Genomic DNA, 56287 nt, shown 5'->3' with positions numbered 1-56287 from the left:
TCGACCCTATTTTCGTCTCGCGCAGGCTCTTCACCGGGGGGGCCTCGCTCGACCCCGGCGCGGCGGCGCCGCGGCGCCGCGCCCCCCCCCCCAGGGCCGTCGGGCTTCAGGCCCCGCTCGGGCGGGACGATGGCCGCAGTGGTCCGGTGCAGACGTAGTCGGCCGTCGCCGCGGTGTGGTCCTGCCAGACCGTCGCCGTGCCGTACTCGCAGACCATGTCGGCCAGGTTGTTCATGGCCGGTTCCGCGCGTTCGAGGAGGAACAGATCGACCGTGGCCGCCATCGACTTGCTCACCTGCCCCGGCGAACTGCCGTCGTCGAGACGGGCGGTGATCCGTCCCGTGCAGGTGAAGCGGGGAAGGTCCGTCGTCGCGCTCTGTTTGCACACCGGTGTCAGCCGGGTCGCCTCACGCAGGCTGCTCTCGACGTGCCTGGGCTGGGTGGCGTAGAGCTGTCGCGGCGAGGTGTACTCGGTGTCGGGCACGAACAAGTCGTCCTCCACGGCGATCTGTTCGTCGAGATAACGGTCGTAGGCCTGCTGGAGCTGCCCGTCGCCGCCGAGGCGGTCGCGGAAGGCGTCGAAGCCGGGCACGTCGTCGGAGCGCAGCCGGCCGTACATCTCGGACAGCAGCTCGGGCCGGTCGCGGCCCAGCATGGCGAAGAACGAACCGGCGTAGCTGTAGAAGCGGAAGCCGTCCCGCGCGTACTCGGCGTGCAGCAGTTCGCGGACGGTCATCCTCGGCCCGCCGCTCTGTGTGTCGCGGATGACCGAGCCGATCAGGTCCTTGCGCAGCCTGACGCCGTCGTCGCGGGTGGCTCCGGCCAGGTATTCGGCCATTCCCTCATCGAAGGCGGTGGTGCGATCGCCCTCGTACCAGGGCCCTTCGCCGAAGAAGCCGGGCACGGCGAAGCGGCCGTTGAGGTAGTGGACGTACTCGTGCCGGAAGAGCTCCTCGAGGGTGAGCCTGGAGTCCTGGGGGACACGGCGCTGGTACGTGTAGAAGGTGGCGCCGTTCTCGATGTAGACACCGCCGTTGTCCGTGCCCATGCCGAACAGGTAGGGGTGGAACGTCTCGTAGTCGGCGCGGGAGGCGTAGAGCCGTATGTTCAGCCGGGTGTTGGGGTCGCCGGCCAGCGGCTCCCGCGTGCCGAGGATACGGAAGAACTGTGCCTTGACCTGGGTCGAGGCGTAGTAGAGCTGCTCCACGACGGGGTTGGCGAGAGAGGTGCGGGTCTCGATGCCCCCGTCCTCGTAGCGGTACCGGCGCGGGAAGACCTCGGCCTCCACGTCGGAGCGGCAGGCTCGGTAGGGGGCGCACAGGCTGTGCTGCTCCAGCCAGCCGGCCAGGGCCAGCCAGGGCGCGGAGAGCCGGTGAAAGCGCTCGGTGACCTGCGGGAACAGCTGCTGGAGATCGCGTACGACGTCCTGCTCCAGCGGGGCGAGGGTGCTCAGCCGCCCGTACTCGCCCAGTCCGTCGCGGATCAGCCAGATGTGCTCACTCGCCAGATGCGTGTACCCGGCGAACGCCCGGAGCGCTGCCCGGTAGTCGGCGTCGGCCGCGACCGCCGCCTCGAAGCCTTTGTCGTCGGTGGTCAGACCGCGGAAGTTGAGCACCAGCGCGTCCAGGGCGCTCGTCCGGTGGACCTGGCTCTTCCACTGGTCGGTGCTGCCGTCGACGGTGCGCAGCAGTTTCTTCAGCAGTCCCAGATAGTGCTCACGGACGCCGGCGGTGTCCAGCACCACCATGAATTCGTGCAGGGTGCCGCCTGCTGTGGCGGTGTCGTCGAAGGCGTGGGGGTTGGCGGTGAAGGCGTCGGCGGCGCTGCGGACCGCGGCGCGGAAGGCGGCGCCGCCGAGGTCGATGTCCTCCTGGTACCAGTCGTGGTAGACGGCGGCGTGCAGGAACCACCACAGCTCGTACAGATGGCCGGAGTTGGTGCCGTCGTTCTGCGGTGCGACGGCGGCGATACGGGCGAGCACGGCCTCGGCGTGTTCGGGGGTGAGCACCCGGGCGAGGTCGGCGTCGTAGGTCCACACCAGCTGTCCGAGGCAGCTCTCGACCGTGGTCTCCGGGGCGGTGAGGAAGTCGGCCAGCTGACGGGGATTCAGTTTGCCGACGTCGGGGCGGGTGCAGGGCACTTGAGCGGGAGCCGGGCCTTCGCCGGTGTCGGTCTGTGCGGGGTCCGCCGCCACCTGGTCGGCTACGCCCTGAGGTGCCTTGGTGAGCAGTGCTCCCTGCGAAGAGAGCGGAGCGGAAACGGAGTCGGCCGAGATCGCGGGGGCCTTGGCAAGCCGTACCGCGTGGTCGCGTGCGCCGCCGTCCCGTTGCCCGGCTGGTCCCGCCGCGGTCCGGCCGGCGACGCCCGCGGGAGAGCTGGAGTGGGGCCGGGCAGCGGGTTCTGCCTGAGCCGGGGCCGGGGCCGGCAAGGAACCGAGGCCTATGAGCAGGGCGATGACGGGCCCGGCCGTGAGAGCTGCTCGACGGTGGGGACGTCTGAGCCTGGGCATGAGAGGGGTCCTCTCGAGAGGTGAGGCGGCGTCAGCCGCGGGGCTTCGAGAGGTAGGGTGTGACATTTTACTGATGAGGGTGAAGGGAGAAACCGGCCAAGAATTGACGTAGAGTCAGCTACCGCGAACTGGGCTGCGGCGGCATTCGGTCGTCCCGGACCATCCGGTGCGACCGTGCAATTTCACATGCCACACGAGCGGACTGCCGGGACGCGGGTGCACACGCCTTCTCCACTCTCCGTGAACCCACTTCGACACCGCTCCCCCACCTCCGCGAGCACGGAGGCGTCAACCGCCGTCCCCCCGAGAGGGCGGGCCGAGCGAGCCGACGGACGCGCCGTCCCCGGCGTGCCGGTCGGCCCACAGGGTGCGGACATGACCGAGATGGTCGCGCATGCAGCCCTCGGCGGCCTCCGCGTCCCCGGCCAGCATCAGGTCCAGGAGCTGCTCGTGCTCCTCCGCCGAGGCGACCAGAACGCCCTTCTCCGCCAGGCTGGTCAGGCCGTAGAGGCGTGAGCGCTTGCGCAAGTCGCCGACCACCTCCACCAGACGCTGGTTTCCCGCCAGGGACAGCAGCGACAGGTGGAAGCGGCGGTCGTGCTCCAGGTAGCCGATCAGGTCGCCCGCCCGGGCCGCCTCGACGATCCGTGCTGCGGTCGGGCGCAGCGCCTCGAGCTGGCGGTGGGCGGCGGTACGGGCTATCCGGCCCACCAGGGGGACCTCGATGAGCCGGCGGATCTCGGTGTACTCGTCGAGGTCGCGTTCGGAGACCGCGGTGATCCGGAAGCCCTTGTTGCGGACCGGTTCGACCAGGCCCTCCTTGACGAGGTCCAGCATGGCCTCCCGTACCGGGGTCGGCGATACGCCGAACTGCCCGGCCAGCGCCGGGGCGGAGTAGACGACCCCGGGACGGAGCTCGCCCGCGATGAGAGCGGCCCGCAGGGCGTGGGCCACATGATCGCGGATGTTGCGCCGTTCCGGTACGGCGGGAAGCTTCAGGGAGGAGCCGTGATCGGCGGTCATGGGACGGTTCTCCTCGGGCGGCGACGGCGGCGGTGATGACGGCTGAACCGGCCGGGCAGAGCGACCAGTTGCCAAGATATCCGCGTCGCGGCCGGTCGCGCCGGTGATCCCGGGCGACGCAGCCCGGAATTGGCGACCATGGGTACCCGAGCTTCCGGGCCCTCGGACCGATGGACAACGTCACCCGCAGGCCAGGCCTGGTCATCACCGAGGGGACGTACGTCGGCCAGGACTCGGCGGGCAGCAGTGACCGCGTGCCCCGGTTTTACGGCGAGGACGCGCTCGCGGGCTGGGCCGCGGTGGCGAGCGCGGTCCACCGAGCGGGCGGGAGGATCGTCGTACTGATCCTGACCGTCCCCGGACGGCAACGCCCCGGCACGTCGTGTGCCTGTCGCTGCCGTGGGACGACCGACAAGGGCCGCGGGTCAGCGGCCCTTGTTCGCGTTCCGGGGCGCGACTGCGGGCCGGTGACTTCCGCGGCGGGCTTCGATCGGCTCGATCCCCTCACGTCATGGTTGCCGGGGGCACACCTGCCCCGAGAACTGTGGTGTCCCACCACATGGGCCGCTGACCTGGGCGTTTCTACGGTGTGGCGACACGAAGAGCCCCCGTCCCCCGCCCGGAAGTGGTGACCATGGCTACCCCGGCCTCCGCGCCCCCGAACCCCGGATCGCTGCGCCGTATCGTCGCTGCGAGCCTCATCGGCACCACCATCGAGTGGTACGACTTCTTCCTCTACGGCTCCGCGGCCGCGCTCGTCTTCAACAAGCTGTTCTTCCCCGGCTCCGACCCGCTCGTCGGCACGCTGCTGTCGTTCCTCACGTACGCGGTGGGCTTCGCCGCCCGCCCGATCGGCGCGCTCGTCTTCGGCCACTACGGCGACCGGCTCGGCCGCAAGAAGCTGCTGGTGCTGAGCCTGCTGCTGATGGGCGGCGCAACGTTCGCCATCGGGCTGCTGCCCACCCACGCCACGGTCGGCTCGGCCGCGCCCGTGCTGCTCACCGTGCTGCGCCTGGTGCAGGGCTTCGCGCTCGGCGGCGAATGGGGCGGCGCGGTACTGCTGGTCTCGGAGCACGGGGACGCGAAGCGCCGCGGCTTCTGGGCCTCGTGGCCGCAGACGGGTGCCCCGGCCGGGCAGCTGCTCGCCACCGGTGTGCTGTCGGCGCTGACCGCGCTGCTGTCCGACGCCGCGTTCGAGTCGTGGGGCTGGCGGGTGCCGTTCCTGCTCTCCGGTGTCCTGGTGCTGGTCGGGCTGTGGATCCGGCTGTCCGTCGATGAGTCGCCCATCTTCAAGGAGGCCCTCGCCCGCGCCCAGGCACGCAAGGCGGCAGAGCAGGGCCTGGTGGAGAAGATGCCGCTGGTCGCGGTGGTGCAGCACCACTGGCGCGATGTCCTGGTGGCCATGGGCGCGCGGATGGCGGAGAACATCAGCTACTACGTGATCACGGCGTTCGTGCTGGTCTACGCGACGGTTCAGGCAGGCCTGGACAAGCAGACCGCGCTCAACGCCGTACTGATCGCATCAGCCGTGCACTTCGCGGTGATCCCGGCCTGGGGCGCGCTGTCCGACCGTATCGGCCGGCGGCCCGTCTACCTTCTGGGCGCCGCGGGCGTCGGTCTGTGGGCGTTCCCCTTCTTCGCGCTGATCGACTCCAGGAGCTTCGGCAACGCAACGCTGGCGGTCACGGTCGGCCTGGTCTTCCACGGCGCGATGTACGCGCCGCAGGCGGCCTTCTTCTCGGAGATGTTCGCCACCCGGATGCGGTACTCGGGGGCCTCGATCGGCGCCCAGTTCTCCTCGGTCGCCGCGGGCGCTCCGGCCCCGCTGATCGCCACGGCGCTGCTGGCGGACTACGACAGCCCGACGCCGGTCGCGCTCTATGTGATCGCCGCGGCGCTGCTGACGCTTCTCGCGGTGGGGCTCGCCAAGGAGACCCGGCACCGGGATCTGGCCGAGATCGAGCCGGGGTCCGCGGCGGGCGCTCCCGCTCCGGCCCCGCCGGCCCGCACGGTCTGAGCCCGCCCGGGCTCCGGCCCCGTGGTCTCGGGGCTCCCCTGCCGCCGCTGCGCGGTCCGGCTCGTACCGGACCGCGCAGCTGCGCGTCAACGGCCGCTCAGTGCTTGCGCCGGCTCTTCCCCTTGAGGGAGTCCCTGGCTCCGTGAAGGTTTTCCTTCACCACGTCCATGGCCTCTTTGGCCTTGCCTTTGGACTGGTCGGTCCGGCCCTCGCCACGCAAGCGCTCGTCGCCCGTGACCTTGCCGACCATCTCCTTGGCCTTGCCCATCATCTTGTCGGCGGTGCCCTTACGGCCGCCGGTCCGCTCTCTCATGGGAGTGCCTTCCTGTGGGTACGGACTGTTCTGTCCGACACCCACGCTGCCGCAGGGCCCCCGGCCCCGCACCCCGGCAGAGCCGTCAGCGGTCGACGGCGGCGGACAGCCGGTGCAGCCGCAGGGCGAGCTGGATCTCCAGCGCCCGGGAGGGGGACTGCCAGTCGGGCCCGAGGAGCCGGCCGATCCGCTCGAGCCGCTGCGCGACCGTATTGACGTGCACATGCAGTTCATCTTTTGTGCGGGCCGGGCTCATCCCGCTGGAGAAATACGCGACGAGGGTGCGGACCAGGTCGGTGCCGCGGCGCTCGTCGTAGTCGGTGACGGCGCCGATGGTGCGGTGCACGAAGGCGCCGACATCACGGCTGGGGCCAGCAGCAGCCCGAGGAACCCGAAGTCCTCGGCGGCGGCGCCCTGTCCGCTCCGGCCGAGCAGTTGCAGCGCCTCCAGACAGCGCTGCGACTCCGCGTACGCGAGGGCGACCTCCCCGGGGCGGGCGGCAGGCTCCGGTACGGGCCCGGACGCCCCGACGGTGACCGGACTGTGCACGGCGATGCCGAGCTGCCGGGCGGCCTGCCGGGCAGTCCCGGCCACGCTGTCCTCGGAGCCGAGCGGCAGCAGGAGTACGGTCCCACCGTCCCGGGCGGCGGCCAGCCCGTGCCGGGTCGCGGCCAGGTGGGAGGCGGCGGACCACAGGCGCTGGCGGTCGGCGGCCTCTCCCCCTCCCGGGGCTGCACCCTGCTCGAACCCGTCCGGGCCGGCTGCCGCCACCCGCGCGGAGAGGACCACATGCGGGGCGTCCAGGTCGGCCCGGAGCCGTGCGGCACGCTCGCGCAGCAGCCGGGGGTCCCGGTCGGGAGCGTCGAGAAGGTCGTCGAGCAGCTCGCCACGGACCCGCTGCTCGGCCTCTCCGGCGGAGCGGCGGGCGAGGAGCAGCAGCGAGGTGACCATGGCCGCCCGCTCGAGGGTGCGCTGGTCGACGGGGTCGAGGTCCTGATGGCCGTGCAGGATGAGGGCGCCGAGGAGTTCGCCGCCCGCGGAGACGGCGGCCAGCCAGTCCTCGCCGTGCCGTACGGCGTGCCCGCCGCTCCGCGAGCGGTCCACGGCCCGGTCGGGCAGGGCCTCCGCCTCCACGAACTCGACGGTGCCATGCAGCACTTCGGCCAGTGAGTCGGCGACATCGTGGACTCCGCCGCCGCGCAGCACCAGTTCGGTCAGCCGGTCGTGCACCTCGGAGGCGCGCTCGATGACGCCGCTGCGGTCACGGATGATCTCGTTGGCCGCCTCGAGCCCCGCGAGAGCGGAACGGGTCTCCGCGAGGAGGTTGGCGGTATCGAGGGCGACCGCGGCGTGCGCGGCGAACGAGGCGAGCAGAGCGATCTGTTCGCGCTCGAAGACCCTGGCTCGCCGGTCCGCGGCGAACAGGACGCCGATGACGCCGCTGCCGATCATCAGCGGCACACCGAGGATCGCGAGGAGTCCCTCGTCCCTCACACCCGAGTCGATGGCGCGGGTGTGCTGGAAGCGCGGGTCCTCGAAGTAGTTCTCGGTGACGTACGGGCGGGCGGTCTGGGCGACGAGCCCGCCGAGCCCCTCCCCCATGCCGAGCCGCAGCTGCTGGAAACGCGCCGACACCGATCCGTCGGTGACCCGCATATAGGTGTCGCCGGCCTTCGGGTCGTTGAGGGTCAGATACGCGACTTCCGTGCCGAGCAGCGAGCGGGCGCGCTGCACGATCGCCTGCAGCATCGCGTCGAGGTCGCGCAGCCCGGCCAGGTCGTGCGCGGTCTCGATGAGCGCGGAGAGCTCGGCCTCGCGGCGGCGGCGGCCTTCCAGCTCGCTGCGGACGCGCAGAGCGAGGAGCTTGCCGCGTTCCAGGACGGCGAGCTCCTCGGCGGAGGCTCCGTCGGCGCGGGCGCGCAGAACCGGCCGTTCGTACTCCTCGGCGGGAGCACCGTGGGAGAGAAGCTCCAGGTAGGGGGCTTCGGCCGGCGCGGCGGGGCGGGCGCGTGGACGGGGGCTGGGCATGGTTACAGGGATACCTGCCTGACCTGCGGCTGCGCCAGCCCGGCGGAGGGACGTACCGGACGGCGGTAGGGGGCGCCGCGCCGCGGAATCGGCGGGGTGCGCGGGACGTCCGTGACCGCGCGCCCCGAAGGGGCCAACCGGCCACGTACCCTCGCCGACCCCACCGGACCCCGCGGAGCCCCTGGCGCCGTTGCCAGGACTGCGGGGGCTGCCGGGGCCTGCAAAACCGTCGCCGCCCTGCGGACCATAAGGACGGCAGGGCCGCCGGAGGGGGCAGCACCCGCGGAATGCCCCGGGCCGTCGGGACCCGCAGGGCCGTCGGCGTGCGCGGCGGCGGTGTCCTCGCCGGAGGCGCTCAGTGTGCGGTCCAGCCGCCGTCGAGCGGGAGCGAAGCACCGGTGATGAACGAGGCCGGCGGGGAGCAGACGTAGGCCACGGCCTCGGCGACCTCCTCGGGCTCCACCAGCCGCTTCAGCGCGGAGCCGGCGAGCATGATCTCGGAGACGACACGCTCTGCGGGGATGCCGTGCGCGGCGGACTGGTCCGCGATCTGCTGCTCCACGAGCGGCGTGCGGACGTAGCCCGGGCTGACGCAGTTGGAGGTGACCCCGTGCTCGGCACCCTCCAGGGCGGCGACCTTGGAGAGGCCTTCGAGGCCGTGTTTGGCGGCGACGTACGCGGACTTGTAGGCGGAGGCACGCAGGCCGTGCACGGAGGAGATGTTGACGATCCGGCCCCAGCCCTGCCCGTACATGTGCGGGAGCGCGCCCCGCACGAGCCGGAAGGGGGCCTCCAGCATCACGGTGAGAACCGTGGAGAAGACGTCGGGCGGAAAGTCCTCGATGGGGCGGACGAGTTGCAGCCCGGCGTTGTTGACGAGAATGTCGGTGCCCGCGGCGGCATGCTCGGCCGCGTCCAGATCGGTGAGGTCGAGGACGTGCGGCTCGACGGCCCCCGCCAGGCCCGCAGCGCACTCGGTCAGATCGGCGAGCCCGCCGGCATCCCGGTCCACGGCCCGCACCTTGGCTCCGGCCGCGGCGAGCCGGAGCGCACAGGCGCGGCCGATTCCGCCGGCGGCGCCGGTGACGAGTGCGGTACGGCCGACAAGGTCGAGGGCCACGGAGTGGGGGGCGGGACCTGGTGAGGCGGGACCCGGTGAGGTGGGCACGGTCATGCCCGGCACCCTAGGCAGCGCGGACGGCCCGACCGATGTGGCGGCGCAGCGCACCATACTTCAGAGGCTGACGATGGGCTGGAACCATGCCGGGCCGTCGCTCAGCGCCTGCTTGATGCGCATCAGGGCGAAGTCCTCCAGCTCGGGAAGCCCGTCCATCGGGAACCACGCCACGTCCAGCGACTCGTCGTCATTGACCCGGGCCTCGCCGCCGACCGCGCGGCAGCGCAGGGTGATGTCCATGAACTGGCACTGGTCGCCGTTGGGGTACTCGACGGGGTCAAGCGCCTGGACGAGAACGACGCGCTCCGGGACGCAGCGCACCGCGGTCTCCTCGTACACCTCGCGCACAGCCGTCTGGGAGGGCTGCTCGCCGGGGTCGGGGATGCCTCCGATGATCGACCATCTGCCGGTGTCGGCGCGGCGTCCGAGCAGCACCCGCCCGTCGTCGTCGAACACGATGGCGCTCACACCGGGCAGCCAGAGGAGTTGGTGGCCGGCGCTCGCGCGCAGCTCGCGGATGAAGTCGGGTGTCGCCATGCGAGGAGCCTAGAGGAGCCGGTTCCGACTCCGGTGGGACGGCCCACTGCTCAGTCGCCGGGCCCGGGCCCGCACGGGAGTCGGCGTGCGGCGTCGCCGGGGGAGAGAAGGGTGTGCGCCGGTGGGATCAGGCCTGGGTGGCGCGGCGGGCGGCCATGCTGCGCAGTCGGTCGCTGATCACCTTCACCGCGTCCTCCGCGTCGTCCACGGTCACGGTGAAGATCCGGCCGTCGCCGAGGCGTACCACGAGGCCTTCGCCGCGGCGCACTACGACGGCTGTGCCCTTCTCCGGGCGCCAGCGGCAGCCCCAGCCGCCCCAGTCGTGGGGGGTGACGCGGGGCGCGAAGGAGGCGCCGACGACATTTTCGAGCGGGATCCGGCGGCGCGGCAGCCCCACGTGGCCGCAGCGCACTTCGACGGCGTCGCTGTCGACGGTGACGTGGACGTGGACGAAGGCGAGCGTGCCGAAGATGATCAGCAAGCCGGCTGCCATACAGCCGATCACCGCCATGAGGAGAGGGGCCAGTCCCGAGTCCCACGGTGAGTTCACCGCGAGCTGGATGCCCAGGGCCAGGAAGGCCCCGCCGATCGCCGCGAGCGGCCACTGCGCACGGTTCGTCGCACGTCCGGTCCAGACCTCGGGGACGGGTCCGGCCGCAGCTTCCTCGTGGTCGTGGAGGTCGTCCCTCATGTCAGGATCGTACCTGTGATCTGCCGCGGCAGCAGCGAGTTGCGAGCCGCCACTGTGTGTGTATGACCAGGCTGGACAGTGCGCCCCGCCGCACCCGGGCGGACGGCGCCGCTTCTGGAACAGCCCTAGCCGCGGGCGGGGCTCGCGGCCGCGAGTGCGCGCCCCTCTGCGTACGCCAGGGCCGCGGCGGGGAGCGCGGACTCGCGGCCGCTGAGGATCACCGTGAGCTCGTCGGCCGGATCGGCGGCGGGTGCGGGCTGGGCACCGATCCGGCGCAGCGCCTGGGCGGCGACGGCTCCGGCGGAGCGGTGCAGCGTGGGCGAGGCGCCCTGCTGCCGCAGGGCGGCCCTGATGCGTTCGGCGACCAGCTCGTAATGGGTGCAGCCCAGGACAACGGCCCTGACGTCCCGGGGCGTGAGGGCGGCAGCCGTGGCGATGGCGGCGTCGATCGCCGGTTCGTCCGCGCTCTGCACGGCGTCGGCAAGGCCCGGGCACGGCACTTCGGTGGTCATGACACCGTCGGCGTAGTCCTTGATCAGCCCGCGCTGGTACGGACTGCCGGTCGTTGCGGGCGTGGCCCAGATGGCCACGGGGCCGCCCGCGGCTGCGGCGGGCTTGATCGCCGGTACCGTCCCGACCACCGGAAGTGTGGGCTCCAGTTCGGCGCGGAGCGCGGGAAGGGCGTGTACCGAGGCGGTGTTGCAGGCGATGATCAGCGCGTCGGGCCGGTGCAGGGCGGCTGCCCTGGCGCAGGCGAGCGCGCGGGCGCTGACGTCTCCGGGAGTCCTGGGGCCCCATGGCATGCCGTCGGGGTCGGAGGAGAGGACGAGTGCGGCATCGGGCCGCAGCTGTCGCACGGCGGCAGCGGTCGGCAGAAGCCCGATCCCGGAGTCGATGAGGGCGATCTTCACCCGGCAACCTTAGTGGACGGTCCGTTCGGGGCCGCCTGCGGAGGGGGGTCTCGGGCCGTACCTCGGAAGGCCTACGGGGATGCCCCCGGGACGCGTTGTGGCCGCCGCTCACCCACCACCCCTCCAACCGAAGCTTCCGCCCCCGTACTCCTCCGCCGCATGCCGCCGCTGAGCATCGTGTGTCACTCGCTGCGGCCATGCCTCCCCTGGCGGACACCTCACGCGCAGCGCTGTCTCGTGGCGGCGCGGCAGGTGACCACCGCACGGAGACGCGGCAGGTGACCGCACGGAGAAACGCCCCGCGCATCGCCGCCGCCGGGACCCCCGTCCGGCAGACTGCCGTGGGTGAGCCCGCTTACCTGGATCGCCGTCGGATCGCTCGCCGCCTGGGGATGGCTGCTGCTCGGTCAGGGGTCGTTCTGGCTGGCCGATGTACGGCTGCCGCGGCGGGAGGATCCGGCGGAGTGGCCCGCCGTTGCCATCGTCGTACCGGCCCGGGACGAGGCGGAAGTGCTGCCGGTGAGCCTCGGCTCGCTGCTCGCCCAGGAGTATCCGGGGCACGCGGAGGTCTTCCTGGTCGACGACGGGAGCACGGACGGCACCGGACGGCTGGCACGCGAACTCGCCGACCGCGCCGACCGCGCCAGGGGTCCGGCCCTGACCGTCTGCTCTCCCGGCGAGCCGGAGCCCGGGTGGACCGGCAAGCTGTGGGCGCTGCGGCACGGCATCGCGCTCGCCCGTACCCGCACCCCGGCACCGGAGTATCTGCTGCTCACGGATGCGGACATCACCCACGCGCCCGACAGTCTGCGCGCGTTGGTGAGCTCCGCCCGCGGCGCGGACCTCGATCTCGTCTCGCAGATGGCGCGGCTGCGCGTGGCCACGTTCTGGGAGCGCCTGATCGTCCCGGCGTTCGTCTACTTCTTCGCGCAGCTCTATCCGTTCCGCCGGGTCAACCGCGCCGGGGCGCGCACGGCCGCCGCCGCAGGCGGCTGCGTACTGCTGCGCGACAGCGCGGCCGAGCGGGCGCGTGTCCCGGAGAGCATCCGCGACGCCGTGATCGACGATGTGGCCCTCGCCCGGGCGGTGAAGCGCAGCGGCGGGCGCATCTGGCTGGGGCTCGCCGACCGGGTGGACAGCGTGCGCCCGTATCCGCGGCTGGGCGAGCTGTGGCGGATGGTGTCGCGCAGCGCGTACGCCCAGCTGCGGCACAATCCGCTGCTGCTCATGGGGACTGCCGGCGGTCTTGCGGTGGTCTATCTCGCGCCCCCGGTGGCGGTGGTGGGAGGGGCACTGACCGGGAGCCCCCTCCCGGTGGCGGCCGGGGCCACGGCGTGGGCGGCGATGACCGGCACGTATCTGCCGATGCTGCGCTACTACGGCCAGCCGCTGTGGCTTGCGCCGCTGCTGCCGTTCACCGCAGCGCTCTATCTGCTGATGACGCTTGACTCGGCCGTGCGGCACTACCGGGGGCAGGGGGCGGCTTGGAAGGGGCGGACCTATCCGCGGCCCGCCCGGCCCGGCGCAGCGGAAGAGGGCGCCCGGCCCTGAGAGGGCGAAGCGCGAGCTGTCACGGCATCGCGGCTTCCGCGCGGAGCAGGACATGCGGGAGCAGGGACGGGAGGGGCCCGGCACGACATGCCGGGCCCGGGGTGTCACTTGCGGCCGGGGGTCCAGTTCATGCCCCACCCATAGGCGTAGTCGACGGTGCGCTGCGGGCTGACGCCGCGTTCCGGGATCAGGTAGCGGGCCTCGCGCTGGACGACGAGTTCACCGCCTCCGGTGTTGGTGATGAGCGTGAGGGCGCAGACCGTGGACGGGACCGTGCACTCGTCCAGGGAGAAGTCCACCGGGGCGCCGTGCTGCGGCTGGAGGGTGACGGTGGCGTGCAGATCGGCGAAGCTGCGCGCGCCCTCGTAGATCGTGACGAAGATCAGGATGCGGCGGAAGGCGTCCTTGCGGTCGAGATTGACGGTGAGGTTCTCGCCCGAGGTCGCGGCGCCGGTCCGGTCGTCGCCGTCGAGGTGGATGAAGGGCGGCTGGTGCAGCGAGCCGAAGGCGTTGCCGAGCGCCTGTACGACGCCCTTGCTGCCGTCGCTGAGCTCGTACAGCGCGCACAGGTCGAGGTCCAGGTCGGCGTGCATGGCCAGGGCCCGGCCGAGCTTGCTGCCCCACCCCTTGAACTGCTTGTGCACCTGCCAGTTGAGATTGACCCGCAGCGCTCCGGATGTGCCGCCCTGCTTGGTCAGTGAGACCGCCGGGGACTCCTTGGTCAGCGTGACCTTCGTGAGCCTCACCGGTGAAGCCGGCGAAGCAGCGGGGGGCGCCGGCTGCCGTACGGGCGCCGGGGGCGCGGCCGGCGCCGGATGGACTGCCGGGGACGGACCGGAAGCGGGAGCAGGTGCCGCCGCGGGCTGCGGCTCGTCGACCGAGATCCCGAAGTCCGTGGCCAGCCCGGCGAGTCCCGTGCCGTAGCCCTGCCCGACGGCCCGGAACTTCCACGCCCCCTGCCTCCGGTACAGCTCACCGAGGACGAAGGCGCTCTCGACGGAGGCGTCCTCACTGTCGAACCGGGCGAGCTCCGCCCCGTTCGCGGCGTCGAGTACGCGGATGTGCAGCCCCGGCACCTGCCCGAAGTTGCCGCCGTCCGCGGATGCCGCGAGGACGACGGTCTCGATCGCGGGCTCCACCCCGGCGAGATCCACGGAAAGGGTGTCGGTGACGGAGCCCCCGGCGGTGCGCTTGCCCTCGTGCCGTACGGCGCCGGAGGCGTGCACGGCCTGGTTGTAGAACACGAAGTCCGCGTCGGAGCGGACCTTGCCCGATTCCTGGAGCAGCAGAGCGGACGCGTCGGCGTCCGGCACCCCGGGCCCCTCGCGCCAGCCCAACTCGATCCGCACCGCGGACACCGGAACCGGAACGTTCGAACCCTTGCGCATCGCCACGCTCTCCCCCTCCTTGCTCTTCTCCGACCGAGGTCAGCGACCGTGATGTCCGGGAACAACCTATGACTCGCGGTCCGCCGGCGGTACCGTCCCCGCCGGGCGAGACCCTCCACTCTTCCGGGCCAACCCGCGGTAACCCGTCGGGAACTCGGCCTTTACGCGATTTACACCGGCAGGAAGCCCGTTTCCCCCACCTTTGCTCACATTGGTGATCGAGAGCCGCTCCGAACACCAGAAACAACCCTCTTATCGGTCTCCCCAACCAGCACATCGTGGGCTTAACTTATGCAGCATGACCTCCCCCCGCTCCACCTATGGCGGCGGTTACTACTCCGCGCCTTCCTTCCCGGACACCCCGATCTACGACAGCCTGGTCGCAGAGCGGGGCACCCCGCAGATAGCCCCGATACGGGTCCCGTCCGCGTATGACTCCGGCAGCAATCTGCCGGCGCTCTCCTCGGCGCTTCCCGCGCTCCCCGCAGGTCCCTCCCAGCACTACGCCCCCGGGTACGGCTACCCGGCCGCCGCGCAGCAGCCCACTCCGCTGCAGCAGGCCCAGTCGCCGTACATCCCGCAACAGGCCACGGCCCCGCGCGGTTACCCGGGCCCGCAGCAGTACCAGGCCCCCAACGGCTACGAGCAGATGCGCCCGGCCGCCCCCCGCCCGGCCGCACCCCGCCCGGCGGCTCCCAGGCCCGCACCGGCGCCGTACGAGGACCCGTACGGCCGTCAGTACCAGCAGGGGCGCGGTTACTGACCGGCTCGTTCCGGTCCGGCCGCTCTGCCGGGTGCCGGACCCTGCTGTCAGACTGGGCTCATGCCAAGCCCAACTCTCCGCGCGGTCCGCGTCTACCCGGTCAAGTCCGTGGCGGGCCATGCCCCCGCCGAGGCGACGGTGGAGCCATGGGGACTCGCCGGGGACCGCAGATGGACACTGGTCGACTCCGACGGGCGGACGATCACCCAGCGCCGTTGTCCCCGGCTGGCGTTGGCGGCCGCCGAGCCATTGCCGGGGGGAGGCATCCGGCTCAGCGCGGCGGACCGTGAACCACTGTCCGTACGCGTCCCCGAGCCCGTCGGCACCGTCGCCGTGGAGGTCTGGCGCGACAAGGTCGACGCGGTGCCGACAGACCGGGCGGCGTCCGAGTGGTTCAGCGACCACCTCGGCACCGACGTGCGACTGGTGTATCTCCACGACCCGGCGCACTGCCGTCCCATCGACCCCGCGTACTCCCGCCCCGGCGAGACCGTGAGCTTCGCCGACGGGTATCCGCTGCTGCTCACCACCACGGCCTCCCTCGACGCCCTGAACTCCCTTATCGCCCAGGGCGACCACGCGGACGAGGGGCCGCTGCCGATGAACCGCTTCCGGCCCAACGTCGTCGTGGACGGCACCGCGCCCTGGGCCGAGGACGACTGGTCCCGGATCAGGATCGGCGAGGTCTCCTTCCGCGTCGCCAAACCGAGCGGCCGCTGTGTGATCACCACGACAGATCAGCGGACGGGTGAACGCGGCAAGGAGCCGCTGCGTACCCTCGCCCGGCACAGGCTCGATGGCGATCAGCTGATTTTCGGCCAGAATCTGATCCCCGAGGGCACCGGCACCCTCCGCACCGGGGACCCTGTGGAGGTCATCGGGTAACCCGCGCCGGGGCACGCGGGGGCACGGGTGACGTCGCTCTCTCTTGACCGCCGCCACGCATGTGCCGCCCGGTATGTGGTAGTTACCGATGCACGGAAGGGGGTGGATGACAGTGCGGGCCATTCGCGGACTCTGGCGGTGGCGGCGGAATCCGCTGCGCCGCGGAACCGATCTCACCGAGGCCTGGGTGGCGCTGCTCGCCGCCCTGTTCATCGTGGTCGGCGCGCCGGCCGTCGGCCTGACGTCCCGCTCTCTCGTGCACGACGCCCTGGCACGGTCCGTATCGGAACAGCACCAGCAGCGGCACCTCGTGACGGCGACGGTCGTCCGGCAGCTGCCCCATCCACCCGTCGACCCCGACCCCGAGACCTCGTCCGACCGGGACGCGCACCGCCGCGTCCTCGCCGGCTGGACATCCCCCCGCGGGGCCGGTGCGACCGGCCCCGCGGGCCATGAACCCGGGCGACCGCTTCCGGGTCTGGACCAACGCCCGGGGACAGCTCGTCCCCCGTCCCATGGACGCGTCGACAGCCGCCGCGCACGCCGCCCTCGCGGGTGTCGGCGCGGGCGCCGCGGCGGCCGGACTGCTGGAGGTCGCACGGCGACTGGTCGTATGGCGTCTGATGCGCCGGCGGTACGTGCAGTGGGACCGGGCGTGGGAGCGGGCCGGTCAGGACTGGGGCCGGACCGGCGCAGGCAGCTGACCGGTCAACTCCCCCGCGCCGCGCACGCTACGGTGGAGCGCCAGTACACCGCCGTACGCGGTGAACGCACGCACGAGGTGGGGGCACGGCAGCAGCATGGCACCACAGGGCACGGTCCAGGTGACGCACACCGGTACATCGCGGTGGCGGCGCCGCACGGGAGAGTACGCCTCCCTCGCCGCGGCCCTGGAGGCCGCGGGGGACGGCGACGTGCTGTCCATCGCCCCCGGTACGTACCGCGAGAACCTGGTCGTCCGGCGGGCCGTCACCCTGCGCGGCCCGGAAAGCGCCCGCGGCTCGGTGCGCCTCGCCCCGGCCGACGGGGTCGCCCTGACCGTCCGCGCCTCCGCGACCATCCAGGACCTGTACATCGAGGGCCAGGACTCGGCAGCGCCCGCGCTCCTCGTCGAGGACGGCGCACCGGAGTTGACCGGCCTCAGGGTGGCGACCCGCTCGGCGGCGGGCATCGAGGTCCGCGGCGGCGCCCGCCCCATCGTGCGGCGCTGCACCGTCGACAACCCCGGCGGAATCGGTATCGGCGCGATGGACGGCGCGGGCGGGGTCTTCGAGGAGTGCGAGGTGGTCTGCGCGGGCCAGTCCGGCGTGGCCGTGCGCGGCGGCGCGCACCCACGGCTGGAGCGCTGCCGGATCCACCACACCTCCGGCGCCGGGATGTCGCTGACCGGCGAGGGCAGCTCGCTGGAGGCCATCGGCTGCGAGGTGTACGAGATCAAGGGCACCGGCGTCCAGGTGGCCTCGCGCGCGACCGGGATCCTCACCGACTGCACGGTCCACCGCACGTCGGCGGACGGCGTCACCCTCGACACCGACGCCGTCCTCACTCTCTCCGACTGCGACATCCACGACATCCCGGAGAACGCGGTCGATCTGCGCTCCCGCTCCGTACTGACCCTCACCCGCAGCAAGGTGCGCCGCTTCGGGCGCAACGGGCTGTCCGTCTGGGACCCGGGGACGCGGGTCGACGCCAACCAGTGCGAGATACACGAGAGCACGGGCGACTACCCGGCGGTGTGGGTGAGCGACGGCGCGGTGGCCGTGCTCGACTCGTGCCGGGTGCACGATGTGCCGGACGCGCTGTTCGTCCTCGACCGGGGCTCGCGCGCGGATGTCGTGGACAGCGACATCTCGCAGGTCCGCAACACTGCGGTGTCGGTGAGCGACGGGGCGAGCGCACAGCTGGACGACTGCCGCATCCGGGAGGCCTCGACCGGCGCCTGGTTCCGCGACCACGGCAGCGGCGGCACCCTCGCGGGCTGCACCATCGACGGCGCGGCCACGGGCATCATCGTCACCAAGGGCGCCGACCCCACCGTCGAGCGGTGCACGGTCACGTCACCCACGGAGGCGGGTTTCTACGTCTCGGCGGAGGGCCGCGGCACCTTCGACAACTGCCGGGTGACGGGCAGCAGCGGCTACGGCTTCCACATCATCGACGGCTGCCGTACGACCCTGACACGCTGCCGTACCGAGCGCTGCGCGCGCGGCGGTTACGAGTTCGCCGAGGAGGGGCCGGTCAGCGAGGACTGCACCAGCGACGAGAGCGCCGAGCACCGGCGGCCCGCTGCGCCCGCTGCCCTTGCTCCCGCCGTGCAGACCGCTTCCCGGACGGCCGGCCTGCTCGCCGCCGTACCCGCGCAGCAGCCGTCCGCGGCCTCCGGGGCGGTGGAACCGGAAGCGGAGCCCGCACGCCCGTCCGGCGCCGTGCTCGGCGAACTCGACGCGCTGGTGGGCCTGGAGGGCGTCAAGCGGGAGGTCCGGGCACTCACCGACATGATCGAGGTCGGCCGCAGGAGGCAGCAGGCCGGGCTCAAGGCCGCGTCCGCCCGCCGCCATCTGGTCTTCACCGGCTCCCCCGGCACCGGCAAGACCACGGTCGCCCGGCTCTACGGCGAGATCCTCGCCTCGCTGGGCGTCCTGGAGCGCGGCCATCTCGTCGAGGTGTCCCGGGTCGATCTGGTCGGCGAGCACATCGGCTCGACCGCGATCCGCACCCAGGAGGCGTTCGACCGGGCGCGCGGCGGCGTGCTGTTCATCGACGAGGCGTATGCCCTCTCCCCCGAGGACTCGGGGCGGGACTTCGGCCGTGAGGCGATCGACACCCTGGTGAAGCTGATGGAGGACCACCGGGAGTCCGTGGTGGTGATCGTCGCCGGGTACACGGCGGAGATGGCCCGCTTTCTGTCGGTCAACCCCGGTGTGGCGTCCCGCTTCTCCCGCACCATCACCTTCGGCGACTACGCGCCCGAGGAGCTGCTGCGCATCGTGGAGCAGCAGGCCGAGGAGCACGAGTACCACATCGGTGACGGCGCCTCCGAGGCACTGCTCAAATACTTCACGCTGATCCCCAAGGGCCCGGCGTTCGGCAACGGCAGGACCGCCCGCCAGACCTTCGAAGCGATGGTGGAGCGGCATGCGGGCCGGGTGGCCCAGCTCGCCGCCCCGAGCACCGAGGACCTCACCCTCCTCTACCCGGAGGACCTGCCCGAGCTCTCCTGAGCGCCGTCCTCCTCGCCGCGCGGGCGCGGCACGGCGTCCGGGAGGCACGGGGCGTCCGGGAGGCGTGCGAGGAGGTCCGCGCGCTCCTCGGCGAAGGCCGGGTCGGCCTGGTAGTCGGAGTGGCCCAGGATCGGGGCGGGGAGCGGATGTTCGGCGGTGCGGCCGTAGGCCAGCGGGTCGAGCAGCGGGCCGCGGTCCACCTCCGGCTCCGTGCCGGCGACCGGCAGGACGGGTCCGCCGATCGGGTCCGTACGGCGCCACAGGTTGCGCCAACAGTGCACCTCGCGGTGGAGGGCACGCAGCTTGCCGGCACCGAAGTATGCCGGGAACCAGCGTCCGTACAGACGCTCCAGGGGCGAGCCGTACGTCAGCACGGCCACCCGGCGGCGGGTGCGGGGGTCGAGCTGCCAGACGGCGGCGGCGGCCAGGACGCTGCCCTGGGAGTGACCGGAGATCACCAGCCGCCCGCCGGTGCTCTGCGTCCAGGTGGCGATCCGCCAGGTGAGGTCGGGGACGGCCCGTTCCGCGTAGCAGGGGGGCGCGAAGGGGTGCGCCGCGCGCGGCCAGAACGTGCCGACGTCCCAGAGGATGCCGATGGTGCGGCGGGCGGAGGCGTCACGGTAGGCACGCCGGCCCGAGGCGATGAACAGTATGAAGCCCAGGCCGATCAGCCACGAGCCGACCGCCTGCGCGGTCTGGGCGCAGGCGGCGATCACACCCGGGGCGCCCTCGGCCGCCCGGCCAGGTACCTCGCTGGTGCCCCAGGCGCCGAGGACCGCGACGCCGCCGAGCACGAGGGTGATCACGGCGGTGGTGCCGACGAACCAGGGGGCGCAGTCGGTGAGTCCGGCGCGGGCGACGGTCCCGGCGATCCTGCGGGTGCGGGCCGTGTCCGCCGGCTCGCACGGGTAGACCTCGGGCATGGCGCGGATCTCCTGGCGGCGGACCCGCCAGGTCTGGCCGGCGAAGTAGCCCGCGATGATCACAAGGGCGACGAGCAGCAGCGGGATGATCGCGGCCTGCCAGGAGAGCACCACCGGCGGCCCGGTGATCGGCCCGCCCTCCATTCCCGGGGTGCCGGGACCGTCCAGCCAATCAGCGACGCGCTGGGCCACTCCGCCGGACATCAGTCCGCCGAGCGCGCAGGCGAGCATCGCCACCGCCGCTCCGCCGAGTCCGCCCAGCACGCCGCGCTCCTCGGGGGCGCTGCGGCGCAGCCGCCAGGCGGTCGCGGCGATGCCGAGGACGAGGGCGCCCTGACCGAGGGCGATCACGCCGAAGGTCTCGTCGCCCGGCAGCAGTCCGCTGGAGGTCCAGCCGGGGCGCGACCAGGCGGCGTGCAGCACGGCGACGCCGAGGATGCCGAGGGCGGTGCCGGGCAGGGCCCGCACGATCGCCTTGTCCAGCCGGTCGTCGGGCTCGGTCTCGCTGCGCCCCCTGCTGCACACCACCCACACCACGAAGGTCCCCGCGGCCACCAGCGCCGCTTCGAGCCCCCAGCCGAGGGCGTCCAGCCAGGCGCTGCCGCCGGGCTTGCGGTCGTAGCGGGTGGCGGCCGCGGCGAGGGCGGCGGCGACGGTGAGGAAGCCCGCGGCGGTGTGGGCGGCGCGCAGCCGGGCCACCAGACGGCGGCCGTACCAGAAGCCGGGCAGCCGCAGCGCGGGGCGGGCGCCCGCCTCGGGGTCGTCCTCGCCGACCGCGCGGCGCAGCGGCGGCTGGCTCTCGTACGCGCTCCAGGTGCGGTGCGAGAGCCACCACAGCAGTCCGGTGAGGGCGGCGGGCACGAGGGCGGCGAGGGCCAGCCGCCGGCCCGGCAGGCTCCACCAGCCGCCGTGGTCCGGGGAAAGGAAACCGAGCCAGGACTTGTCCGCGGCACAGACCGCGGAGCCCGCGCACTGCCAGGCCAGCAGATCGAGCGCGACCTCGCAGGCGGCGGCGACCAGCAGCACGGTGAGGCTCAGGGAGAGCAGCCGTACGAGGACACCGTAGGTGCGCACCGCGGTGTGGCGGCTCGAGGAGGCGGGCCGCATCCAGTGGGCGAGGTTGGCGACCATGAAGGGCAGCAGCACCAGCCACAGGGCGCGGGCACCGTTGCCGGAGGTCAGATTGGACCAGCAGTAGGCCTCGGGGACGGGCCGGTCCCGGTACTCCTCCGGTCGGCACTCGGCGTCGGCGTCGTCGGTGCGCCGGAAGATGCCGGCGGTCTCGTCCCCGGTCACGAGGACCGTTCTGGGATCGTCGAGCATCTCCTGCGGTGTGGTGCCGCCGACCCCGTGCACCAGGAGTTCGAGGGCGAGTTCCGGCTCGCCACCCCGTCTCGTATCGCCCCGCCCCGCCTCTCCCCGGTCCGTCCTCGTGCCTGTGTCCGGCTGCATGGCCGACGCCATCGCCTCTCCCCCGATCCCGTACGAGTGCCGCTCCAGGATCCTGCCAGGGCGGGGCGGGCGCAGCCCCCTGCCGGTGAGGGAAGCCGGATCGTGATGTGGCACGACGGGCGCTCGGTGGTGGTGCGGGGGCGCACGCCCGGCCGGTGTCACCGGCCCATGCGAGGATGAACGCGGACGGGCCGGGACGATCATTGCGGGTGGAAGGACGGGCCGGGGTGAGCGACAACCAGAATCTCCTCGCGGAGCAGCGGCGTGCCCTGATCCTCGACGAGGTCCGGCGGCGCGGCGGGGTCCGGGTCAACGAGCTGACCCGGAAGCTCAACGTCTCGGACATGACGGTCCGTCGGGATCTGGACGCGCTGGCCCGGCAGGGCGTGATCGAGAAGGTGCACGGCGGCGCGGTGCCGGTCGCCGAGGCGAGTACGCATGAGCCGGGCTTCGAGGCGAAGTCGAGCCTGGAGCTGACCGCCAAGGAGGACATCGCCCGCGCGGCGGCCCCGCTGGTGGCGCCTGGTTCGGCCATCGCGCTCTCCGGTGGGACGACCACGTTCGCCCTGGCGCACCGTCTGCTGGACGTGCCGGATCTGACCGTGGTGACGAATTCGGTGCGGGTGGCGGAGGTCTTCCACACGGCGCAGCGGGCGGCGGCGCGCGGGGGCAAGGCGCACCGGTCCGAGGCGGCCACGGTGGTGCTGACGGGCGGGGTGCGGACGCCGTCGGACTCGTTGGTGGGGCCGGTCGCCGACCAGGCGATCCACTCGCTCCACTTCGATGTGCTGTTCCTCGGGGTGCACGGGATATCGGTGGAGGCCGGGCTGTCGACGCCGAATCTCGCGGAGGCGGAGACCAACCGGCGGTTCGTGCAGTCGGCGAGGCGGGTGGTGGTGGTCGCCGACCACACCAAGTGGGGGACCGTGGGGCTGAGTTCCTTCGCCTCGCTGGACGAGGTGGACGCGCTGGTGACCGACGCGGGGCTGCCCGCGGCCGCCCGGGCGGAGATCTCCGAGCACCTGCCGCAGCTGGTGGTCGCCGGCGAGACCGAAGGCACCGAAGGCACCGAAGACATCTGACGACCCGGCAGCTATGGTGTTTCGCCCCGGCACAGCAGCGACCGGGAACCCCCTGGGAGGTGCACGTCGAATGGCGCGCCGACTCCGCCCCGTGGAACTCGACTTCGTGGTGTCCGCTCCGGTGCGGCTGGTCTTCTCGGCCGATGTGAGCGCCGCTCCCGAGGTGGTGCACCGGGCCCTGGCCGAGGATGTGGAGAACTGGCCGCGGTGGTTCCGTGCGGTCACGGCGGCCCGGCCGACCGGTGGCGGGACGGGCCGTGAGGTGCGTCTGAGCGGCGGCACCCGCTTCCGGGAGACGATCCTGGCGGCTGAATCCCCGGAGCGGTACGCGTACCGCGTGGACGAGACCAACGCCCCGGGGTTGAAAGCCCTGTTGGAGGAGTGGCGGCTGTCGCCGGCCGGCACCGGCACCCGGGTGCAGTGGACGTTCGCGGCCGACGGTCCCGCACCGCTGCGGCTGGCCTTGAGGATCCTGCGTCCCGGCCTGGGACGCGCCTTCCGCGATGCGGTGCGCGCCCTCGACGAGCGGCTCTCGGAAGGGGCCGGTCCCGGCGCACGTTGAGCCACGTGAGAGTGACGCCACGTGCGGGTGACGATGGCGGGGGCGGCTACTCCAGCAGCCGTTGCCTGATCAGCTCCATCACTTCCGCGCGGCTGCGCCTGCCGTTGTCGGCGGCATTGAAGTGGTTGCCGATGCGCACCGAGACGGCGAGCAGGCAGCGGACCTCGACCTCGTCCTCGTCGGGGCAGAAGGAGGAGAACAGGGAACGCAGGTAGTCCATACGGCGGTTGTCGACGCGGCGCAGGCGCTCGGCGACGGTCGCGTCGCGGCGGGCCCAGTCGCGGATCGCTATATCGGCGGTGGTGCCCCGCACCGGCCCGTCGGTGGCGGCGGCGACGATGGCGAACAGCCGCTCCAGTCTGGCCCTGGCGTCTCCCCCGTCGCTCTCAACCTGCTCGATCACGCTCTCGGTGACCTCGTACTCCCAGGTGTCGAGCATTTCGGTGAGCAGCGCGCCCCGGTTGCGGAAGTACCCGTAGAAGCCACCCTTGCTGACGCCGAGCCCCTGCGCCAGCGCCTCGATCCGGACGGCTTCGGGGCCGCCTGCGACCAGTGCCCGCAAGCCTTCCTCGATCCACTTGCCGCGTGGCGTGCGGGTCGCGCCCATGGGGTGTGCCTCCTCACGTCCCTGCCGAGTATACGGGGGCGCATAGATGGGTCTACGCTCGATATATACGTCACCGTATAGATAGGGCCCTGCTCATGCGACTTCCCCGAACCGCCCACACCGACCGCCCCTGGCGGATCCACGAGATCGCCGACGACTTCACGGTCGAGGACGTGTGGGCACTGCCCACCCCCGGCGGACCCGACGACCTTGTGTGGCTGGTGCGCCAGACCGCCGAAGGAATCAGGAGCGGGGTGAACGGAGAAGGTCCCGTCTCCCGCGCGCTCTTCGCCGTCCGCTGGAAGCTCGGAGCACTGCTCGGCTGGGACAAGTCCGGTACCGGCATCAGCACCCGGCTGCCTTCCCTGCGTGACCGGTTGCCGGCGGACCTTCGCGAGGGCCCCCAGGGTCCCGACCTCGGCTCGTCCCCGTTCACCTCCCTCTATCAGCGGGACGAAGAGTGGGCCGCCGAGATGGGCAACAAGATCGTGCACGCGGTGATGCACATCGGCTGGGTCCCGGACGGGTCCGGCGGTTACCGCGGCCAGATGGCCGTCCTGGTGAAGCCGAACGGGCTGTTCGGCACCCTCTACATGGCCGCCATCAAGCCCTTCCGGTACATCGGGGTGTACCCGGCGCTGATGCGCTCCATCGGCCGCGAGTGGCAGGCGAACGCCGCCGGGAGAAGCGTGCGCTGACCGTTCCGTCCTCAGCCGGCGCGCAGATCCCGCCACGGCACCCCGGTCCGCTCCCGGAAAAGAATGCCGTTGATCACCCTGCGGTGCCTGGCCCAACGCCCGCCCCGACGCCCGGTCTTGGGCAGATGCCTAGTCCGCTCGAACGGGAGCCTGGTCCGGTGAGGACGTGGGGTCGGGCCAGACGCCGGTGGCGAGCAGTGTGCGGATCGCCGTGGTGTACGGCGCGATGTCCAGGCCCTGTTCTTCCAGCCACGCGTCGGAGTAGTACTTGTCGAGGTAGCGGTCGCCCGGGTCGCAGATCAGCGTGACAACACTGCCCGTACGCCCCTCCGCCACCATCTCCGCGACGATCTTCAGGGCGCTCCACAGACCGGTTCCGGTGGAGCCCCCGGCCCTGCGGCCGATGGCGCGCTCCAGGGCCCGTACGGCCGCGACGCTGGCCGCGTCCGGTACCTTCATCATCCGGTCGATCGCGCCGGGCACGAAGCTCGGCTCCATGCGCGGGCGCCCGATGCCCTCGATACGCGACGCGCACTCGCTCGAGGCATCCGCGTTCCCGGTCGTCCAGCCCTCGAAGAAGCAGGAGTTCTCCGGATCGGGCACACAGACCCGGGTGTCGTAGAGCATGTAGTGCACGTACCGCGCGATGGTCGCGGAGGTGCCGCCGGTGCCGGCGGTGGCGACGATCCAGGCCGGTTCGGGATAGCGCTCCAGGCGCAGCTGCTGGTAGATCGACTCGGCGATGTTGTTGTTGCCCCGCCAGTCGGTGGCCCGCTCGGCGTAGGTGAACTGGTCCATGTAGTGGCCCCCGGAGTCGGCGGCGAGCTGAGCCGAAACCGCGTACACCGTCCTCGGGTCGTCCACCAGATGGCACCGTCCGCCATGGAATTCGATCAGCCGGGTCTTCTCCCGGCTGGTCGTCCGCGGCATCACCGCGATGAACGGCACCCCGATCAGCGCCGCGAAGTACGCCTCGGAGACCGCGGTCGAGCCGCTGGACGCCTCGATCACCGGCCTGCCCGGCCGGATCCATCCGTTGCAGAGCCCGTACAGGAACAGCGAGCGCGCCAGACGGTGCTTCAGACTGCCGGTCGGATGGGTGGATTCGTCCTTGAGGTACAGGTCGATGCCCCACTCCTCGGGCAGCGGGAAACGCAGAAGGTGCGTATCGGCAGAGCGATTTGCGTCGGCCTGGACCTTGCGTACCGCTTCCTTCAGCCATGCCCGGTAGCCCGGATCGCTGCGGTCCACGTCGATGGTCATGGCCGCGCCGCCGGCCTGCTCCTGCTGGGTGGTGCGCACCAGCGCCGCTCCTCACGATCATGTTCAGTGCCCGGACGCTATCACCGGGTCATTTCGATCATAAAGGGGCACTGGTGCACGAGCCCGGCCGCGGGCAGACTGCGCAGAAGGGGAGGACGATGGCGGTGCAGCCGACGCCTTCTCTCGCCGACGTTTTCACTAGGGGGCGGTGCGGATGGCAGAACCGGAGTTCACGGCGACCGGGGTACGGATCGGGCGCCGTCTGCGCTCCCTCACCCGCGCCGGGCAGGTGCGCATCCGGGACGGCAGGCTGACGCTGCTGACCAGCTACGGGAGCGAGATCGACAGCGCGCCGGTGCATCTGGTGCGCGCGGGCAAGCCGTGGTTCTCGGCTCGGGACCGGGCGCTGGCCACCATCAACGGCACCCGCTACCTGCTGACCCTGGGAGGGCAGGACACCGCCCAGGGAGAGCCGGGGCCGACCCTGGCACACCGGTTCCTCGACGCGGTGCGGACGGCGGGCGGGCAAGCGGCACGGACATGATGTGCATTCCTCGGGGGTTGCGCGAGTTGCGCGTGCGCTCTCCCGGGGTCACTCTGGTGAGACGTAACTGAGGGTTCACCAGCGGTGACGCATCGAGCCGGAGCCGCCGGACATGGGCAGCAGTCAGCACTGTTGGATGCGTTCTTCGTCTTCCGAACCTCATCAGGGAGTCGTCCGTGATCAGCAAGCCAAGCAGGCACTGCACGGTGGAGCTCCAGGCCCTGCCGTCGCGGATCGGACAGGTCCGCAGGATCGTCTCGGCGCAGCTGCGCTACTGGCATCTCGATCCCTTGATCGATTCGGCGGCGCTCGGGGTCACCGAGCTCCTCACCAACGTCCATCGACATGCGGAGCCGGACAAGCAGTGCAGAGTCGAGATCGCTCTCTTCACGGACCGGTTGACCGTATCGGTGCGCGACAGCGATCCGCGCGTACCGAGTCTGCGCGGTGCGGACCTGGCCGCCACCTGCGGCCGCGGCCTGGCGCTGGTCGCCTCGTTCAGCGAGAGCTGGGGGGTACGGCCGCACGACGACGGGGGCAAGGCGGTCTGGTTCACGCTGCACGCACCGGCTGCGGCTGTCCCGGCCTCGGCCGCGGGCCCGCCGACGCCGGGCACCTCCTTCGCGCCCTACCCCCTGTGCACGCCCGCTCCGGCCGCGGCCCACGGCGTTCCGGCCGGCCCCGCGCCGATGACGGCCGAGTGGCCGGACCGGAACGGGCCCCGGTCGGCCGTCGCGTGGTGACCGGGGCCGCGTAGGGGCAGTGCCTGCGGGTCACTCCGTGCCCGCAGGACGTCCAGCCGCGCCGCACGGCGTGCCGGGCGCCGGCCCGCCAGCACACCGGCGGCCAGGCCCACCAGGGCGACCACGGTGAGCTGCAGCGGCGGTACCGAGAAGGCACTCGTCCCGGCGCTGTCGGAGGCCCGTACGAGTGGTGGTCGCGGAGCGAAGCGGAGCTGATGCGCAGTGAGGCGCGGGCGCCGCTCCGCCCTTTGCCCGTAGCGCTGCTCATGTCCTCACTCGCTCCGTGACGGCGGGCCCTGGGGTGCGGGGCCCCGCGGCCGCGGCCGATGAGGCGTCCTGAACCGGCAGGAAGCGCTGGAGCCGGTCGAGTACGCGCTCGGCGGTGGGCTCATGCATCCGGTCGACGAGGCGGCCGTCGGCGAGGAAGACGACCTCATCGGCGTGGGCGGCGGCCACCGGGTCGTGGGTGACCATGACGACGGTGCGGCCCATGTCGCGTACGGCGCGGCCGAGCAGCCCCAGCACCTCCTCGCGGGGCGCGAGTCGAGGTTGCCGGTCGGTTCGTCGGCGAAGACCACGTCGGGCCGCCCGGCGAACGCGCGGGCGACGGCGACGTGTTGCTGCTTCCCCCGTGCCCTACCACCTTGACGGCGTCGACGATGCGGACCCGCCGGGACCGGGCCGGTGGTGGTGAGGGCGGTCATGCCGCACCGCCCTTGCTGCGGCCGAACTCCTCGTTGAGAACGGAGAGCCGGCGCCAGTACTCGTCCTCGTCGATCGCTCCGGCGGCGAAGCGCCGTCCGAGCAGATCGAGGGGCGAGTTCTCGTCGTACCCCGCCCGCGGCTGCCACGGTGACCGGCCACGGCCGGGACCACGGCCGCGCCACACGGTGCGCCGCAGCAGGATCACGACACCGGCGATGACGGCGGCCCAGATCAGCGGGAAGAGCAGGATCCACGGGCCGGGCCCGCCGTCGTGGACACTGTGGGCAAGAGTGTTCATGGTCGCATCACTCCTCGGTAGAGATTTCTGCCTCGCTACCGAAAGTCGCCGCGGGAGGGGTGCCGTGTCGTCGTACGCCGGACGGCTTCTGGGCTGCTTCCGCGGGAGTACGGCGGGACGCGGCACTACGCCTCGGCGGCCGGTGCGACCCGCCTGCCTGCGCTGCCTGCTCTGCCGTCTGCCTCCCTGGTCAGCGCCCCGTTGACCGCGCCGAGGAGTCTCCCCGGGGCGCGTCGCAGCGGGGGCGGAGCACCGATCCCGTACCCGGGTCCCCTGCCGAAGGCCGACGGGGTGCCGTGCCCGGGAGACCCGGACGCAGTCCGGGGAGCGGGGGCGCCGCGGCGGGGAGCGGTCAGACCGGCTGCAGCGCGGCGAGCGGGTCGTCCAGGACGGGCTGCCAGGCCAGTTCGGCCGCCCCGACCAGACTGTTGTGGTCGAGGGTGCACGGCAGGATCGGGACACTTCCGCTCTGTCCCCACAGGCTGCGGTCGGCGACGACGGCGCGGAGCCGCTCCGGATCGGCGCCGAGCAGCTCGCGGTGGAGTCCGCCGAGGATGATGCGGTCCGGGTTGAGGATGTTGACCAGTCCGGCGAGTCCCAGGCCGAGGCGGTCGATGAGCACCTCGGTGGCGGTCCGTACCGAGGGGTCGTCGTACTCCGTGCGCAGCAGGTCCCGGGCCTGCTGGAGGAGGGACACCTCGGGACCGGGGTCACGGCGGGCGGCGGTGAGGAAGGCGAGCGGGTCGGCCTCGACGTCGAGGCAGCCGCGGCTGCCGCAGTGGCAGGCCCGCCCCTGCGGGTTGACGGTCAGATGGCCGACTTCGAGCGCGAGGCCCGAACTGCCGCTGTGCAGCCGCCCGTCGAGGACGAGGGCCCCGCCGACGCCGCGGTGGCCGGTCGCCACGCACAGCAGGTCACGGGCGCCGCGGCCCGCCCCGTGCCGGTGTTCGGCGAGGGCGGCGAGGTTGACGTCGTTGCCGGTGAAGGCGGTCGGCCCGGTACCCGTGGCCCCGCCCCCGCCGTCGGCGCCGAAGAGGCCCGCGGCCCGTACGCGTTCGGCGAAGATCTCCCGTACGGGGGCGCCGGCCGGCCAGGCGACGTGCAGTGGGTTGAGGGCGGCGCCCTCGGGTTCGGCGACCGCCGAGGGGACGGCGAGCCCGGCGCCGAGACAGCGCCGGCCGCTGCCGCGCAGCAGTTCGGCGCCCGCGTCGACGACGGCGCTCAGCACGTGCACGGGGTCGGCGGGCACGGTCATGCAGCCCGGCACCGTGGCCACGATCCGGCCTCCGAGGCCGACCAGCGCGGCGCGGAAGCCGTCGGCGTGCACCTGGGTGGCGAGGACCACGGGGCCGGCGGGGTCGATCGCCAGCCGGTGGGAGGGGCGGCCCTGCGATCCGGCGGCGGCCCCGGGCCGGGAGTCGACCTGGATCAGCCCGAGCGTCTCGAGCTCGGCCGCGACCGCGCCCGCTGTGGCGCGGGTCACGCCGAGCTCCGCGGTCAGCACGGAGCGCGTGGGCGCGCGGCCGGTGTGTACGAGCTCCAGGGCCGGGCCGAGGGCGCTGCGGCCTCTCTCCAGCCGTGTTGTCCGAGTCTGGGTCACGCCTCTATTCTTACTTTGTGCCGATCCTAAACAAAATACGGACCGCCCTTCCGGGGAGAGTCGTTCACCGCGACACCGCCGACCCCGCCCTGAACCGCCTCCGTATCGCCCTGACGACATTCTTCGCCCTCGACGGCTTCCTGTTCGCCGGCTGGGTGGTGCGCATCCCCGCGATCAAACAGCAGACCGGCGCCTCCGCGGGCGATCTCGGTCTGGCCCTGCTGGGCGTGTCGGCGGGCGCGGTCGCCACCATGATGGTCACCGGACGGCTGTGCGGCCGCTTCGGCAACCACCCGGTCACCGTGGCCTCCGGCGGACTGCTGTCGCTGAGCATCGCCCTGCCGCCACTCACTCATTCCGCGCTCGCCCTGGGGCTGGTGCTGCTGGCTTTCGGCGCGGCCTATGGCGCGATCAACGTCGCCATGAACAGCGCTGCCGTGGATCTGGTCGCCGCGCTGCGCCGCCCGGTCATGCCGAGCTTCCACGCCGCCTTCAGCCTCGGCGGAATGCTCGGCGCGGGCCTCGGCGGCCTGGTGGCGGGTCATCTCTCCGTCGGCCGGCATCTGCTGGTGCTCACCATCGCCGGGCTGCTCCTGACGGCGGCAGCGGGCCGTACGCTCCTCGCCCACCCCGTGCCGCACGTCGAGCGGGAGCGGCCCGCCGCCGCGCCTGGGAACCGGCCGACGGGCCGTACGCGCCGGCTGGTCGTCGTCTTCGGCCTGATCGCGCTGTGCACGGCCTACGGCGAGGGGGCGCTCGCCGACTGGGGCGCGCTCCACCTCCAGCAGGACCTGGGCGCCCACCCCGGGATCGCCGCCGCGGGCTACTCCGTCTTCGCGCTCGCCATGACGGTCGGCCGGCTGACCGGCACGGCGCTGCTCGAACGGCTCGGGCAGACACGTGCGTTGGTGGCGGGCGGTGCGACCGCCACGGCGGGCATGCTGCTCGGCGCTCTGGCCCCGTCCGTATGGCCCGCGCTGGCCGGTTTCGCCGTCACGGGACTGGGCCTGGCCAACATCTTCCCCATCGCCATCGGGCGGGCGGGGGCGCTGGCCGGAGCGAAGGGGGTCGCCGCCGCTTCCACGCTCGGCTACGGCGGGATGCTCCTCGGCCCGCCCGCGATCGGCTTCCTCGCCGACTGGCTCTCGCTGCCCGCCGCCCTCACTACGGTCGCGATGCTGTCGGGCGTGGCGGCGGTCGTCGCGTATGCCACCCGGGGCGCGACGCGGCATCCCCAGGGCTGACGCTCCACCAGTGGACCGGCAGCGCTGGTGGCCGGTGTCCGGCCGACGACACACCCGTGCCCTTCGGAAGCTCCGCAGCCGTCCGCGGTACGGCCGTTCGAAGATCGGCATAGCTCGGCTTCCCTCGCAGGGGTGGTGGGGGCGGGTACGGAAGCCTGCCGTCCGGTCGAACGGGGGTTGGCAGACTGCGGTCATGCCCCGTACCCATACGCAGGCCGAGCGCGACGCGATGACCGTCGAGATCATGTTCGCTGTCGTCACCGGCGCGGTGCTCGGAGCCGTTGTGTTCCTCGCCCTCGCGAGCCCCGCGCTGCTGGGGGACCTGCCCCGCGGTGAGGAGCAGCTGCTGTTCAAGGCCGCCGCGGTCACAGCCGCTGCGGCCTTCGTGGTGCGCGTGGTGCGGGTGCTGTGGCGTCAACCGAGCCAGCCGGGGCGGACCAGGCCCGACTCATAGGCCAGGACGACCAGTTGGGCCCGGTCGCGGGCGCCCAGCTTCACCATGGCACGGCTGACGTGGGTCTTCGCGGTCAGCGGGCTGACGACCAGCCGGCGTGCGATCTCCTCGTTGGACAGTCCGATGCCGACCAAGGCCATCACCTCCCGTTCCCGTTCGGTCAGCTCGCTCAGGCTCGTTTCCGCCGCGGGCTCCTTCGAGCGGGCCGCGAACTCGGCGATCAGACGGCGCGTCACTCCGGGGGACAGCAGTGCGTCGCCGTCGACCACGGCCCGTACGGCCCGCAGCAGTTCCTCCGGTTCCGTGTCCTTGACGAGGAACCCGGACGCGCCGGAGCGGATCGCCTCGAAGACGTACTCGTCCAGCTCGAAGGTGGTGAGCATGACCACCTTCACCTGTTCCAGCTCCGGGTCCCCGGTGATCCGGCGGGTGGCCGCCAGTCCGTCCAGCCGTGGCATGCGGATGTCCATCAGCACGATGTCCGGGCGCAGTTCGCGGACCATTGCGAGGGCCTGCTCGCCGTCCGCGGCTTCGCCCGTGACCTCGATGCCGGGCTGCGCGTCGAGCAGAGCCCGGAAGCCTGCCCGGACGAGCAGCTGGTCGTCGGCGAGCAGTACGCGGATCACGGTGTCTCCTTCTGCGGGTCCGGTGCCACCGTATCCGCGGAGGCGATGGGGATGCGTGCCAGCACCCGGAAACCCCCGTCGCCGCGCGGGCCTGCCTCGACCGTGCCACCGAGTGCGGCCGCCCGCTCCCGCATTCCGACGAGCCCGTTGCCGCCGCCGCTTTCGCCACCGGTCGTCGCCGGACCGTCGTCGTCCACCCGGATCTCCAGCTGCCCGGGGTCGTAGCGCAGTAGCACGTGGGCGGTGCGGGAGCCGGAGTGGCGGACAACGTTGGTCAGGGCCTCCTGGACGATGCGGAAGGCGGCGAGGTCGGCGCCTGCCGGAAGCGGGGTCCGTACGCCCTCCACGGCCACCTCCACCGTCAGGCCCGCATGGGAGGCCTGCTCCGTCAGCTCGGCCAGCCGGTCCAGCCCGGGGGCGGGCGAGCGCGGCGCGTCGCCCGGCGTACGGAGCGTGTCGAGTACCTGACGGACCTCACCGAGCGCCTCCTTGCTGGCCCTCTTGATGGTGGTCAGCGCGGTACGGGCCTGCTCGGGGTCCTGATCCAGCAGGGCCAGACCGACGCCGGCCTGGACGTTGATGACGGAGATGCTGTGAGCCAGCACGTCGTGCAGCTCGCGGGCGATACGGAGCCGCTCCTCGTCGGTGCGGCGGCGCTCCGCCTGCCGCCGCTCGGCGCGCTCGCGGACCAGCTGCTCGCGGCGCACCCGGGCCAGCTCGGAGGCGGCGACGATGGCCAGCACCCAGGCGGTGACGCCCAGTTCCTGGCCCCAGGGCGCCGAGTCGTCGCCACCCGGCGGCAGCCGGCGGTAGAGCCAGTGGCCGATGAGCAGATGGCCCGCCCAGAGCAGGCCGATCGCCAACCAGGCCGCGCGGCGGTGCCCCGAGGTGATGGCGGCGAAGCAGGCGATGGCGACGCTGGCGAAGATCGGGCCGTAGGCGTATCCGGCTCCGATGTAGAGCAACGCCGCGGCGGACGCGCCGAAAACGGCCACCCGCGGATTGCGGTGGCGCAGGAGCAGCAGCACCGGTCCGACGAGCAGCAGCACCCGGGCGAAGGCGTCGAGCGGCTCCCGGGCCGGTTGCTCGTGCGACGCGAACTGCGATCCGCCCATCTGCAGGAAGGCCACGGCGAGGGAGGAGGCCCAGGGCAGCCGCCGCAGGCCCGGGGGTTGGAGCAGCCAGTGCCAGAGCGGCTCGCCGCGCGTGTCCTGCTGCGGCTCCGGCGCCCGTCCCGCTGTCATAGGGCAACGCTAGACCTGGCCGGGGACGTACGGCGTCAGCCGGGCGTGGTGATCCGGCGTACTCCCTGCGCAGTAGCCCACCGCCGCCGCGCACGCCACCGCACGGCACGCCACCGGACCGAATGCCGCCGCACGGCACGCCGCCTCACCGTCGCGTCACACCGCACGGCACGCCGCCTCACCGTCGCGTCACACCCGCGTAGCTCCGCACCGCGCCCGGCTCCGGCGCCCGCAGCCCTGGCCCGCCCCGGAATCGGTCGCGGCGGGGTGGCCGCGCGACCCCTGTGGAGCAGGCTCGCCGCCTCAGGCCCCGGCGCCGTCGCCGCCGCCCGCAGCGGCTGGGGCACAACGGTCCAGGCCGATGCCCCGGGCGAGACGGAGCACGGCCCGGTCGAAGAACTCCTCCCTGGCTTCGACCACGCGGTTGAACTGGCCGAAGAGTTCGAAGTTGACCAGGCCGAAGAGCTGAGCACAGGCGGCCACGGTCTCCGCCAGGAGCGGGGCGGGCAGCGTCACACCCAGTCGCTCGCGCAGCCGCCCGGCGTCGCGCAGCACCGCTTCAGGGGCCGGGGGCTCGTCCGGTACGCGGAAGACGCCGGTCGCATGGGCGTCTCCGACGACGGCGATGAGGGCGAGGCCCACGCGGGAGGCCGGCTCGATGGTGGCCTCGGGTGCGGAGTAACCGGGCACCGGTGAGCCGTAGATGAGGCCGTACTCGTGCGGCCGGGCGAGGGCCCAGGCGCGTACGGCGCGGCAGACCGCGGTCCAGCGGTCGACGGGGGTGTCGTGGAAGGCCTTGGCGAGCGCCTGCTCGGCGGCCTCGCCGAGGGCGTCGTAGGCGTCGATGATCAGCGCGGTCAGCAGATCGTCACGGCTGGGGAAATAGCGGTAGAGCGCCGAGGAGACCATGCCCAGCTCGCGGGCGACGGCACGCAGCGACAGCTTGGCCGCGCCCGCGGCGGCGAGCTGCCGCCGCGCCTCGTCCTTGATGGCCGCGGTGACCTCGATGCGGGCGCGTTCCCTGGCTCCCCTGATGGCAGTCATGGCGGCCAGTCTGCCACTGTCCGGATCAGCGGCCAACAACAAGAGCACTGCTCTTGCTTCAGCTCCTTGGAAAGTGCAACACTGCTCTTCAGGGAGAGCAGTGCTCACACTTCTGGAGGAATCCGATGGTCGATCACGTCAAGAAGCCCGGCTGGTTCACCGTCCAGGTGCTCAACCGCGCCGTCGCCTGGCTCACCCGGCGCGGAGTGAGCGTGTGGGGGTCGAGAGTTCTGGCCGTGCGCGGCCGCAAGAGCGGTGAGTGGCGCCGCACCCCGGTCAATCTGCTCACCGTCGACGGACGGCACTACCTCGTCGCACCCCGCGGCCACGTCCAGTGGACCCACAACATGCGCGCCGCGGGCGGTGGTGAGCTGCACCTCGGCAAGAACGTCGACACCTTCACCGCCGTCGAGGTCCCGGACGACGAGAAGCCCGAGCTGCTGCGCGCCTATCTCCAGCGGTGGAAGGCGGAGGTCGGCGCCTTCTTCGGTGGCGTCGGACCCGACTCCTCCGACGAGGAGCTCCGCAGGATCGCCCCCGACCACCCGATCTTCCGGATCACCGTCCAGGGATGAGACAGAGGGTTCAGAGACGGTCCAGCGCCATCAGCGCCCGCCCGGCCGCCGGATGGGTGCCGACGATCTCGGCCAGGGTCGTCCGGCCGCGGGTGATCTTGGCGAAGGCGTTCCAGGCCGGCCGGAAGCCGGTGATCGCCGCGTGGAACAGTCCCGGCCGGCGCTCGAAGGCGGCCAGCATCCGCCGACCGACCTCCATCTCCACACCGAGCCCGGCCTTGATGGCGAAGGCGTAGTTGAGCGCCTGACGGCGGGCGTCCACCGCGTCGCGAGCCTCCGCGACCCGTACCGCCCACTCCCCCGCGAGCCGCCCCGAGCGCAGCGCGAAGGAGATGCCCTCCCGGGTCCAGGGCTCGAGCAGTCCTGCCGCGTCCCCGCAGACCAGCACCCGTCCTCGTGAGAGCGGCGAGTCCTCGGCCCGGCAGCGGGTCAGATGTCCCGAGGAGATGCTGGGCTCGAACCCGGCGAGCCCGAGGCGCGCGACGAAGTCCTCGAGGTAGCGCTTGGTCCCCGCGCCCTCGCCACGCGCCGAGATCACCCCGACCGTGAGGGTGTCGCCCTTGGGGAACACCCAGCCGTAACTGCCCGGCAGCGGGCCCCAGTCGATGAGCACCCGCCCGGCCCAGTCCTCCGCGACCGTCGGCGGAACGGGGATCTCCGCCTCCAGGCCCAGGTCCACCTGGTCGAGCTTCACCCCGACATGCGCTCCCGTCCGGCCGGCGCTGCCGTCGGCGCCGACGACCGCCCGCGTCAGCACGATCTCCCCGTCGCTCAGCACCAGGGCGACGGTGCTCCGGTCGGGCACCGAGGGGCCGTACTGCTCGACCCGGGAGACGGAGACACCCGTCCGCAGCCGGGCCCCCGCGTCCTGGGCCGAGGTCACCAGCCCCTGGTCGAACTCCGGGCGGTTGATGAGTCCGAAGAGCGTGTGCTTCGAGCGGCGGGTGCGCGAGAGCCGTCCGTCCAGCGAGAACGTCACGGCGTTCACCCGCGTCCGCAGCGGCAGTTCGAAGCCGGGCGGCAGCGCGTCCCGCGAGGGACCGATGATGCCTCCGCCACAGGTCTTGTACCGGGGCAGCTCCGCTTTCTCCAGCAACAGGACCCTGCGCCCGGCGACGGCGGCGGCATACGCCGCCGAGGCACCGGCGGGACCGGCCCCGACCACCACCACGTCCCACACCGACCGGTCCTGTCCCGCGCTCTCGCTGCTCACCTGTGCTTCCGCTCCGCTCGACCGTGGCTCCGGCAGGGCGCAGGAACCACGCCCCGAGTCCGCATCCTACGGCTCATGGTCACCAAGGCCCGCTGTGGGAGGATCGGCAGCACATCTGCCGTACGTACACGTACCCACCGGTACACGTACTTCGCCGTATCCACCCACAAGGAGCGTGCCCATGGAGCCGGCCACCGTCGCCCCGCTCGCCGAAACCGTCGCTTCGCTGCTGCCGCGCGCGCGGGCGGAGCTCGCCGAGCTGGTCGCGTTCCCCTCGGTGGCCGACCCCGCGCAGTTCCCCAGGAGCGACTGCGAGGCGGCGGCGAACTGGGTCGCGGACGCGCTCCGCGCCGAGGGCTTCCAGGACGTCGCGCTGCTCGACACCCCCGACGGAACCCAGTCCGTCTACGGCTACCTGCCGGGCCCGGCGGGCGCGCCGACCGTGCTCCTCTACGCGCACTACGACGTCCAGCCGCCGCTGGACGAGTCCGCCTGGCTCTCCCCGCCCTTCGAGCTGACCGAGCGCGACGGCCGCTGGTACGGCCGTGGCGCCGCGGACTGCAAGGGCGGGCTGATCATGCACCTCACCGCCCTGCGCGCGCTCAAGGCCAACGGCGGCGTCCCGGTCGGCGTCAAGGTCATCGTGGAGGGCTCGGAGGAACAGGGCACCGGCGGTCTCGAGCAGTACGCCGAGGCGCATCCGGAGCTGCTCGCCGCGGACACGGTCGTCATCGGCGACACGGGCAACTTCCGGGTCGGCCTCCCGACGGTCACCGCCACGCTGCGCGGCATGACACTCGTACGCGTCCAGGTGGACACCCTCGAAGGCAACCTGCACTCGGGCCAGTTCGGCGGCGCCGCCCCCGACGCGCTGGCCGCGCTGATCCGCATCCTGGACTCACTGCGGGCCGAGGACGGCTCGACGACCGTGGAGGGTCTCGCCTCCGACGCGAGCTGGGAGGGCCTGCAGTACCCCGAGGAGGAGTTCCGCAAGGACGCCAAAGTCCTGGGCGGCGTCGGGCTGATCGGCTCCGGCACCGTCTCCGACCGTATCTGGTCCCGCCCCGCCGTCACGGTCCTCGGCATCGACTGCCCGCCGGTCGTCGGCGCCACCCCGTCCGTACAGGCCGGCGCACGCGCCCTGGTCAGCCTGCGCGTTCCGCCGGGCACGGACGCGGCCGGTGCCACCAAGCTCCTCGCGGCGCACCTGGAGGCGAAGGCCCCGTGGGGCGCGCGGGTCGCGGTCGAACAGATCGGCCAGGGCCAGCCGTTCCGCGCCGACACCACCAGCCCGGCGTACACCGCGATGTCGGCGGCGATGCGTGCCGCCTATCCGGGCGAGGAGATGCAGACGGCGGGCCAGGGCGGCTCCATCCCGCTGTGCAACACCCTGGCCGCGCTCTACCCGGACGCCGAGATCCTGCTCATCGGTCTGAGCGAGCCGGAGGCCCGGATCCACGCGGTGAACGAGAGCGTGTCCCCGCAGGAGCTGGAGCGGCTCTCCCTCACCGAAGCGCTGTTCCTGCTGAAGTACGCGGCCGACGCCCGCGGTTAGGCCGCGCCGGGCTGCCCGTTCCCCCGCACCGTGGGCCTGCCGGTCCCCGGTGCGGGGGCCGCCCGTCGAGGCAACGGCCGCGGGAGGCGGGCCGGGGCGAGGGTGCGCACGGGTCGGCCGGGAGTCAGCCGACCGGGATTCCGGCCTCGAGGTTGAGGACCGTGGCCCGCTCCCGGGCGCGCAGTGCCCAGCGCAGCCGGTTGAAGCGCACGGCGGGGAGCAGTTCGGCGGCCTCCCTTTCGCTCACGAACCGCCAGTCGCGCAGCTCCGCGCCGGGCAGCTCCAGCCGGCCGGCCGAGCCGCTGCCGAGCCGGCCGCCGTCGAAGAGCAGGCGCAGGCCGCCGAAGGCGGGCGGACTGGGCGGTTCCCAGTCGACGACCAGCAGACCGGGCACCCGTTCGAGTTCGATGCCGATCTCCTCGGCGACTTCCCGCACCCCGGCGCGGGCGGGTGGCTCACCGGGTTCGACGACTCCGCCGGGGAATTCCCAGCCGGGTTTGTAGGTGGGGTCCACGAGCAGGACCCGGTCCTGCTCGTCGAAGAGGAGCACCCCGGCGGCCACGGTCTCGGCAGTGGGCTCGGGCGTCTGCACGATCTCGCAGGTCCCGGCTCCGGTGCGCAGTGCCTCGGCGATCCGCTCAGCGGTCTGCCGCGGGGTCAGCGCCGATGTGTCGACGACATGGGCGTCGGCGGTCAGCCAGGGAAGGGCCTGGTGGTACGGCGCGAGGTGGGCCAGGCACCAGTACCGTACGGATTCCAGGGCCGTGCCGTCCCGGGGCATCTCCTCACGGGCGGCTATCCGCTGCCGAAGGATCGTTTCCTCGGAGTGCAGCAGGACATGCCGCAGTGGGATGCGACGGGCGGCGAAGCCGCCGAAGATCTCGTCCCGGTACTCCTGTTTGAGCAGGGTCATGGGGACGACGAGGGTCCCGCCGACCTCACCGAGGACCGCCGTCCCGGTCTCTACGACGAGCCGCCGCCAGGACGGCAGTTCCTGGTAGTCCGTTGCCTCCTCCAGCCGCTTGCTGGGCAGCATCATCCGCAGGCCGTCGCCCACCAGTTCCGGATCGAAGAACGTGCTGCCGGGGATCAGGTCCACCAGCTCGCGCGCCGCAGTGGTCTTGCCCGCGCCGAACGCACCGTTCAGCCAGACGATCACAATTCCCCCTCTTCGGTAGCCCCGAGTGGACTGCCCGCAACACCTTGCCACGGAAACGCTCCGCGGCAAGGTGGCCCACGGGGCGGCCGGGCCGCACGCTCGGGGCCTCGTACCGGAGCGGGAGAGTTGTGCGGGCCTCCCCGGCCCGTACGTACCCGTCCAGAACCTCCAGTGTGTAGGCGAGTTGATGGCCAATCAGGTAACGGACCGCACCGCGGCACCCGCCACACCCGTAGCCCCCGCGGAACCCGTAGCGCCCGCAGGACCCGCCGTCACCGCCGCCGCCCGAACCGCGCCGGACGGCGCCCACGCCGCCGCCGCGGCACCGACCAGGCCCGCGTCCGTGCCCGTCAGTGCCGGGAGGACCTCCAGGTCCTGGACAAAGGAGAGCGTGGCGTAGTCCCGCAGCGCTCGCCGCAGCGGGGAGAACAGCACCTCCCCGGCCGCGGCCACTCCCCCGCCGACCACGGCGACCTCGATCTCCACCAGCGTCGCTGTCGCGGCGATCCCGGCGGCCAGCGCCTGGGCGGCCCGCTCGAAGGAAGCCCGGGCCACAGGGTCCCCCGCCCGGGCGGACCGGGCCACGGCGGCGGCCGTGGTGTCACCGTCCGCCCCTGCCCGCCAGCCGCCTTCCAGGGCGCGGCGGGCGATGTTGGGGCCGCTGGCCAGCCGCTCGACGCAGCCGCGCGCACCGCACGGGCACAGGTCGCCGTCCAGGTCCACGCTGATGTGCCCGATATGGCCGGCGTTGCCCGTCGGTCCCGGGTGCAGCCGGCCGTTCAGTACGAGACCGCCGCCGACGCCGGTGGAGACGACCATGCACAGGGCGTTGGCGCGCCCCCGGGCGGCGCCCTGCCAGTGCTCCGCGGCCGTCATCGCGACCCCATCGCCCACCAGGGTGACCGGCCGTGCTCCGACGGCTGCCCGAACGCGCTCCACCAGCGGGTAGTCGCGCCAGCCCGGGACGTTGACCGGGCTCACCGTGCCGGCCGAGGTGTCGACCGGGCCCGCGCTGCCGATGCCCACCGCGGTCGCCCTCGCCCACCGCACATCCGTGGCGAGCTCGCCGAGCACCGCCTCCACCGCCGCCATGACGGTGTCGCCGTCCTCCCGGGCGGGGGTGGGCCGCTGTGCCCGTACGAGCAGCCGCCCGTCGCTGTCGACCAGCGCCCCGGCAATCTTGGTCCCACCGATGTCGAGGGCGGCGACGAGGTCGTTGTGCATCGGTGTCGTATCTCCTGGTGGGCAGCGGTTCCGGCGGTTCAGTCTCGCGACTTCTGACAACGTTGTCCAGGCCCTATGCTCATAGCCCCTCCCCGTAGACGAACAGGACCTCGCACCGTGGCCGACACCGCCCCTCGCACCGAGCGCCGCTACGGCACCCGGCCGACCATGAAGGACGTCGCCGCGCGCGCCGGCGTCGGTCTGAAGACGGTGTCCAGGGTGGTGAACGGCGAGCCGGGCGTCACGCCCGACACCGTCCGCCGCGTCCAGGAGTCGATCGACGCCCTCGGCTTCCGGCGCAACGACAGCGCCCGGATCCTGCGCAAGGGCCGCACAGCCAGCATCGGGCTGGTTCTGGAGGACCTCGCGGACCCTTTCTACGGGCCGTTGAGCCGCGCCGTCGAGGAGGCGGCCCGCGCGCACGGCGCCCTGCTGATCCACGGCTCCAGCGCTGAGGAGCCGGAGCGCGAGCGGGAGTTGGTGCTGGCCTTCTGCGCCCGCCGGGTGGACGGCCTCGTCATCGTCCCGGCCTCCGACGACCACCGCTATCTGGCGCCGGAGATCGCGGCGGGTGTCGCCACGGTCTTCGTGGACCGGCCGCCGGGCCGGATCGACGCGGACGTGGTGCTCTCCGACAGCTTCTCCGGCGCGCGCGAGGGCGTCGCGCATCTCATAGCCCACGGCCATCGCAGGATCGGCTTCATCGGCGACCAGCCGCGCATCCACACGGCGATCGAGCGGCTGCGCGGCTACCGCGCCGCGATGGCGGACGCGGGGCTCCCTGTCGACGAGGCCTGGGTGTCGCTCGGTCCCACCGACCCGGAGCGGGTACGGTCCGCGGCCCTCGCCATGCTCGGCGCAGCGGAGCCGGTCACCGCGCTGTTCTCCGGGAACAACCGCGTGACGGTCACCGCCGTCCGGGTGCTGGGCGCCCTGCCGCAACAGGTCGCGCTGGTCGGCTTCGACGACTTCGAGCTGGCGGATCTGCTCTCCCCCGGTGTCACCGTGATCGCCCAGGACGCGGCCCAGTTGGGGCGTACGGCCGCCGAGCGGCTCTTCCGGCGGCTCGACGGCGGAGCGGACGAACCGGCCCGGGTCCTGCTGTCGACCCGGCTGATCGCCCGCGGTTCCGGAGAGTTGCCGCCACCCGCCGGCCCGGCCTGACCTGCACTCCGTCCACCCCTTCCCCCAGGGGGCGATGTCCGGGCCGGACGAGCTCTCCTCCGGCCTCCGGCACGGCGGATCCCCGTACGCGTCCGGGGCAGCTGCTCCCGGGCCGGACGCCGCGCGCGCGGCCTGCCGGTGGCCGGCGGGGATGACCGGAGGGACCGTACGCCCGTCGCGGCCGGGGGTCAGCAGAGCGGCAGCCCGGGCAGCGGCTTGTCGTTGTCGCCGCCCTTGATGTAGACGTCGCTCACGAAGACGCCGGTGTTGCCGCTGTCGTCGTCGGTCCTGGCCCACCAGGTGTTCGTCCACTGACCGTACGTCTCCCTGCGGCCCTGCCTCTGGCAGTAGAAGTAGTTGGTCCCCGCGTTGAGCGTGCCGACCTTGTTGCCGGGGTCGTCGTAGGAGTCGGCGGTCCGCCAGACCGTGCAGTTGTACTTGCCGCCGCCGATGGCGTGGCAGACCGGGGCAGGCGCGGGCTCGCCACCACCGCCGCTGCTCCCGCCGTCGGCGCTGCCGCCGCCGTCGGATGCGGACCCGCCGCTGTCACCTGTGCCGGATCCGCTGTCCGGTCCCGGGCCCTTGCTCCCGCCGCCCGAGTCCCCGCCGTCGGCGGTGTCCCCGCCGTCGTCGCCGCCCCCGGCGGGCTTGCTGTCGGGCGATTTCGACGGCTGCTTCGACGGCTCGGACCGCTCCGCCTTCTCTCCTGCCGCCCTGCCGTCGTCCTTCTTCCCGTCCGGCGTACCGGCGGGGGCGGAGGATCTGCTGTCCGAGGCGACCTGATCCGTTTTCTGCCCGCCGGAGCCGTTCGCCACGGCGATGGCCACTCCGGCGCCGGCCAGGACGGCGACGGCGACCGCGGCGGCCACGACGTTACGGCCGCGGCGGCGTCCGCCGGAACTGGCCGAGGCCCCTCCGGCCACCAGCGGGCCGTCGGCACCCGGACCGGCGGAGTGCGCCGCGAGCACCGGCCGGCCCTGCTGCGCCGGCTGCCCGGGGATGTCGGGGGCCGGGCGGAAACCGGGCGCGTCCATGGCCGTGGGCTGCGCGCTCATCGGCGGGGCCCCGTCGCCGAGGCGCATCGTGCCGGACTCGAGCCGTGGCTCGGGCGTGCCCGCCGGCTCAGATGCGGCCGGCTCGGGCGCCGCCGGAGAACCGGACGTGGCCGGCGAGCCGGATGCCCTGGCCGCATCGCCGTCCGGCCGGCCCTCCGCGATCGCCGACAGCAGTTCACGGGCGCGCTGCGCGTCCGGCCTCGCCTGCGGGTCCTTGTGCATCAGCTCGCGCAGCACCGGCGCCAGCGGGCCCGCCCTCCGGGGCTCGGGCAGCGGCTCGGAGACGATCGCGGTCAGCGTGGACCAGGCCGACGTGCGGCGGAACGGCGACGCCCCCTCCACGGCGGCGTACAGCGTCGCTCCGAGCGACCACACATCGGACGGAGGTCCGGGCAACTGCCCCTGGGCACGCTCCGGAGCCAGATAGTCCAGCGATCCGACGATGTCGCCGCTCTGGGTGATCCGCGTCGTCGCGCCGTCCCCGGGGTCCTCCATCGTCGCGATGCCGAAGTCGGAGAGCACGACCCGTCCGCTGCGGTCGAGGAGTACGTTGCCCGGCTTGACGTCGCGGTGCAGGACCCCGGCGCGGTGGGCGGCGTCCAGGGCGTCCAGCACCTTGGCCCCGATGCCCGCGGCTTCGCGGGCATCGAGCGTGCCCCGCTCGGCGAGCACGTCGTCGAGGGAGGGGCCGTCGACGAGTTCCATCACGATGACCGGGCGGCCCTCGTCCTCGGCGACGTCGTGCACCGCGATGACCCCGGGGTGCTTGATACGGGCCGCTGCCCGCGCCTCACGCTGCATCCGCAGCCGCAGGTCCGTCAGTTCGCTGCCGGAGGAGTCGTTGTAGGTGCGCAGTTCCTTGACCGCGACCTCGCGCCCGAGCACCTCGTCCATGGCGCTGTACACAACGCCCATGCCGCCACGGCCGAGTTGCCGCACCACGCGGTAGCGCCCCGCCAGCAGCCGTCCCGCCCCGGCCTGCCCATGCTCCCCCGAAGACACCGCTCTGCCCCGTTCCTCGCGAACCGTTCCTGGGCGCTCAGCCTACGTTGCCGACGCCGGGGGACGTCCGGTGCCCGGTGCCCGGCTCACACCTTCACCGGGGCGCCACAACTCGGCGGTGCCGCCCCGGTGTACGCGCCCCGCGCGTCAGCTCCTGGCCGGACGGCCCGCCAGCCGGTCCAGACGGTCGCGGGTCAGACCGGTGAGCCGGGAGACCTCGTCGCTGTCCACGGCGCCGCAGTCGAGCCCGCGCAGCAGATAGCCGCTGAGCGCCTTGGCGGTGGCGGGCTCGTCCAGCACGTCGCCGCCCGCGCGGCCGACGTATGCGGCGAGGCGGGCGGCGGCCTGTTCCAGGCCCTCGCGGTAGAAGGCGTAGACGGCCGCGTAGCGGGTGGGCAGATGGCCCGGGTGCATGTCCCAGCCCTGGTAGTAGGCGCGGGCCAGCGAGCGGCGGACGAGTCCGTAGTGGAGCCGCCAGGCCTCGTGGACCTGCGAAGTCGGGCCCACGGGAAGGATGTTGGTGGACCCGTCGGAGAGCCGGACCCCGGTGCCCGCGGCCGCGACCTGCATGACGGCCTTCGCGTGGTCGGCCACCGGGTGGTCCATGGACTGGTACGCGGCGCTGACTCCGCAGGAGGCGCTGTAGTCGAACGTGCCGTAGTGCAGTCCGGTCGCCCGCCCCTCGGCGGCGTCGATCATACGGGCGACGGTGGCGCGGCCGTCGGGGCCGAGGACGGACTGGGTGGTCTCGATCTGGATCTCGAAACCGATCCGGCCCGGCTCCAGGCCCCGCACCTTCTCGAACTCGTCCAGCAGCCGCACCATCGCGGTGACCTGCTCGGCGTAGCTGACCTTGGGGAGGGTGAGGACGAGCCCGGCGGGCAGGCCGCCGGACTCCATCAGGCCGGTGAGGAAGATGTCGAGGGTGCGGATGCCCCGGTCCCGGACAGCGGCTTCCATGCACTTCATCCGGATGCCCAGGTACGGCGGGCAGGAGGAAGAGGAAGGGGCGGCGCACGCGCCGGCGAAGGCGTCGGCGACGAGCCGTGCGGCGCGTGCCGCGGTGGCGTCCTCCTCGGCGTCCGGGCGGGGGCCGTAGCCGTCCTCGAAGTCGATCCGCAGATCCTCGACGGGCTCGCGTTCCAGCTTGGCGCGCACCCGTTCGTACACCGGCTCGGCGAGTTCCCGGCTCAGGCCCAGGACGGCGGCGAGGGAAGCGGCGTCGGGGGCGTGCTCATCGAGGGCGGCGAGGGCCTGCGCGCCCCAGGAGCGTACGGTGCCGGCTTCGAAGACGTCGGCCGGGACGTAGACGGTGTGCACGGGCTGCCGGGTTCCGGGGTCGCCGGGGTAGCGGCGCGCGAGATCGGCGTCGACCTCCGCCAGACCGGCCCCGATCTCCTCGCGCACCGCGCTCGTGAGGCTGGTGGCCACCGTCTCGTACTGCCCCATACCGACACTCCTCATTTCCGCTTGACGGAATCAGGTATCCGTAGAGTGAAGCTATCCGTGGCTTGTTCGCAGGTCAACACCCGTCGGCGGCAGCTGGCGTGGCCCCGGGCATACACGAGACCCCCGGCGCGGCGTGCGTCCGGGGGCCTCGGGGCCGTGCGGGTCAGCCCTTGCGGGTCGTGACCTCTTCGGTCAGCTGCGGGACGACCTGGAAGAGGTCACCGACCACGCCGTAGTCGACCAGGTCGAAGATCGGGGCCTCGGCGTCCTTGTTGATGGCCACGATGGTCTTCGAGGTCTGCATACCGGCCCGGTGCTGGATCGCGCCGGAGATGCCCGCGGCGATGTACAGCTGCGGCGAGACGGACTTGCCCGTCTGGCCGACCTGGTTGGAGTGCGGGTACCAGCCGGCGTCGACGGCGGCGCGGGAGGCGCCGACGGCCGCGCCGAGCGAGTCGGCCAGGCTCTCCACGATGTGGAAGTTCTCGGCGCCGTTGACGCCGCGGCCGCCGGAGACCACGATCGCGGCCTCGGTCAGCTCGGGGCGGCCGGTCGACTCGCGCGGGGTGCGGGAGACGACCTTGGTGCCGGTCGACTTCTCACCGAAGGAGACGGACAGCTGCTCGACGGTGCCGGCGGCCGGGGCGGCCTCGGGCGCGGCCGAGTTCGGCTTGACGGTGATGACCGGGGTGCCCTTGGTGATGCGGGACTTGGTGGTGAAGGCGGCGGCGAACGCCGACTGGGTGGCGACCGGACCCTCGTCGCCGGCCTCGAGGTCGACGGCGTCGGTGATGATGCCGGAGCCGATGCGCACCGCGAGGCGGGCGGCGATCTCCTTGCCCTCCGCGGAGGACGGCACGAGTACGGCGGCCGGGGACACGGCCTGGTACGCGGCCTCGAGGGCGTCCACCTTCGGTGCGACGAGGTAGTCGGCGAACTCGGGGGCGTCGGCGGTCAGGACCTTCACCGCGCCGTGCTCGGCGAGCACCGGGGCGGCCGTATCGGCGCCGGCACCGAGGTGCACGGCGACGGGCTCGCCGACGCGGCGGGCCAGCGTCAGCAGCTCCAGGGTCGGCTTGCGGACGGCGCCGTCCACGTGGTCGACATAGACGAGAACTTCAGCCATGGGATTGCTCTCCTGCGAGTGCGAAGTATCTGGGGGCAGTTGGGTGAATGCCGAAGCTCAGATGAACTTCTGGCCCGCAAGGAACTCCGCGAGCTGCTTGCCGCCCTCGCCCTCGTCCTTGACGATCGTGCCGGCGGTACGGGCGGGGCGCTGCGTGGCGTCGTCGACCTTGGTCCACGCGCCCTCGAGGCCGACCTCTTCGGACTCGATGCCCAGGTCGGAGAGGTCCAGGGTCTCCACCGGCTTCTTCTTGGCGGCCATGATGCCCTTGAACGACGGGTAGCGGGCCTCGCCCGACTGGTCCGTCACGGACACAACGGCCGGGAGGGACGCCTCGAGCTGCTCGCTGGCGGAGTCGCCGTCGCGGCGGCCGGTGACCTTCCCGTCCTCGACGGAGACCTCGGACAGCAGCGTCACCTGCGGGACGCCGAGCCGCTCGGCGAGAATCGCCGGGAGGACGCCCATGGTGCCGTCGGTGGAGGCCATGCCGCAGATGACCAGGTCGTAGCCGACGTGCTCGATGGCCTTGGTGAGGACGAGCGAGGTGCCCAGAGCATCGGTGCCGTGCAGGTCGTCGTCCTCGACGTGAACCGCCTTGTCGGCACCCATGGACAGCGCCTTGCGCAGCGCGTCACGAGCGTCCTCGGGACCGACGGTCAGGACGGTGATCTCCGCGTCGTCGGCCTCGCCGGCGATCTGGAGGGCCTGCTCGACGGCATACTCGTCGAGCTCGGACAGCAGGCCGTCGACCGCGTCGCGGTCGGTGGTCAGGTCCTCGGCGAAGTGCCGGTCGCCGGTGGCGTCGGGCACGTACTTCACACAGACAACGATCCTCAAGCTCACGCCGGCTCTCCTACTGCATCGTCTCTACTAGCGGCCTTTGCAGGCAGCATAGGCGCCATTCGGGGCGGATCCCGGTTGGGGCGGAACGCGCTCCGGCCAGATTATTACTCGCCAGTACACTCGGCAATTTCCCGGTTAGCAAGTGCCGAAACCCATAGCCATTAACCAGCTTGACCAGGTCAGATGCCATAGAGGCGGGCCGCGAGAGACGGATGTCACAAAGTGATCTCACGAACTCTCACCACCCGACGGCTCTGCCGCCGGACGGTTGGGGAACGGCCAATCCGTCCCTTTCCCGGCCTTTACTGCAACGACCCGGTGCCGGAGACGGCGGCGGGCTCAGCGCTCGATAACGGCGAATTCTCCCGGAACGACCGGGGCAGTGACCTGTTCACCGGTCGCGCGACTGCGCGCGACCGGCCGTCCGGAACCGTCTCACGGCGCCACGGCCGCCACTCCGCGGCCGTGATACGCCGCCGCCGTATCCGGGATGCTCAGTCGCGCAGGGCGTTGAAGCCGCCGTGGTGGTAGAGCAGCGGCCGGCCCGCGCCGTCCGGGTCTCCGGAGACGACCTCGGCGATGACGACCCGGTGGTCCCCCGCGGGTATCCGGGCCACCACACGGCACACCAGCCACGCCAGTACGCCGGCCAGCACCGGCACGCCGTGCGGACCGGTCTCCCAGCGGGTGGGCGGCGCGAAGCGGTCGGCGCCACTGCGGGCGAAGGTCGCGGCCAAGTCCTGCTGACGCTCGGCGAGGACGTGGACTCCGATGTACTCGGCGTCGGCGATCACCGGCCAGCTGGAGGAACCGGTTCCGATCCCGAAGGAGAGCAGCGGCGGCTCGGCGGCCACCGAGGTGAGCGAGGTCGCGGTGAAGCCGACGGGGCGAGCGCCCTGTGCGGTGATTACGGCGACGCCGGCGGCGTGCCGGCGGAAGGCGGAGCGCAGGAGGTCGGTAGCGGCGAGCCGTGCCGGGCCGAGATCGTGCGTGGCCGTCATGGAGTTGTCCTTCTGTGGGTCGAGCCGGGCGGAGTGTCAGCTGCTCAGGGGCTCGGACAGCGCGCGCTCGCATACCGGACGAGGTCGACGTGCACCCGTCCGTAGAAAATAAGTCCCGACCACATGACGTCAGCCTGACGATTTTCAAAGCACGACGTCAAGTGCGTTCCGGGATATGGGAGCTCGGTCACGTGGCCGCTCACACGGCTTCGCCGAGGGCGGCGATCACATCCGCCTTGCGCGGCTGCCCGGAGGCCCGGCGGACGATCCGGCCGTCCGCGTCGAGCACCAGGACGGTGGGTGTGCGCAGGATCTGCAGCGTCCGTACGAGCTCCAGACGGGCCTCGGCGTCGATCTCCACATGCGCCACGCCCTCGACCATCCCGGCGATTTCCGCCAGGGTCCGCCGGGTGGCCCGGCACGGCTGGCAGAAGGCGCTGGAGAACTGCACGAGCGTGGCCCGCGGCCCCAACTCGGCGCCGAGCTCGGCCGCGTCCAGCCGTACTCCGCCGTCGCGACCGCGCACCTTCAGCCTCCCGTTGCGCCGCGTGTGCAGCAGACCGAAGGCGCCCGCCACCGCGAGCACCACCACGCACACCATCAGTCCCGTCATCGGTCTCTCCAGCGTTCACGGGACTGCAAGAATTCCCGAGTCCGGGATTCCGGTTCCCTGCGGCATGCTGGGCGCCATGAGCGTGGGCATCGACATACGAGGACCGAGGTTCGGGGCGGCCGTGACGACGGTCGTGCTGGCGGCCGTGCTGATCTCCGGCAGCGGCTGGCTGCTGGCATGGCAGGCGCTGTGCTTCGCGGTGGGGGCGGCGGCCGGGGTGGGGCGCTCGCCGTACGGGTGGCTGTTCCGGGTGGTGGTGCGCCCGCGGCTGGGGCCGCCGACCGCCTGCGAGAGCCCGGCGCCGCCGCGCTTTGCCCAGGCCGTCGGCCTCTTCTTCGCCCTCGTCGGGCTGGCCGGGTTTTTCGCCGGACCGGCCTGGCTGGGGCCGGCCGCGACCGCCTGCGCCCTCGCGGCGGCCTTCCTCAACGCGGTATTCGGATACTGCCTGGGCTGTGAGATGTATCTGCTGCTGCGCCGCGCCACGGGCTGACGGGACGCCCGGCCGGTGCGCACACGTGACGAGGATCTCCCCCTGAGGGGCCCGGCGGGCTGGCCGAATGGCCCCGGATCGGGCACGATCTCCCGAAAGCCGCAACCTTACGGCTGCGTAACTTCGCCGGGAGAACCCTCCCCAGGCCGAACAGAAGGGTCCTCCGAGTTGGCAGAGCTCGTCTACCCCCCGGTCATCGGTGCCGCGCGCACCATGTTCAAGGCGCTCGACCTGCGCTTCGACATCCAGGGCACCGAGCACATACCGCCACGCGGTGGGGCCGTCCTGGTGAGCAATCACATCGGCTACCTGGACTTCGTCTTCTGCGGGCTCGCCGCCCTCCCCGCAAAGCGCCTGGTGCGCTTCATGGCGAAGGAGGCGGTCTTCCGCAACAAGCTCTCCGGTCCGCTGATGCGGGGCATGAAGCACATCCCGGTGGACCGGGCGCAGGGCGAGCACGCGTATACGCATGCCCTCAAGGCACTGCGGTCCGGCGAGATCATCGGGGTGTTCCCGGAAGCGACGATCTCCCAGTCGTTCACGCTGAAGAACTTCAAGTCGGGCGCGGCGCGGCTGGCGCAGGAGGCGGGCGTCCCGCTCCTGCCGATGGCGCTGTGGGGCACCCAGCGACTGTGGACCAAGGGGCGGCCGCGCAACCTCCGCCGCAACCACATTCCGATCACCATCCGGGTCGGCGAGGCGATGGCCGCGGATCCGGCCGAGCCGGCGGTGAGCATCACCGGGCGGGTGCGGGGCCGGGTGCAGGAGCTGCTGGAAGCGGCTCAGCGGGCCTACCCCGTACGCCCCAAGGGGCCGGAGGACACCTGGTGGGTCCCGGCGCACCTCGGGGGCACGGCGCCGCCCGCGCCGGGGGTGGCCCGCCGCGACCAGGGCTGAGGCCCGCCGACCTCTCAGAGTTCCGTGGGCAGCAGCTCGAGCAGCCGGGAGCTGTCGGTGGCCTGCACGAACGCCGCCAGGACGGCGGGGTGCGGTGCGGCGTGCACATGGCCGTAGTCGGCCTCGCCGAGCTCGGGGCGTACCGGCCAGGCGAGTTGCTCGCGGTCGAGGCCGAACCGGGCGTCGACACCTTCCTTGTTGCCGCGCGGGTCCAGGCGCGCCCAGTGCTTCCGGCCGGGCAGCAGACACGCGATCAGACCGTGCACCACGTCGAGTTTCTGGTAGCAGAGGCCGGCGGGGGTCGCCTCGGCGCGCAGCAGCGCGACGAGGGCATGGGCCTTGGCGTGGCAGATGCCGTTACGGGTGGCCAGCACCTCGGACGCGCGGACGCTGACGCGCGGGTCACCGCTGTCGGAGGAGTGCGGAACGGCGTCGCGGACGAAGGTGAAGGCGGCCTCGGCATAGGCGTACGGGCCGGGCGCTTCGCTGCGCAGCCGGTCTGCCGTCGCGCGGACCAGCGGGTGCTGGTGGTCGATGATGTCGTCGGCCGCGAGATAGGCGGCCAGATCCGGGGTGTCCTGGGTCAGCTGCATGACAGGGAGCGTAGAAATGCGCCCGACCGCACGTCAATCGATTTGCGGCCGGGCGCATATTCATGCAGCCGGCTCTTCAGGCGAACGTCGCTTCATGCGAGCGCTTACTGCTTGCCCATCTCCTCCTTGAGCGCGGCCGTGAAGGAGTCCACGTCCGCCTCGGTGGTGTCGAAGGAGCACATCCAGCGGACAAGTCCCGCCGCCTCGTCCCAGAAGTAGAAGCGGTGTCGCTTCTGCAGCCGCTCGGTGACATCGTGCGGCAGGGTGGCGAAGACGGCGTTGGACTCCACGGGATGGACGACTTCCACACCCTCGATCCCCCGGACGCCCTCCGCCAGCCGCTTGGCCATCGCGTTGGCGTGCGAGGCGCTGCGCAGCCACAGATCGCCGGAGAGCAGCGCCTCGAACTGCACCGAGACGAAGCGCATCTTGGAGGCGAGCTGCATCGAGAGCTTCCGCAGATGCTTCATGGCCCGCACCGCGTCGGGGTTCAGCACCACGACACACTCGCCGAAGACGAGCCCGTTCTTCGTACCGCCGAAGGAGAGGACGTCCACCCCGGCATCGGTGGTGAACTCCCGTAGCGGCACGCCCAGCGAGGCCGCGGCGTTCGCGATCCGCGAGCCGTCGAGATGGACCGTCATCCCCCGCTCGTGCGCGTGGTCGCAGATCGCCCGGATCTCCGCGGGCGTGTAGCAAGAGCCGAGTTCGGTGGTCTGCGTGATGGATACGACCTGCGGCTGGGCGCGGTGCTCGTCGTCCCAGCCGAACGCCTGGCGGTCGATCAGCTCAGGGGTGAGCTTCCCGTGCTCGGTCGGTACGGTCAGCAGCTTGAGGCCGCCGACGCGCTCGGGCGCGCCGCACTCGTCCACGTTGATGTGCGCGGTGTCGGCGCAGATCACCGCGCCCCACCGCTCGGTGAGGGCCTGCAGCGCGACGACGTTCGCGCCCGTGCCGTTGAAGACCGGGAAGGCCTCCGTCCGCGGCCCGAAGTGCGAGCGGAAGACCTCCTGCAGATGCGCGGTGTAGTCGTCCTCGCCATAGGAGACCTGGTGGCCGCCGTTGGCGAGGGCGAGCGCGGCGAGAACCTCCGGGTGCGCGCCCGCGTAGTTGTCGCTGGCGAAACCGCGCACCCGGGGGTCGTGGCGCCGCTGGGCGTCGGTGGTCACGGTTGCGGGGTCAACCACAGGCGTTTTCCATTCACTTCCTCGGTGGGCCGGTCCCAGACGCCGAGGATGGCACCGGCCAGGTCGTTGACGTCCGTGAAGCCCGCGAACTTGGCGTTGGGCCGCTCGGCGCGCATGGCGTCGTGCACCAGCGCCTTCACCACCAGGATGGCCGCGGCCGCGTTCGGCCCGCCCTCGCCCCCTTCCTTGTGGAAGGCGTCGGCGAGCGCGAGGGTCCAGGCCTCGGCGGCCGCCTTCGAGGCGGCGTACGCGGCGTTGCCGGCGGTGGGCTTGCTGGCTCCGGCCGCGCTGATCAGCAGGTAACGGCCGTTGCCACTGCGCTGGAGCGCGTCGTGGAAGGCCAGCGAGGTGTGCTGCACGGTCCGGATGAGGAGGTTGTGCAGCATGTCCCAGTCGGCGAGAGGGGTCTCGGCGAACGTCCGGCTGCCGCGCCAGCCGCCGACGAGGTGGACCAGGCCGTCCACCCGGCCGAATTCCTTCTCGGTGCGGTCGGCCCACTCACGGGCCGCGCCAAGGTCCAGCAGGTCCACCGTGTCGCCGGTGACGGTCGCGCCGCCGTGGGCGTAGCGGGCCTCGTCGACGGCCTCGGCGAGCCGTGCGGCGTCCGCGTCGGACGCGACCACAGTGGCGCCCGCCTCGGCGAGACGCAGCAGCGTCGCCCGTCCCGCGGGCCCGCCCGCACCGGCCACCGCCACCACAGCGCCGTCGAGGGATCCCTTACCGTTGCTCGTCATGCTGGCCGCCTCTCCGGACTGGTTCACGCGGCCCCCGCCGCAAGCGTGGGCTTCACCGGAACGTCTGCGGCCGCGCTCATGGACGCGGCGCTCTGCGCGGTGATGCCCTGGGTGGAGGCGATCACGCTCTTGAGCTTCTTGGCAAGTGCCTCGTAGAACATGCTCAGCGGGAACTCGTCCGGAAGCACCTCGTCAACGAGCTTGCGCGGCAACTGCGTCGTGTCGAGAGCGTCGGGCCCCTTGGCCCAGACGGATCCCGGGTGCGGCGCGAGGTAGGTCGAGACCAGGTCGTACGCGGCGAACCAGTGGACCAGCTTGGGGCGGTCGATGCCGTCGCGGTACAGCTTCTCGATCTCGGCGCACAGCTGCTGGGTGACCTTCGGGGCGCGGTCCCAGTCGATGTGCAGAGTGTTGTCCGTCCAGCGTACGACGTCGTGCCGGTGGAGATAGGCGAACAGCAGCTGACCGCCGAGCCCGTCGTAGTTGCGCACCCGGCTGCCGGTGACCGGGAAGCGGAACATCCGGTCGAAGATCACCGCGTACTGCACGTCCCGGGCCGGCGCGAAGCCCTCGGCTTCCAGCTTCACGGCCTCCTTGAAGGCGGTGAGGTCGCAGCGCAGCTCCTCCAGGCCGTACATCCAGAACGGCTGGCGCTGCTTGATCATGAAGGGGTCGAACGGCAGGTCGCCGTGGCTGTGGGTGCGGTCGTGGACCATGTCCCAGAGCACGAACGCCTGCTGGCAGCGCTGCTGGTCGCCGATCAGCTCGCGGATGTCCCCGGGGAGGTCCAGGCCGAGGATGTCGACCGCGGCCCCGGTGACGACCCGGAAGCGGGCCGCCTCACGGTCGCAGAAGATGCCGCCCCAGGTGAAGCGCTCGGGGGCTTCCCGGACGGCGATGGTCTCCGGGAAGAGCACCGCGGAGTTGGTGTCGTAGCCGGAAGTGAAGTCCTCGAACGTGATGCCGAGGAAGAGCGGGTTGTCGTAACGGGTGCGCTCCAGTTCGGCGAGCCATTCCGGCCAGACGATCCGCAGCACGACCGCTTCGAGGTTGCGGTCCGGGTTGCCGTTCTGGGTGTACATGGCGAAGACGACCAGGTGCTGGAGACCGTCGACGCGCTGCTGCGCGGGCTGGAAGGCGAGCAGCGAGTCGAGGAAGTCCGGCGCGCCGAAGCCGCCGTCCGCCCAGCTGCGGAGGTCGGCGACGAGCGCACGGTGGTACGCCTCGTCGTGCGGCAGCAGCGGCGCCAGCTTGCCGATCGCGGACACCGCGCGGTCGAGCGTGAGCTCGACAGCTGCCCGGTCGGGTGCGCCTTCGGTCTCGAAGTCGATTGAGCCGTCCTTGGACTGCCAGCGGCGGATCTCCTCCACGGCATCCTTGAGGACGGGCCAGGACGGGTGGTCGACCACGCGCTCTGCGGAGAGAACGTCGCCTTCCCCACGGCCCTGCACAAGAATTTCCGTCATTGCTCACCTTTCACGGGAGAACCTCGCGTGAAGCCACGGTATCCATATGAGGTTCTTCTCCTCAAGCAGAGTTGCCGAAAATTATCCTGCCGAACAGCCGTGTCCACCGGCATTCTTCCTGTCGGGTGGCACAAATCACGGTGTACCCCTCCTCGGCTTCGCCACTCCTGTCACTGCCCCCTCAGGGCGCTCAGCGCGCACCGCGGGCACCGGGCCCGGCGCGCCGGAGGCCACGGCCCGCCGGCCTGGCGCGGCTGGGTTGCGGGGCGCGTACAGCCCGTTAGGCTGCGGGACTGCCTTCCCCCGATTGGAGACAGCCTTGACTTTCCTCACCATCGGACACCGCGGCGTGATGGGCCTGGAGCCGGAGAACACCCTGCGGTCGTTCGTACGCGCCGACCGCGAGGGGATGGATGTCATCGAGCTCGACCTGCACCTGAGCAAGGACGGCGCGCTCGTGGTGATGCACGACGCGGACGTGGACCGCACGACCGACGGCAAGGGCCCGATCGCCGACTTCACGCTGGCCGAGCTGCGCGAGCTGGACGCCGGCCAGGGCGAGCGCATCCCGGTGTTCGAGGAGGTCCTCGACGCGGTGCGGGCGCCGCTCCAGGCAGAGATCAAGGACACGGCCGCGGCGCAGGCGCTCGCCGAGGTCATGAAGCGCCGCAACCTGGTGGGCCGGGTCGAGGTCATCTCCTTCCACGACGAGGCGCTGGGGGAGATCCGCCGGCTTCTGCCCGACGTCCGGACCGCCCTCGTCGCGAGCCGCTACGGCACCGATGTCGTCGACCGCGCGGTGGCCGTGGGCGCCGGGATGCTCGTACTGAACATCCGCCGGCTGACGCTGGAGGTCGTGGAGCGGGCCCGCGCGGCGGAGCTGAAGGTGATCGGGTGGGTCGTCAACACCCAGGACCATCTGCGCCTGGTCCGCGCGCTGGGCCTGGACGGCGCGACCACAGACTTTCCGGAGATCAAGCGCACGGGGCGCTTCACCGCCTGAGGGCCTTCACCGCCTGAGAGCCGTCCGGCCCCGCAGGGCTTGCGAGGTCGGGCGGCCGTCCGGCAGGGGCCGGACGGATCGACGCCCTCAGGCCAGTTCCTTGACCAGCAGTTCGAACTGAAGGTCGTCGCGCTGCGGAATGCCGAAGCGCTCGTCGCCGTACGGGAAGGGGCTCATCCGCCCGGTGCGACGGTAGCCCCGGCGCTCGTACCAGGCGATGAGCTCCTCGCGCGCCGAGATCACCGTCATGTGCATCTCGTCGGCGCCCCACTCCGCACGCACGGTCCGCTCGGCCTCCGCGATGATCACCTTGCCGAGCCCCGCGCCCTGGAGATCCGGCCGGACCGCGAACATCCCGAAGTACGCGTGCGTGCCGCGGTGTTCGAGCTGGCAGCAGGCGATGAGAGCCCCGTCCTCCTCGACGAGCAGCATCCGGCTCTCCTCGCTCCGCACCACCGCCGCCACTCCCCCGGGGTCGGTCCGCTGCCCCTCCAGGAGATCCGCCTCGGTGGTCCACCCGGCACGGCTCGCGTCACCGCGGTACGCCGACTCGATGAGCGCGACAAGCTCCGGAACGTCGGAGCCGGTGGCGTCACGGAAGGTGAGGCGGGCCGCACGGGGCGGGGCGGTGTCCATGGGCCGGGTCCTCTCCGAAGCCTCGAGCGAGGCCAGTAGGTTAACAATCCCGCCGGACCGCCCACCGCCCACCGCCCACCGCCCGGCCGTGTACCGCACGAGTCCCCCTCCCGTGCGGGTTTACGGCGGGCGCCGATGCGCAAGGCTCCCCGTCATGGTGCACGTACTGAGCAGCCGGGCCCTGCTGCGGCCCACCGATCCCGAACGGTCGCGGGCGTTCTACGGGAAGGCGCTGGGCCTCGCGGTCCACCGCGAGTTCGGGACCGGGCCGGAGCGGGGGACGGTCTACTTTCTCGGCGGCGGCTTCCTGGAGGTCTCGGGGAGGGCCGAGGAGCCCCCCGCGTCCGGCCTGCAGCTGTGGCTGCAGGTCGAGGACGCGGCCGCGGCCCACGAGGAGCTGGTGGCGCACGGGGTGGAGATCCTCAGAGCGCCGCGCAAGGAGCCCTGGGGGCTGATCGAGATGTGGATCTCCGATCCGGACGGGGTACGGATCGCGGTCGTCGAGGTGCCCGAGGACCATCCGCTGCGCTACCGGCCCTGACCCCTCCGCCGGCAGCACCTTCTGCCGGCAGCGCTCCCGTGTGCTCCTGTGCGCTCCCGTGTGCGGTGCCGTCCACGGGCAGCCTTCCGCCGTTGCCCTCCGCCCGGGCCGGGAGGTTCACTGTGCACGGACCGCCGCTGGTCGGCTGGCTACTGGTCGTGCTGTGCGGGGCGAGCGCGGTGTTCTGCCTGCTGCGCATGCGGGGCGGGAGCCCGCGGCTGCGCCGTGTCGCGGGCAGCGAGGCGCTGATGGGACTCGGCATGGCGGCCATGGCGATGCCGGTGGCCGGCCCGCCTGCCTGGGCCGGACCGCTGCTGGCGACCGTGTGCGGGGGGGCCGCGTTACGGGATCTGTCGCTCGCGCGCACCGGGCCTGCGGGGGGCGGCGGCCATCATCTGCATCACGCGGTGGGCTGGCTCGCGATGGCCTGCATGGCGCTCATGCCGGGGCACACAGGGCACGCGGGGTACGCCGCCGGTCAACCGCCGGGCGGGGTAACACTGCTGACGGGGCTGCTGCTCGCCTACTTCGCGGGCTACGTGCTCCGTACGGGTATCCGGATCGTGCCGTCGGCCGGGCCGGCGCCGGCGACGCAGCGAGCGCGGTGCGACCGTACTGCTCGTCACCCACAACGTCATCGAGGCGGAGACCGTCCTGG

General features: G+C 72.4%; 48 protein-coding genes and 7 pseudogenes. 22 read left to right on the top strand and 33 right to left on the bottom strand.

Annotated features, from left to right (window positions below; all coding sequences use genetic code 11):
- Positions 1-106: 106 nt before the first annotated feature.
- A complete protein-coding gene (locus ABZW18_RS22645; protein ID WP_356190129.1) occupies positions 107-2509 on the bottom strand; it encodes a collagenase in 2403 nt (800 codons plus the stop codon).
- A gap of 288 nt (positions 2510-2797) precedes the next feature.
- Positions 2798-3532, bottom strand: a complete 735-nt coding sequence (locus ABZW18_RS22640; RefSeq protein ID WP_356190126.1) for a GntR family transcriptional regulator — start codon at positions 3530-3532, stop codon at positions 2798-2800.
- A gap of 194 nt (positions 3533-3726) precedes the next feature.
- Between ABZW18_RS22640 and ABZW18_RS22635 the strand changes: the two are divergent.
- Together ABZW18_RS22635 and ABZW18_RS22630 are read left to right on the top strand one after the other, a co-directional pair.
- Positions 3727-3870: pseudogene (locus ABZW18_RS22635) on the top strand (12-oxophytodienoate reductase); the annotation flags it as partial.
- 296 nt (positions 3871-4166) lie between these two features.
- Entirely contained in the window at positions 4167-5549 is a 1383-nt protein-coding gene (locus ABZW18_RS22630; RefSeq protein ID WP_356190124.1) for an MFS transporter, read from the top strand.
- Between the two features lie 97 nt (positions 5550-5646).
- On the opposite strand, the gene ABZW18_RS22625 is transcribed toward ABZW18_RS22630, so the two are convergent.
- From ABZW18_RS22625 to ABZW18_RS22600, 6 genes and pseudogenes are all read right to left on the bottom strand, one after another.
- Positions 5647-5862, bottom strand: coding sequence for a CsbD family protein (locus tag ABZW18_RS22625; protein WP_356190122.1), 216 nt, complete (start codon positions 5860-5862; stop codon positions 5647-5649).
- Positions 5863-5947: 85 nt separating this feature from the next.
- Positions 5948-7890, bottom strand: a pseudogene (locus ABZW18_RS22620) (GAF domain-containing protein).
- A 355-nt stretch (positions 7891-8245) separates the two neighbouring features.
- Entirely contained in the window at positions 8246-9064 is an 819-nt protein-coding gene (locus ABZW18_RS22615; RefSeq protein WP_356190119.1) for a 3-hydroxybutyrate dehydrogenase, read from the bottom strand.
- Between the two features lie 60 nt (positions 9065-9124).
- Entirely contained in the window at positions 9125-9604 is a 480-nt protein-coding gene (locus tag ABZW18_RS22610; protein WP_356190117.1) for an NUDIX domain-containing protein, read from the bottom strand.
- Positions 9605-9731: 127 nt separating this feature from the next.
- Positions 9732-10295 (bottom strand): hypothetical protein, encoded by a 564-nt coding sequence (locus ABZW18_RS22605; RefSeq protein WP_356190114.1) that lies wholly within the window; start codon positions 10293-10295, stop codon positions 9732-9734.
- Positions 10296-10420: 125 nt separating this feature from the next.
- On the bottom strand, positions 10421-11206 hold the full coding sequence (locus ABZW18_RS22600; protein ID WP_356190111.1) for an aspartate/glutamate racemase family protein: 786 nt from the start codon (positions 11204-11206) through the stop codon (positions 10421-10423).
- A gap of 345 nt (positions 11207-11551) precedes the next feature.
- On the opposite strand from ABZW18_RS22600, the gene ABZW18_RS22595 reads away from it, so the two are divergent.
- Positions 11552-12757: a glycosyltransferase gene (locus ABZW18_RS22595; RefSeq protein WP_356190109.1), complete on the top strand. Its 1206-nt coding sequence runs from the start codon at positions 11552-11554 to the stop codon at positions 12755-12757.
- 104 nt (positions 12758-12861) lie between these two features.
- Here the strand turns inward: ABZW18_RS22595 and ABZW18_RS22590 are convergent, their stop codons facing one another.
- On the bottom strand, positions 12862-14145 hold the full coding sequence (locus tag ABZW18_RS22590) for a TerD family protein (RefSeq protein ID WP_356190139.1): 1284 nt from the start codon (positions 14143-14145) through the stop codon (positions 12862-12864).
- Positions 14146-14443: 298 nt separating this feature from the next.
- On the opposite strand from ABZW18_RS22590, the gene ABZW18_RS22585 reads away from it, so the two are divergent.
- The 4 genes and pseudogenes from ABZW18_RS22585 (at position 14444) to ABZW18_RS22570 (ending at position 19014) form a co-directional block, all read left to right on the top strand.
- Positions 14444-14908, top strand: coding sequence for a DUF6643 family protein (locus ABZW18_RS22585; RefSeq protein ID WP_356190108.1), 465 nt, complete (start codon positions 14444-14446; stop codon positions 14906-14908).
- 60 nt (positions 14909-14968) lie between these two features.
- Positions 14969-15793 carry an MOSC N-terminal beta barrel domain-containing protein gene (locus ABZW18_RS22580; RefSeq protein ID WP_356190106.1) on the top strand — a complete coding sequence of 275 codons (825 nt, stop codon included), beginning with the start codon at positions 14969-14971 and terminating at the stop codon, positions 15791-15793.
- Between the two features lie 112 nt (positions 15794-15905).
- Positions 15906-16497, top strand: a pseudogene (locus ABZW18_RS22575) (hypothetical protein).
- Positions 16498-16593: 96 nt separating this feature from the next.
- On the top strand, positions 16594-19014 hold the full coding sequence (locus ABZW18_RS22570) for a right-handed parallel beta-helix repeat-containing protein (RefSeq protein WP_356190103.1): 2421 nt from the start codon (positions 16594-16596) through the stop codon (positions 19012-19014).
- Here the strand turns inward: ABZW18_RS22570 and ABZW18_RS22565 are convergent.
- A complete protein-coding gene (locus tag ABZW18_RS22565) occupies positions 18984-21401 on the bottom strand; it encodes a hypothetical protein (RefSeq protein ID WP_356190101.1) in 2418 nt (805 codons plus the stop codon). The genes ABZW18_RS22570 and ABZW18_RS22565 overlap by 31 nt on opposite strands.
- Positions 21402-21616: 215 nt before the next feature.
- Here ABZW18_RS22565 and ABZW18_RS22560 point away from each other — a divergent pair, with 215 nt between their 5' ends.
- Together ABZW18_RS22560 and ABZW18_RS22555 are read left to right on the top strand one after the other, a co-directional pair.
- Positions 21617-22471, top strand: a complete 855-nt coding sequence (locus ABZW18_RS22560; protein ID WP_356190098.1) for a DeoR/GlpR family DNA-binding transcription regulator — start codon at positions 21617-21619, stop codon at positions 22469-22471.
- Between the two features lie 70 nt (positions 22472-22541).
- Complete coding sequence (locus ABZW18_RS22555) at positions 22542-23033, top strand: SRPBCC family protein (protein WP_356190096.1); 492 nt, start codon at positions 22542-22544, stop codon at positions 23031-23033.
- Positions 23034-23079: 46 nt separating this feature from the next.
- On the opposite strand, the gene ABZW18_RS22550 is transcribed toward ABZW18_RS22555, so the two are convergent.
- Complete coding sequence (locus ABZW18_RS22550) at positions 23080-23640, bottom strand: TetR/AcrR family transcriptional regulator (RefSeq protein WP_356190094.1); 561 nt, start codon at positions 23638-23640, stop codon at positions 23080-23082.
- A gap of 95 nt (positions 23641-23735) precedes the next feature.
- Between ABZW18_RS22550 and ABZW18_RS22545 the strand changes: the two genes are divergently transcribed.
- Entirely contained in the window at positions 23736-24338 is a 603-nt protein-coding gene (locus ABZW18_RS22545) for a DUF2867 domain-containing protein (RefSeq protein ID WP_356190092.1), read from the top strand.
- 23 nt (positions 24339-24361) lie between these two features.
- On the opposite strand, the pseudogene ABZW18_RS22540 reads toward ABZW18_RS22545, so the two are convergent.
- Positions 24362-24463: pseudogene (locus ABZW18_RS22540) on the bottom strand (IS5/IS1182 family transposase); the annotation flags it as partial.
- Between the two features lie 4 nt (positions 24464-24467).
- Positions 24468-25601 carry a PLP-dependent cysteine synthase family protein gene (locus ABZW18_RS22535; RefSeq protein ID WP_356190136.1) on the bottom strand — a complete coding sequence of 378 codons (1134 nt, stop codon included), beginning with the start codon at positions 25599-25601 and terminating at the stop codon, positions 24468-24470.
- 214 nt (positions 25602-25815) lie between these two features.
- Here ABZW18_RS22535 and ABZW18_RS22530 point away from each other — a divergent pair, with 214 nt between their 5' ends.
- Positions 25816-26145 carry a hypothetical protein gene (locus ABZW18_RS22530; protein ID WP_356190090.1) on the top strand — a complete coding sequence of 110 codons (330 nt, stop codon included), beginning with the start codon at positions 25816-25818 and terminating at the stop codon, positions 26143-26145.
- A gap of 176 nt (positions 26146-26321) precedes the next feature.
- The gene (locus ABZW18_RS22525; protein WP_356190088.1) at positions 26322-26888 is read left to right on the top strand and encodes an ATP-binding protein; all 567 of its coding nucleotides are present in this window, start codon (positions 26322-26324) and stop codon (positions 26886-26888) included.
- 264 nt (positions 26889-27152) lie between these two features.
- Here the strand turns inward: ABZW18_RS22525 and ABZW18_RS22520 are convergent.
- From ABZW18_RS22520 to ABZW18_RS22510, 3 genes and pseudogenes are all read right to left on the bottom strand, one after another.
- Positions 27153-27517: pseudogene (locus ABZW18_RS22520) on the bottom strand (hypothetical protein); the annotation flags it as partial.
- 71 nt (positions 27518-27588) lie between these two features.
- Positions 27589-27891: an SHOCT domain-containing protein gene (locus ABZW18_RS22515; RefSeq protein WP_356190085.1), complete on the bottom strand. Its 303-nt coding sequence runs from the start codon at positions 27889-27891 to the stop codon at positions 27589-27591.
- A 352-nt stretch (positions 27892-28243) separates the two neighbouring features.
- Complete coding sequence (locus tag ABZW18_RS22510) at positions 28244-29491, bottom strand: ROK family protein (protein ID WP_356190083.1); 1248 nt, start codon at positions 29489-29491, stop codon at positions 28244-28246.
- Between the two features lie 17 nt (positions 29492-29508).
- Here ABZW18_RS22510 and ABZW18_RS22505 point away from each other — a divergent pair, with 17 nt between their 5' ends.
- Together ABZW18_RS22505 and ABZW18_RS22500 are read left to right on the top strand one after the other, a co-directional pair.
- Complete coding sequence (locus ABZW18_RS22505) at positions 29509-30735, top strand: MFS transporter (RefSeq protein ID WP_356190080.1); 1227 nt, start codon at positions 29509-29511, stop codon at positions 30733-30735.
- 193 nt (positions 30736-30928) lie between these two features.
- Complete coding sequence (locus tag ABZW18_RS22500; protein ID WP_356190077.1) at positions 30929-31189, top strand: DUF6332 family protein; 261 nt, start codon at positions 30929-30931, stop codon at positions 31187-31189.
- Here ABZW18_RS22500 and ABZW18_RS22495 read toward each other — a convergent pair.
- The 3 genes from ABZW18_RS22495 to ABZW18_RS22485 form a co-directional block, all read right to left on the bottom strand.
- Positions 31150-31815, bottom strand: coding sequence for a response regulator transcription factor (locus ABZW18_RS22495; RefSeq protein WP_356190075.1), 666 nt, complete (start codon positions 31813-31815; stop codon positions 31150-31152). The genes ABZW18_RS22500 and ABZW18_RS22495 overlap by 40 nt on opposite strands.
- Complete coding sequence (locus ABZW18_RS22490) at positions 31812-32930, bottom strand: sensor histidine kinase (protein ID WP_356190133.1); 1119 nt, start codon at positions 32928-32930, stop codon at positions 31812-31814. Before ABZW18_RS22490 ends, ABZW18_RS22495 begins: the two co-directional genes overlap by 4 nt.
- A gap of 432 nt (positions 32931-33362) precedes the next feature.
- Positions 33363-34103: a TetR/AcrR family transcriptional regulator gene (locus ABZW18_RS22485; protein WP_356190072.1), complete on the bottom strand. Its 741-nt coding sequence runs from the start codon at positions 34101-34103 to the stop codon at positions 33363-33365.
- 125 nt (positions 34104-34228) lie between these two features.
- Here ABZW18_RS22485 and ABZW18_RS22480 point away from each other — a divergent pair, with 125 nt between their 5' ends.
- Complete coding sequence (locus ABZW18_RS22480) at positions 34229-34678, top strand: nitroreductase family deazaflavin-dependent oxidoreductase (protein ID WP_356190069.1); 450 nt, start codon at positions 34229-34231, stop codon at positions 34676-34678.
- 10 nt (positions 34679-34688) lie between these two features.
- Here the strand turns inward: ABZW18_RS22480 and ABZW18_RS22475 are convergent, their stop codons facing one another.
- Positions 34689-35891 carry a geranylgeranyl reductase family protein gene (locus tag ABZW18_RS22475; RefSeq protein ID WP_356190066.1) on the bottom strand — a complete coding sequence of 401 codons (1203 nt, stop codon included), beginning with the start codon at positions 35889-35891 and terminating at the stop codon, positions 34689-34691.
- Between the two features lie 181 nt (positions 35892-36072).
- Here ABZW18_RS22475 and ABZW18_RS22470 point away from each other — a divergent pair, with 181 nt between their 5' ends.
- Positions 36073-37446, top strand: coding sequence for a dipeptidase (locus ABZW18_RS22470; RefSeq protein WP_356190063.1), 1374 nt, complete (start codon positions 36073-36075; stop codon positions 37444-37446).
- Positions 37447-37570: 124 nt separating this feature from the next.
- Here the strand turns inward: ABZW18_RS22470 and ABZW18_RS22465 are convergent, their stop codons facing one another.
- A complete protein-coding gene (locus ABZW18_RS22465) occupies positions 37571-38605 on the bottom strand; it encodes an NUDIX domain-containing protein (protein WP_356190060.1) in 1035 nt (344 codons plus the stop codon).
- Between the two features lie 309 nt (positions 38606-38914).
- Positions 38915-39829: pseudogene (locus tag ABZW18_RS22460) on the bottom strand (ROK family protein); the annotation flags it as partial.
- Positions 39830-39946: 117 nt separating this feature from the next.
- Here ABZW18_RS22460 and ABZW18_RS22455 point away from each other — a divergent pair.
- Complete coding sequence (locus tag ABZW18_RS22455) at positions 39947-40993, top strand: LacI family DNA-binding transcriptional regulator (RefSeq protein WP_356190058.1); 1047 nt, start codon at positions 39947-39949, stop codon at positions 40991-40993.
- Positions 40994-41181: 188 nt separating this feature from the next.
- Here ABZW18_RS22455 and ABZW18_RS22450 read toward each other — a convergent pair whose 3' ends face one another.
- The 6 genes from ABZW18_RS22450 to ABZW18_RS22425 all read right to left on the bottom strand — a co-directional run bounded on the left by ABZW18_RS22450 (position 41182) and on the right by ABZW18_RS22425 (position 48082).
- A complete protein-coding gene (locus tag ABZW18_RS22450) occupies positions 41182-43050 on the bottom strand; it encodes a protein kinase (RefSeq protein WP_356190055.1) in 1869 nt (622 codons plus the stop codon).
- Between the two features lie 147 nt (positions 43051-43197).
- Positions 43198-44499 (bottom strand): aldolase, encoded by a 1302-nt coding sequence (locus ABZW18_RS22445; RefSeq protein WP_356190053.1) that lies wholly within the window; start codon positions 44497-44499, stop codon positions 43198-43200.
- Between the two features lie 163 nt (positions 44500-44662).
- Positions 44663-45625, bottom strand: coding sequence for an electron transfer flavoprotein subunit alpha/FixB family protein (locus ABZW18_RS22440; RefSeq protein WP_356190050.1), 963 nt, complete (start codon positions 45623-45625; stop codon positions 44663-44665).
- A 57-nt stretch (positions 45626-45682) separates the two neighbouring features.
- Positions 45683-46468, bottom strand: coding sequence for an electron transfer flavoprotein subunit beta/FixA family protein (locus tag ABZW18_RS22435; protein ID WP_356190047.1), 786 nt, complete (start codon positions 46466-46468; stop codon positions 45683-45685).
- A 494-nt stretch (positions 46469-46962) separates the two neighbouring features.
- A complete protein-coding gene (locus tag ABZW18_RS22430; RefSeq protein ID WP_356190044.1) occupies positions 46963-47469 on the bottom strand; it encodes a flavin reductase family protein in 507 nt (168 codons plus the stop codon).
- Between the two features lie 199 nt (positions 47470-47668).
- Entirely contained in the window at positions 47669-48082 is a 414-nt protein-coding gene (locus tag ABZW18_RS22425) for a thioredoxin family protein (protein WP_356190041.1), read from the bottom strand.
- Between the two features lie 82 nt (positions 48083-48164).
- Between ABZW18_RS22425 and ABZW18_RS22420 the strand changes: the two genes are divergently transcribed.
- Positions 48165-48572 carry a DUF4395 domain-containing protein gene (locus ABZW18_RS22420; RefSeq protein WP_356190131.1) on the top strand — a complete coding sequence of 136 codons (408 nt, stop codon included), beginning with the start codon at positions 48165-48167 and terminating at the stop codon, positions 48570-48572.
- Between the two features lie 168 nt (positions 48573-48740).
- Positions 48741-49469: a lysophospholipid acyltransferase family protein gene (locus ABZW18_RS22415; protein WP_356190038.1), complete on the top strand. Its 729-nt coding sequence runs from the start codon at positions 48741-48743 to the stop codon at positions 49467-49469.
- 14 nt (positions 49470-49483) lie between these two features.
- Here ABZW18_RS22415 and ABZW18_RS22410 read toward each other — a convergent pair whose 3' ends face one another.
- The 4 genes from ABZW18_RS22410 to ABZW18_RS22395 all read right to left on the bottom strand — a co-directional run bounded on the left by ABZW18_RS22410 (position 49484) and on the right by ABZW18_RS22395 (position 53449).
- Positions 49484-50062 carry a transglutaminase family protein gene (locus tag ABZW18_RS22410; RefSeq protein WP_356190036.1) on the bottom strand — a complete coding sequence of 193 codons (579 nt, stop codon included), beginning with the start codon at positions 50060-50062 and terminating at the stop codon, positions 49484-49486.
- Between the two features lie 104 nt (positions 50063-50166).
- Positions 50167-51249 carry a low specificity L-threonine aldolase gene (locus ABZW18_RS22405; RefSeq protein WP_356190034.1) on the bottom strand — a complete coding sequence of 361 codons (1083 nt, stop codon included), beginning with the start codon at positions 51247-51249 and terminating at the stop codon, positions 50167-50169.
- The gene (locus tag ABZW18_RS22400) at positions 51228-51983 is read right to left on the bottom strand and encodes an SDR family NAD(P)-dependent oxidoreductase (RefSeq protein ID WP_356190032.1); all 756 of its coding nucleotides are present in this window, start codon (positions 51981-51983) and stop codon (positions 51228-51230) included. The genes ABZW18_RS22405 and ABZW18_RS22400 overlap by 22 nt, the downstream gene beginning before the upstream one ends.
- A 23-nt stretch (positions 51984-52006) precedes the next feature.
- Positions 52007-53449: a DUF6421 family protein gene (locus ABZW18_RS22395; protein WP_356190030.1), complete on the bottom strand. Its 1443-nt coding sequence runs from the start codon at positions 53447-53449 to the stop codon at positions 52007-52009.
- A gap of 319 nt (positions 53450-53768) precedes the next feature.
- Between ABZW18_RS22395 and ABZW18_RS22390 the strand changes: the two genes are divergently transcribed.
- Complete coding sequence (locus ABZW18_RS22390; protein WP_356190028.1) at positions 53769-54452, top strand: glycerophosphodiester phosphodiesterase family protein; 684 nt, start codon at positions 53769-53771, stop codon at positions 54450-54452.
- An 87-nt stretch (positions 54453-54539) separates the two neighbouring features.
- On the opposite strand, the gene ABZW18_RS22385 is transcribed toward ABZW18_RS22390, so the two are convergent.
- Positions 54540-55088 carry a GNAT family N-acetyltransferase gene (locus ABZW18_RS22385; protein ID WP_356190025.1) on the bottom strand — a complete coding sequence of 183 codons (549 nt, stop codon included), beginning with the start codon at positions 55086-55088 and terminating at the stop codon, positions 54540-54542.
- A 154-nt stretch (positions 55089-55242) separates the two neighbouring features.
- On the opposite strand from ABZW18_RS22385, the gene ABZW18_RS22380 reads away from it, so the two are divergent.
- The gene (locus ABZW18_RS22380) at positions 55243-55629 is read left to right on the top strand and encodes a VOC family protein (protein WP_356190022.1); all 387 of its coding nucleotides are present in this window, start codon (positions 55243-55245) and stop codon (positions 55627-55629) included.
- Positions 55630-55826: 197 nt separating this feature from the next.
- Positions 55827-56159, top strand: a pseudogene (locus ABZW18_RS22375) (DUF5134 domain-containing protein); the annotation flags it as partial.
- Positions 56160-56287: the final 128 nt, after the last annotated feature.

This window comes from Streptomyces sp. NPDC004647 (assembly GCF_040609575.1).
In the GTDB taxonomy this organism is placed as follows: domain Bacteria; phylum Actinomycetota; class Actinomycetes; order Streptomycetales; family Streptomycetaceae; genus Streptomyces.
This window is presented reverse-complemented; position numbering and strand designations above follow the sequence as displayed.

Coding starts and splice junctions, on each gene's coding strand:
- ABZW18_RS22625 (WP_356190122.1), bottom strand. CDS start 5,862: ATGAGAGAGCGGACCGGCGGCCGTAAGGGCACCGCCGACAAGATGATG.
- ABZW18_RS22430 (WP_356190044.1), bottom strand. CDS start 47,469: ATGACGGCCACGCACGATCTCGGCCCGGCACGGCTCGCCGCTACCGAC.
- ABZW18_RS22425 (WP_356190041.1), bottom strand. CDS start 48,082: ATGACGGGACTGATGGTGTGCGTGGTGGTGCTCGCGGTGGCGGGCGCC.
- ABZW18_RS22585 (WP_356190108.1), top strand. CDS start 14,444: ATGACCTCCCCCCGCTCCACCTATGGCGGCGGTTACTACTCCGCGCCT.
- ABZW18_RS22515 (WP_356190085.1), bottom strand. CDS start 27,891: ATGAACACTCTTGCCCACAGTGTCCACGACGGCGGGCCCGGCCCGTGG.
- ABZW18_RS22385 (WP_356190025.1), bottom strand. CDS start 55,088: ATGGACACCGCCCCGCCCCGTGCGGCCCGCCTCACCTTCCGTGACGCC.
- ABZW18_RS22580 (WP_356190106.1), top strand. CDS start 14,969: ATGCCAAGCCCAACTCTCCGCGCGGTCCGCGTCTACCCGGTCAAGTCC.
- ABZW18_RS22570 (WP_356190103.1), top strand. CDS start 16,594: ATGGCACCACAGGGCACGGTCCAGGTGACGCACACCGGTACATCGCGG.
- ABZW18_RS22630 (WP_356190124.1), top strand. CDS start 4,167: ATGGCTACCCCGGCCTCCGCGCCCCCGAACCCCGGATCGCTGCGCCGT.
- ABZW18_RS22615 (WP_356190119.1), bottom strand. CDS start 9,064: ATGACCGTGCCCACCTCACCGGGTCCCGCCTCACCAGGTCCCGCCCCC.
- ABZW18_RS22590 (WP_356190139.1), bottom strand. CDS start 14,145: ATGCGCAAGGGTTCGAACGTTCCGGTTCCGGTGTCCGCGGTGCGGATC.
- ABZW18_RS22500 (WP_356190077.1), top strand. CDS start 30,929: ATGCCCCGTACCCATACGCAGGCCGAGCGCGACGCGATGACCGTCGAG.
- ABZW18_RS22565 (WP_356190101.1), bottom strand. CDS start 21,401: ATGGCGTCGGCCATGCAGCCGGACACAGGCACGAGGACGGACCGGGGA.
- ABZW18_RS22640 (WP_356190126.1), bottom strand. CDS start 3,532: ATGACCGCCGATCACGGCTCCTCCCTGAAGCTTCCCGCCGTACCGGAA.
- ABZW18_RS22410 (WP_356190036.1), bottom strand. CDS start 50,062: ATGCAGCTGACCCAGGACACCCCGGATCTGGCCGCCTATCTCGCGGCC.
- ABZW18_RS22485 (WP_356190072.1), bottom strand. CDS start 34,103: ATGACTGCCATCAGGGGAGCCAGGGAACGCGCCCGCATCGAGGTCACC.
- ABZW18_RS22605 (WP_356190114.1), bottom strand. CDS start 10,295: ATGAGGGACGACCTCCACGACCACGAGGAAGCTGCGGCCGGACCCGTC.
- ABZW18_RS22550 (WP_356190094.1), bottom strand. CDS start 23,640: ATGGGCGCGACCCGCACGCCACGCGGCAAGTGGATCGAGGAAGGCTTG.
- ABZW18_RS22445 (WP_356190053.1), bottom strand. CDS start 44,499: ATGGGGCAGTACGAGACGGTGGCCACCAGCCTCACGAGCGCGGTGCGC.
- ABZW18_RS22555 (WP_356190096.1), top strand. CDS start 22,542: ATGGCGCGCCGACTCCGCCCCGTGGAACTCGACTTCGTGGTGTCCGCT.
- ABZW18_RS22545 (WP_356190092.1), top strand. CDS start 23,736: ATGCGACTTCCCCGAACCGCCCACACCGACCGCCCCTGGCGGATCCAC.
- ABZW18_RS22645 (WP_356190129.1), bottom strand. CDS start 2,509: ATGCCCAGGCTCAGACGTCCCCACCGTCGAGCAGCTCTCACGGCCGGG.
- ABZW18_RS22530 (WP_356190090.1), top strand. CDS start 25,816: ATGGCAGAACCGGAGTTCACGGCGACCGGGGTACGGATCGGGCGCCGT.
- ABZW18_RS22400 (WP_356190032.1), bottom strand. CDS start 51,983: ATGACGAGCAACGGTAAGGGATCCCTCGACGGCGCTGTGGTGGCGGTG.
- ABZW18_RS22480 (WP_356190069.1), top strand. CDS start 34,229: ATGGTCGATCACGTCAAGAAGCCCGGCTGGTTCACCGTCCAGGTGCTC.
- ABZW18_RS22490 (WP_356190133.1), bottom strand. CDS start 32,930: ATGGGCGGATCGCAGTTCGCGTCGCACGAGCAACCGGCCCGGGAGCCG.
- ABZW18_RS22470 (WP_356190063.1), top strand. CDS start 36,073: ATGGAGCCGGCCACCGTCGCCCCGCTCGCCGAAACCGTCGCTTCGCTG.
- ABZW18_RS22535 (WP_356190136.1), bottom strand. CDS start 25,601: ATGACCATCGACGTGGACCGCAGCGATCCGGGCTACCGGGCATGGCTG.
- ABZW18_RS22610 (WP_356190117.1), bottom strand. CDS start 9,604: ATGGCGACACCCGACTTCATCCGCGAGCTGCGCGCGAGCGCCGGCCAC.
- ABZW18_RS22395 (WP_356190030.1), bottom strand. CDS start 53,449: ATGACGGAAATTCTTGTGCAGGGCCGTGGGGAAGGCGACGTTCTCTCC.
- ABZW18_RS22380 (WP_356190022.1), top strand. CDS start 55,243: ATGGTGCACGTACTGAGCAGCCGGGCCCTGCTGCGGCCCACCGATCCC.
- ABZW18_RS22440 (WP_356190050.1), bottom strand. CDS start 45,625: ATGGCTGAAGTTCTCGTCTATGTCGACCACGTGGACGGCGCCGTCCGC.